Source organism: Streptantibioticus rubrisoli (genome assembly GCF_024436055.1).
GTDB classification, from domain to species: Bacteria; Actinomycetota; Actinomycetes; order Streptomycetales; family Streptomycetaceae; genus Streptantibioticus_A; species Streptantibioticus_A rubrisoli.
The window spans coordinates 1-56123 of the sequence record NZ_JANFNH010000043.1; the positions used below are offsets into that span (position 1 = coordinate 1).

Below are 56123 nucleotides of genomic sequence, written 5' to 3' on the forward strand. Positions count from 1 at the left end.
GGTTGGGGACGGGGGTTCGCGGCTGTCGTCACCGGGTTGCCGTGCGGGCTGCGGCTGTTGGGGGGCGTTGGCTCTGCTTGCGGGGGCTGTGGCGGAGAGCCGTTCTGCGGAAAAACGGTTCCGGGGCCCCCTGTCCGGTCATGGGAAGCTATGGACGGTAGATCGTCGCTGGTAGGCGCTCCGCGCGGGGCGGGCGCCATGCGGACGGGTGGGAGTGCGGCAGCGCAGATGGGACTGGCACGTCAAAGGGCGCGGCAGGTGTGGGACCGTTTCGTCGCATCCGACCCGGGGCTGATCCGGCTGATGGCCGGACTGCGTACCGTCGCGTCGATCGTGCTGACCCTCGCGGTGCTGGTCGCCTTCCAGATCCCGGTGAGCCTGCTGGTCGCGGGTGCGATGGCGGCCATGGTCGCGACGTTCGCGATCAGCGAGCCGCTGCCCAGGGACCAGGCGGTCACCCTCGCCTGGGGGCTGCCCACCGCGTTCGCCGCGATGTCCCTCGGCACTCTGCTGAACCACTACGTGATCATCGGCGACCTGTTCTTCGTCGCGCTGATCTTCGCCGCCGTCTACGCCCGCCGGTTCGGCGATCGCGGTACCTCGCTCGGACTGATCGGCTTCCAGGTCTACTTCGTCTCGCTGTTCGTGCACGCCCACGTCGGCATGCTGCCGCAGTTGTACGGAGTGCTGTTCGCCGCGTTCTGCTGCGCGGCGGTCGCGCGGTTCGCACTGGTGCGGGCCACCCCGGAGTTCACGCTGCAACGGCTGCGCCGGGCGTTTCGGGCCCGGCTGGCCCAAGTGGTGGACGCCCAGACGGCGTTGGTCGGCGAGAGCTCACCGGAGAAGCTGGACAGGGCGGTTGACAATCTGCGGCGGCAGACCGCGAGGCTCCACGAGTGCGCCCTGATGATCCAGGGGCGGCTGGAGGACGGCACTCGCGACGCCGCCTCCGCCGCGCTGGTGCAACGCCGGATCGCCGACGCCGAGATCGCGGCCGAGCGGCTCGGCGTACTGCTGCTGAAGGCCCGGGCCTTCGACGACGCCGACACCCTCACCCTGCACCTGCCGGACGCCCCCGCGCTGGACGCGCCCGCGAAAGCGCCGGTGGAGGACGAGACGACCCGGCGGCTCCGCCGCGACCTGGCGGGACTGCACCTGCTGATCACCCGGCTCTACCCGCAGGACCGCGGCACCGGGCTGGCCGTGGTCCGCAACCGCCTGCTGGACTACCGGGAGGACGAGAACCTGCCGCGCGCCTCGCTCGCCGTACAGGACGCGTTCCGCGGCATCGGTGAGGCGGCGCGCTCGGTGCTGGGCCTGCGGCTGGCGCTGGACGGGCCGCAGGACGAGGCGGACGACAGCCCGGAGGCCACCCGTTCCCGCGAGGAGTTCGACGCGGAGGACGTGGCCATCAGCCGGGAGGAGGAGCCGGAGGAGGAACTGACCGGGCTGCAACGGCCCACCACCCGGGCGGCGTTCCAGGTGGGCATCGGTTCGGCGCTGGCCATCGTCGGCGGTGAGTTCCTGTCCAGCCAGCGCTGGTACTGGGCGGTGCTGACCTGCTGGGTCGTCTTCCTCAACACCTCCTCGACCGGCGAGATCCTGGTCAAGGGCTACCGGCGGGTGCTGGGCACGGTCATCGGCGTGATCGCCGGTGTGCTGCTCGCCGGACTGGTCGGCCACCACACCTGGACCGCGTTCGCCCTGGTACTGCTCTGCGTGTTCGGCGCGTTCTTCACCGCGCCGCTGTCGTACGTGCTGATGTCGTTCTTCCTCACCGCGATGCTGGGCCTGCTCTACACGCTGTTGAGCACCTACAGCATCGCCGTGCTGGAACTGCGCATCGAGGAGACCGTGTTGGGCGCCGCCTGCGGCATGATCGCCGCGCTGTTCGTGCTGCCGGTACGTACCCACCACCACACCGACCGGCAGTTGCGGGAGGTGCTGGACAAGCTCGCCGAGGTCAGCTCGGCCGCGGTCGAGCAGCTCAGCGGCGGTCCCGCGGCCGATCTGCTCGACATAGCACGGGAGTTGGACACCGCGCTGGACAACCTGCGGCGCTCCACCCGGCCGTTGACGCACCCGATCACCCCGCTGCGGGTGCGCCGCCGGACCGCACGCTATCTGGTGGCGCTGCTGGAGACCTGCGCGTACCACGCGCGCAGTCTGGCGGCCACCGCCGAACTCGTGCCCAGCAGCACCCGTATCGCCGCCGACCCGCGACTGGAGCGGGCCGGGCGGCGCATCCGGCGCAACATCGACGTGCTCATCGAGCACCTGGAGGACGAGGACGCCAGCAGCGAGGTGGAGTCCGGTGCGAGCGTGGCCTCCATGCTGGAGGGGCCGGAGGCGGTCGGGCCGAAGCCCGGCTCGGTGACGTTCCGGGTGCTACGGCATCTGCACCGGCTGCACGAAGGCGTGGTGGGCCTCGCCCGGCCGCTGGGCGTCCCGGTCGCCGAGACCCGCGAGCGCAGCGGCAAGGCGGCCCAGGGCCTGTCCGGCGTGTCCTGATCGGCTTGCCGCTGGTTCGGCACCGCCGGGCTCCGCCGCGGGGGCTGCCCGCCGTCGCGGCGGGATTTCGGTGGGCGGGATCCGGGCGCTACCCGCCAAGGACCGCGCGGAGTTGGTCCAGGCCCCAGTCCAGGTCCTCCTTGGAGATCACCAGGGGCGGGGCGATGCGGATCGTCGCGCCGTGAGTGTCCTTGACCAGGACGCCGCGTTCCATCAGCGCCTCCGACACCTCGCGGCCCGAGCCGTGGCCGGGGGCGATGTCCACACCGGCCCACAGGCCCCGGCCGCGTACCGCCTCCACCGCTCCGCCGCCCACCAGCGCGCCCAGCTCCCGGTGCAGATGCGCTCCCAACTCGGTGGCGCGCCGCTGGAATTCACCGGTGCGCAGCATCGCGATGACCTCCAACGCCACCGCGCAGGCCAGCGGGTTGCCGCCGAACGTCGAACCGTGCTCGCCCGGCCGGTACACCCCGAGCACGGCGTTCGACGACACCACGGCGGAGACCGGCACCACGCCGCCGCCGAGCGCCTTGCCCAGCACGTACATGTCCGGTACGACGCCCTCGTGTTCGCACGCGAAGGTGCGGCCGGTGCGGCCGAGGCCGGACTGGATCTCGTCGGCGATGAACAGTACGTTCCGCTGCGCGGTGATCCGGCGCACCTCGGCCAGGTAGCCGGGCGGCGGTACCAGCACTCCGGCCTCGCCCTGGATCGGCTCCAGCAGTACGGCCACCGTCCGGTCGTCCACCGCCGCCTCCATCGCGGCCACGTCGCCGTAGGGGACGATCTCGAAGCCGGGGGTGTACGGACCGTAGTCCCGGCGGGCCTCCTCGTCGGTGGAGAAGCTGATGATCGTGGTGGTGCGGCCGTGGAAGTTGTCGGCGGCCACCACGATCTTCGCCTGGCCGTCGGGGACGCCCTTGACCCGGTAACCCCACTTGCGCGCGGTCTTGACCGCGGTCTCCACGGCCTCGGCGCCGGTGTTCATCGGCAGGACCATCTCCATGCCGCACAAGTCCGCCAATTCGGTGCAGAACGCGGCGAACTGGTCGTGGTGGAACGCGCGGGAGGTGAGGGTGACGCGGTCCAACTGGGCCTTGGCCGCGTCGATCAACCGCTGGTTGCGGTGGCCGAAGTTGAGCGCGGAGTACCCGGCGAGCATGTCGAGGTAGCGACGGCCCTCGACGTCGGTCATCCACGCGCCTTCCGCTGTCGAGACGACGACGGGCAACGGGTGGTAGTTGTGCGCGCTGTGCGCATCGGCTTCCCGGATCAGCTCGGAGGAAGTGGCGTGGGTGGTCATGTACGGGGCACTCCGTTTCTCGTCGCACGACTACACGTCGAGGCAGCTTGCCGCCTCAAGTGTGCGGCGCGGAACCCCTACCGGGGGGTTCGGTTCGTCGGGTTGGTACCGCCGGGGCCACGCCGTGGGGGTCGCTCGCCGTCGCGGCGGATCTTCTTGTCGCCGTCTGCCCGGCGAGCACCCCCGAAGATCTCGCCCCGCTCCGCGATAGGCTCTGAACGGGCCGTGACTGGCGCGCTGGGATGGGAATGACCATCGGGGAGCGGCTCGGGGAGTAACAGGGAGCCGTGCGCCTGGGCCGTCCGTAACGCAGAGCTGTCCGTACGCCCTCAGGAGAGTCCCATGGCCGCAGAGCCGACCGCCGAGACGATCGCCTACCGCTCCGCCCTGGAGGTGATCGGCGGCGTCGAGCCGCGGGTCGCCGACGCCATCCGCGCCGAGATCGCCGACCAGCGCGAGTCCCTCAAGCTCATCGCCAGCGAGAACTACGCCTCCCCGGCGGTGCTGCTGGCCATGGGCAACTGGCTCAGCGACAAGTACGCCGAGGGCACCGTCGGCCGCCGCTTCTACGCGGGCTGCCGCAACGTCGACACGGTGGAGGCGCTCGCCGCCGAGCACGCCCGCGAGGTCTTCGGCGCCGCGCACGCCTACGTACAGCCGCACTCCGGCATCGACGCCAACCTGGTGGCCTTCTGGGCGGTGCTCTCCCAGCGGGTGGAGAGCCCGGCGCTTCAGAAGGCGGGCGTCCGGCACGTCAACGACCTCACCGAGCAGGACTGGGCGACGCTCCGCCGTGAGCTGGGCGACCAGCGGATGCTGGGCATGTCGCTGGACGCGGGCGGCCACCTCACGCACGGCTTCCGCCCCAACATCTCCGGCAAGATGTTCGACCAGCGCTCCTACGGCACCGACCCGGCCACCGGCCTGGTCGACTACGACGCGCTGCGGGAGAGCGCCCGCGAGTTCCGCCCGCTGATCATCGTCGCCGGGTACTCCGCGTACCCGCGGCTGGTGAACTTCCGGATCATGCGGGAGATCGCCGACGAGGTCGGCGCGACGCTGATGGTCGACATGGCGCACTTCGCGGGCCTGGTCGCGGGCAAGGTGCTCACCGGCGACTTCGACCCGGTACCGCACGCCCAGATCGTCACCACGACCACCCACAAGTCGCTGCGCGGCCCGCGCGGCGGCATGGTGCTGTGCGACTCCGAGCTGGCCGAGCACGTCGACCGCGGCTGCCCGATGGTGCTCGGCGGCCCGCTGCCGCACGTGATGGCCGCCAAGGCGGTGGCGCTGGCCGAGTCCCGGCAGCCCGGCTTCCGGGACTACGCGCAGCGCATCGTCGACAACGCCCAGGCGCTCGCCGAGGGCCTGCTCAAGCGCGGCGCCCGCCTGGTCACCGGCGGCACCGACAACCACCTGGTGCTGCTGGACGTCTCCGGCTACGGCCTCACCGGCCGCCAGGCCGAGGCGGCGCTGCTGGACAGCGGCATCGTCACCAACCGCAACTCCATCCCGCAGGACCCCAACGGCGCCTGGTACACCTCCGGCGTCCGGCTCGGCACACCCGCGCTGACCACCCGTGGCCTGGGCACCGCCGAGATGGACGAGATCGCCGAGCTGATCGACACCGTGCTGGCCGCCACCGCGCCCGGCACCGGCGCGGACGGCAAGCCGTCCAAGGCCAAGTACACGCTGGACGCGGCCGTGGCCCAGCGGGTCGAGGGCAAGGCGAGCGACCTGCTCGCCGGGTTCCCGCTCTACCCGGGCATCGACCTGAGCTGACGGCGCACCGCCGGAGGGCGCGCGGGGTGCCCGGCCTTGACGGCGCGCCGTCGCAGGACGCGCGGGGGTGCCTGGCCGCTCCGCCGACCTGAGACAATGAGGGCATGGCCTCCCGACCTCGTGTGCTCTCCGGCATCCAGCCCACCGCGGGCTCGTTCCACCTCGGCAACTACCTCGGCGCGGTACGCCAGTGGGTGGCGCTGCAGGAAACCCACGACGCGTTCTACATGGTCGTGGACCTGCACGCGATCACCGTGCCGCAGGATCCGAAGGAGCTGCGCGCCAACACCCGGCTCGCCGCCGCCCAGCTGCTGGCGGCCGGGCTCGACCCGGAGCGCTGCACGCTGTTCGTGCAGAGCCATGTGCCCGAGCACGCCCAGCTCGGCTGGGTGATGAACTGCCTGACCGGCTTCGGCGAGGCGTCCCGGATGACGCAGTTCAAGGACAAGTCCGCCAAGCAGGGCGCCGAGCGCACCACCGTGGGCCTGTTCACCTACCCGATCCTGCAGGTCGCCGACATCCTGCTGTACCAGGCCGACGCGGTGCCGGTCGGTGAGGACCAGCGCCAGCACATCGAGCTGACCCGGGACCTGGCCGAGCGGTTCAACACCCGTTACGCGCCGACGTTCACCGTCCCCGAGCCGTACATCGTCAAGGAGACGGCGAGGATCTACGACCTCCAGGACCCGACGGTCAAGATGAGCAAGTCGGCGTCCTCGCCCAAGGGCCTGGTCAACCTGCTGGACGACCCGAAGGCGTCGGCGAAGAAGTTCAAGAGCGCGGTGACCGACACCGACACGGTGATCCGCTACGACGCCGAGAACAAGCCGGGCGTCAGCAACCTGCTGACCATCTACTCCACGCTCACCGCCACCTCCGTCGCGGAGCTGGAGGAGCGCTACGCGGGCAAGGGCTACGGCGCCCTGAAGACCGACCTGGCCGAGGTCTTCGTGGACTGGGTCACACCGTTCCGCGCCCGCACCGAGGAATACTTGGACGATCCGGAGACGTTGGACTCTGTTCTCGCCAAGGGCGCCGAGAAGGCCCGGACGGTGGCGGCGGAGACCCTGGCCACCGTCTACGACCGGATCGGATTCGTTCCGGCCAAGCACTGAGCGACGGCGCGCCTTATCCTCCAGATCTTCCGCGGATCCGACGGTTCGAAAGGGGTGTGCGCATGGGGACCAGCACGATCGGTGTGTCCATCGCGGTCCCGGAGCCGTACGGCAGTCTGCTCCAGGAGCGCCGGGCGGGGTTCGGGGACCTGGCGGCCCACGCCATCCCCACGCACATCACGCTGCTGCCGCCCACCGAGGTCGACGCCGCCGCGCTGCCCGGCTTCCGGCGGCACCTGGCGGAGGTGGCCGAGTCCAGCCGGGCCTTTCCGCTGCGGCTGGACGGCACGGACTCCTTCCGTCCGCTGTCGCCGGTGGTGTACGTACGGCTCGCCGAGGGCGCGGTGGACTGCTCGCTGCTGCAGGAACGGGTGCGGTCCGGGCCGGTGGCCCGGGAGCTGCAGTTCCCATACCACCCGCATGTGACGGTGGCGCACGGCATCGAGGACGAGGCGATGGACCGCGCCCAGCGGGAGCTGGCGGGCTTCACCGCGCACTGGACGGTCAGCGAGTTCTCACTCTACGAGCAGGGTGAGGACGGCGTGTGGCGCTCGATGGGCGACTACCCTTTCGGCCGCCCGGGCACGACCGCGGCCGTGCCTGCGCAGACGGCCCACCTGGATGGGGACCCGCTGCGCGCGTAGCGTGAGCGCTTTATCACACGATGTGGAGAAAGCCGCGTATTTCACGGAACGTGGCGCCACGCCCGGCTCCGTGCGATTCGCCGCGAATGGCCTACGGCCCCGCCGCCAACCGGTGGATGTCCCCCTTTCCAGTTTCCAGTGGATCGCGGACGGGCAGGTGTGCGGCCGGTCACCGAGGGTAGGCGCCGATCATGGACTGGTTGACACGGCTGCCCGTCGTCGGTCCGTGGATCGCCCGCGGCATGCGGACGCACGCCTGGCGCGCCTTCGAGCACGCGCAGCGGGCACAGTGGACCCGGCTGGCCGCGGCCATAACCTTCATCAGCTTCATCGCGCTGTTCCCGCTGCTCACCTTGGGCGCGGCGATCGGCGCCGCGGTACTGACCAACAGCCAGCTGCACACCTACGAACTGAAGCTCAGCCAGCAGGTGCCGGGCCTGTCCAAGCAGTTCGACATCGCCACCCTGGCCGCCAACGCGGGCACCGTCAGCGTGGTGGCGGGCGTCGCCCTGCTGCTGGCCGGTATCGGCTGGGTCGACCAGCTGCGCGGCTGCCTACGGGCCATCTGGGGCCGCGACCAGGAGTCGGTCAACTGGCTGCTGCGCAAGGCCAAGGACGCCGGGGTGCTGGCCGGGCTGGGCGCGGTGGGCCTGTTCTCGCTGACCGTGTCGACGTTCGCCACCAGCGCGGTGGGCTGGACCGCCCGGCAGATCGGGCTGGGCTCCAGCGGTGCGGGCAGCGTGCTGCTGACCGTCATCGGGTACTGCGTCGCCGTACTCGCCGACGTCCTGCTGCTGGTGTACCTGCTGACCTGGCTACCGGGCGTCAGGCCCGCCCGGCGCTCGGTCGTCGTGGCGGGCCTGCTCGGCGCGGTCGGCCTGGAGATCCTCAAGGTGGCGCTCAGCGGCTATCTGCAGGGCGTGGCCACCAAGAGCATGTACGGCACGTTCGGCACCCCGGTCGCGCTGCTGCTGTGGATCAACTTCATGGCGAAGCTGCTGCTGTACTGCGCGGCCTGGACCGCCACCGCCACCAGCGCACCGTCGGCCGTCGAGCGGCCGAACGGTTCCGGGGCGGCCCCCGACGCCGCCCCGGAACCGCCCGCTACGACTCCCCGCGCCGCTTCGGCAGCGGCCAGCGCTTCCGCACCACCAGCGCCACACCACCCAGCACCGCCAGGGCGCCGGCGGTGATCCCGGCCGCCATCGCCGCACCGCCGGAGCCCGAGCCGGGCGCGGCCGCCGCGGACGCCGAGGCGTTGCCGCCCTTGGCGCCCTCGGTGCGGCCACCGGACGCGGACTGGGCGCTCTTCGGCGCCACCAGCGTGCCGACCGGCTTGACCTTGCCCGCGGCCTGGAAGCCCCAGTCGAGCAGGGCGGCGGTCTCCTTGTAGACCATGTTGTCGCCAGAAGCCGGGTGCATCACGGTGACCAGCAGCTTCACCCCGTCGTGGTCGGCGACGCCGGTGAAGGTGTTGCCCGCGTTGGTGGTGAACCCGTTCTTCACGCCCGCCAGGCCCGGATACGGCTTGACCCCGTCGATACCGCTGAGCAGCCGGTCGGTGTTCTGGATGCCGAACGTCTCCCGTTCCTTGGTGCCTTTCTTGAAGTCACCGGGGAACTGGGCGCTCGCCGTTGAGCAGTACTCGCGGAAGTCCGCGTTCTGCAGCCCGGCGCGGGCGAACAGCGACAGGTCGTACGCCGAGGAGACCTGACCCGGCATGTCGTAGCCGTCAGGGCTGACCACATGGGTGTCGTTGGCCTGTAGGTCCTTGGCGCGCTCCTGCATCTCGTGGACCGTCTTGTCCACGCCGCCGTTCATCGCGGCCAGCACGTGCACCGCGTCGTTGCCCGAGCGCAGGAACACCCCGCGCCACAGGTCCTGCACGGTGTACGGCAGGTTCTCCTTGATCCCGACCATGCTGCTGCCATCCCCTATTCCCGCCATGTCCTGCGGGGTGACGGTATGCGTCAGGTTCCTGGGGAACTTGGTGATCAGGGTGTCCGCGAACAGCATCTTCAGCGTGCTCGCGGGGGCCAGCGGCCAGTGCGCGTTGTGCGAGGCCAGTACCTCGCCGGTCTCCGCGTCGGAGACGATCCACGCACGGGCCGAGATCTTCGGTAGCGGGGGCACACCTGAGGTGAGGTCGACCTGGGTGCCCGACTGGGCGAGCCGGTCACCACCGATGGTTGACATGTTCTCGGGCGGCCGCGGCTCCTCCGGCTGCTGGGGCGTCCTGGCCGGTTGCCCCGGGTGGGGCGCGGCGGACGCGGCGGTAGCGGCCGGAAACAGCGCGGTGCCCACCAGGGCGGCGGCACACACGGTCAGCGCGGGACGGCGCAGGGCCTGACGATTCGTGAGCACCAACCGAACGTACAGGGAGATAGCGGAAGATCGGTCATCGCCGAGATGACCCGGAGGGGTGAGGAGTGACACGGCTGCCAGGGGGAACCGCTGGCGGCAGTCGGGCGTCTTCACCTCCCAACCATTTGTCAACGCGGCATGCCCAGCACCCCGGCTGTCGTAGCCGGTTGAGCAGTACCCCGGCTGACCGCCGCCGGTTGATGCCGTTTCATACTGAAGGCATGAAGCTCACTCGCCGCGCCTCCTGGTTCCTCACCGCCTTCGGCGTGTGGAGCTGGTGCATCTGGATCACCTTCGTCAAGAACCTGTGGGCCGACGCCAGCGGTCTGGCGTTCCACAACGGCCAGCCCACCGCCTACTTCTGGGTGCACCTGCTGCTCGCCATCACCTCGTTCCTCCTCGGCACCGCCGTCGGCGTCCTGGGCCTGCGCGGTCTGCGGGCGCTGCGCACCGAGGTGCGGCGCGCGTAGCCCCCGCACCTGCGTGCGCGGTACGTGTGCGCGGCGAGCACCGGCAAAGCGAAGGTCCCGTTCCCGGGCTGGGAACGGGACCTTCGTCCGTTGGGAGCGGGACCTTCGCCCCGTCAGGTCAGAACCGGCGCGTGATCAGCGCCCGCTTGACCTCCTGGATGGCCTTGGTCACCTCGATACCGCGCGGGCAGGCGTCCGTGCAGTTGAAGGTGGTGCGGCAACGCCACACGCCTTCCTTGTCGTTGAGGATCTCAAGCCGCTGCTCGCCGCCCTCGTCACGCGAGTCGAAGATGAAGCGGTGCGCGTTGACGATGGCCGCCGGTCCGAAGTACTGGCCGTCGTTCCAGAACACCGGGCAGGACGACGTGCACGCGGCGCACAGGATGCACTTGGTGGTGTCGTCGAAGCGCTCCCGGTCCTCGGCGGACTGGCGGCGCTCGCGGGTCGGCTCGTTGCCCTTGGTGATCAGGAACGGCATCACGTCCCGGTAGGCCTGGAAGAACGGCTCCATGTCGACCACGAGGTCCTTCAGGACCGCCATGCCCTTGATGGGCTCGATCGTGATCGGCTTCTCCGGGTTGATGTCCTTCAGCAGAGTCTTGCACGCCAGCCGGTTGCGGCCGTTGATGCGCATCGCGTCCGAGCCGCAGATGCCGTGCGCGCAGGAGCGGCGGAAGGTCAGCGAACCGTCGATCTCCCACTTGACCTTGTGGAGGGCGTCAAGGACGCGCTCCTTGGGGTCCATCTCCAGCTGGTAGTCGACCCACGAGACCTCGTCGGAGACCTCGGGGTTGAACCGGCGGACCCGCAGCGTGACGGTGATCGTCTCGAACGCGCTGTTCTCGGCCGCGTCCAGGGCGGCGGAGTGCTTGTCCAGCGTAGGGGTGCTCATCAGTACTTACGCTCCATCGGCTGGTAGCGGGTCTGGACGACCGGCTTGTAGTCGAGGCGGATCGACTCGGTGCCGTCCTCGCCAACCTCGCGGTACGCCATGGTGTGCCGCATGAAGTTGACGTCGTCACGGTTCGGGTAGTCCTCGCGGTAGTGACCGCCGCGGGACTCCTTGCGGGCCAGCGCGGAGACGGCCAGCACCTCGGCCAGGTCGAGCAGGTTGCCCAGCTCGATGGCCTCCAGCAGGTCGGTGTTGTACCGCTTGCCCTTGTCCTGGACGCTGACGTTCTTGTAGCGCTGCTTCAGCTCGGCGATGTCCTCGACGGCCTGCTTCAGCGTCTGCTCGGTGCGGAACACCATGGCGTTGGTGTCCATGGTCTCCTGCAGCGCCTTGCGGATCTCGGCCACCCGCTCGTTGCCAGTGGACTCGCGCAGCGACTCGACCTGGCTGACCACGAGCTCGGACGGGTTCTCCGGCAACTCGACGAAGTCGTTCTCAGCTGCGAACTTCGCGGCGGCGATGCCCGCCCGGCGGCCGAACACGTTGATGTCCAGCAGGGAGTTGGTGCCCAGCCGGTTGGCGCCGTGCACCGAGACGCACGCCACCTCGCCCGCCGCGTACAGGCCCGGCACGACGGTCGTGTTGTCCGCCAGCACCTCGCCCTGGACGTTGGTCGGGATGCCGCCCATCGCGTAGTGCGCGGTCGGCTGGATCGGCACCGGGTCGGTGTACGGCTCGATGCCGAGGTAGGTGCGGGCGAACTCGGTGATGTCCGGCAGCTTGGCGTCCAGCTGCTCCGGCGGCAGGTGGGTCAGGTCCAGGTAGACGTGGTCGCCCTCGGGGCCGCAGCCGCGGCCCTCGCGGATCTCGGTGTAGATCGCGCGGGAGACCACGTCACGCGAGGCCAGGTCCTTCATGACGGGCGCGTACTTCTCCATGAAGCGCTCGCCGTCCTTGTTGCGCAGGATGCCGCCCTCACCACGGGCACCCTCGGTGAGCAGGATGCCCATCCGCCAGATGCCGGTCGGGTGGAACTGGAAGAACTCCATGTCCTCCAGCGGCAGTCCGCGCCGGTAGGCGACCGCCTGGCCGTCACCGGTGAGGGTGTGCGCGTTGGAGGTCACCTTGAAGAACTTGCCGGTGCCACCGGAGGCGAACACCACGGCCTTCGCCTGGAAGACGTGGATCTCGCCGGTGGCCAGCTCGTAGGCCACCACACCGGCGGTGCGCTTGACGCCGTCCACCTCGGTGAGCAGCAGGTCGAGCACGTAGAACTCGTTGAAGAACTCCACGCCCTCCTTGACACAGTTCTGGTACAGCGTCTGGAGGATCATGTGGCCGGTGCGGTCGGCCGCGTAGCAGGCGCGGCGCACCGCGGCCTCGCCGTGGTTGCGGGTGTGGCCGCCGAAGCGGCGCTGGTCGATGGTGCCGTTCGGGGTCCGGTTGAACGGCAGGCCCATCTTCTCCAGGTCGAGGACCGCGTCGATGGCCTCCTTCGCCAGGATCTCGGCGGCGTCCTGGTCGACCAGGTAGTCACCGCCCTTGATCGTGTCGAAGGTGTGCCACTCCCAGTTGTCCTCCTCGACGTTGGCGAGGGCGGCGGCCATACCGCCCTGCGCGGCGCCGGTGTGGGAGCGGGTCGGGTAGAGCTTGGTCAGCACGGCGGTACGGCTGCGCTTGGTCGCCTCGATGGCCGCGCGCATGCCGGCGCCGCCGGCGCCGACGATGACGGTGTCGTACTTGTGGATCTGCATCGCGTCAGCCCCGCGTCTACTGGATGTTCGGGTCGAAGGTGAAGATCACCAGCGTGCCCAGGAAAACGGTGAACACCGTGGCCGTGTAGAGCAGCCACTTCAACCAGAACCGGGTGGTGTCCCGCTCGGCGTAGTCGTTGATGACCGTCCGCAGGCCGTTGGCGCCGTGCAGCATCGCGAGCCACAGCATGCACAGGTCCCACAGCTGCCAGAACGGTGAGGCCCAGCGGCCCGCCACGAAGGCGAAGCCGATCTTGGTGACGCCGCCGTCCAGCACCAACTGGATCAGCAGGTGGCCGAGGACCAGCACCACCAGGACGATGCCGGACAGCCGCATGAACAGCCAGCCGTACATCTCGAAGTTGGTGCGGGTGGCGCGCGGTGTGCGCTTGCTGCGGGCGCGCGGCGGCTCGATGACCGGTGCCGGGTTGTCCGGGCTGAAGGTGGTGGCGCTCGTCGCCACGGCGTCGACAGGAGTCTCGGCAGACATTCTCAGCTCCCGAACAGAGTGCGCAGGGTGTGCTGCAGGACGGGGTAGAACGCCCCGGCCATCAGCACGATCCAGATACCGACCACGGACCACAGCATCTGGCGCTGGTACCGCGGGCCCTTGGCCCAGAAGTCGACGGCGATGACGCGCAGGCCGTTCAGGGCGTGGAAGAGGATGGCCGCGACCAGGCCGTACTCCATCAGGTTGACGATGGGGTTCTTGTAGGTCGCGACCACGTTGTCGTAGGCCTGCGGGGACACACGAACGAGCGAGGTGTCGAGGACGTGGACGAACAGGAAGAAGAAGATGAGGACACCGGTGACTCGATGAGCCACCCAGGACCACATACCTTCCCGGCCGCGGTACAGCGTTCCAGCCGGCACGGAAAACCCTCCGGATACGGGACTAGGGGCCTTGCCGGCTTCACTGTCGGTCGGGCCCGGCCGGGTACGGTCCACCGGCCCCCGACATCGTAGCGACGCCCTTCGCCGCTTGGTCGTCGGGGTGGCTCAGGTGTGATCGATCCCGCACATGCGGGCTACTGGCCGCCCCCTGGGGGTGACCCCAGAGCGCCCAGCCGGGGTGTGTCGCGGCGGGCGGGCCGGGCCAGTCGGGCGAGCCGGCCGCGGGCGAGGGCGCGCAGCTCGTCGGCGGCGACGGCACGTTCCTGCTCGGGAGTGTTGCCGAGCCGCAGCCGTAGACAGGCCAGTACGTGGTCGAGGTGCTCGTCCGGGTGAACGTCGTCAAGGCAGATGACGAAGGGGTGGCCGAAACGCCGCTCGTACTCGGCGAGTCCGACCCGCAGCGCGGTGTGCGCCGCGAGGCCGCCACCGGGCGGCAGCGGCAACGGGCGCTCACCGGCCAGTGCTTCGGCCAGGTCGCCCGGGGTCAGCCGGTAGGCGGCGGTGTCCGCGGCGGCGAGTAGCGCGCCCAGATCGGGGTACGGGCGGTGCGCGGCCATGCGGCGCGCCCATTGGCGGCAGCCGCAGCAGGTGAGCAGCGCGGTCTCGGCGGCGGCGGTCGCGGCGCGGTTGAGCGCCGCGAGCCCTGTGACGGGGCTGCCGTGGGCGCGGCCCTGCCGCGGTATCGGCGCCGACGTTCCGGGGAGGTCGCTGGCCAGCTTCGGCCTCCTGATGCGATGGATGCGATGGATGCGATACGGAAATGTTGCGAGAAAACGGGATAGAGCACCCGGGGGAGCGGCAGAAGACGGTGCCGGAGAGAGGACTCGGACAACGTATCGGCGGATGCGCGTACTTGACCGCCAGATGTGCGAATTTCACCCGTACGGGAGAGAAATCGGCCACGAGGTGGACAGGGTGGCCGTAACGGCAGAGGCGGCCGGAGTCGCCTCCCCCCACAGGAGCGTCTCCGGCCGCCGTCTCGCGGCGCGTGCCGTTCTGCGCGTCGCTTACTCAAGACAGCGCCAACGGGCGCGAAAGTGTCACACCCCCCGCCGCGGGCCCAACACGGGCCGTTTCGGCGCCACTTGTACACCGAGGCGTACCGGGCAGGCGCTGGATACCGGATCGGTAGTCGGAGCGGACGTTCGGATCAGGCATGATGAGGCGCGTGGTGGGGGCTGACCAGGACACGGACGAAGCGCGGGTGACGGCTGCCATAGCGGCCGCCCAGCGCGGCGACGAGGCTGCCTTCCGCACCGTCTACCGCAGCGTCCATCCCCGTCTGCTCGCCTACGTACGCACGCTGGTCGGCGACGTGGACGCCGAGGACGTCGCCTCCGAGGCGTGGTTGCAGATCACCCGGGACCTCGACCGGTTCACCGGGGACGCCGACCGGTTCCGTGGCTGGACCGCGACGATCGCCCGGAACCGAGCACTGGACCATCTGCGTCGTGTCGGCCGAAGGCCTGTCGTGGGCGCCGACGAATCGGTTCTCTACGGCATGCCGGACCGCGCGGACACCGCGGGACAGGCACTGGAAGCGCTGGCCACCGATCGGGCCATGGCGTTGATAGCGCGGCTGCCGGTGGACCAGGCGGAGGCCGTGATGCTGCGTGCGGTGGTGGGGCTGGACGCCAAGGGCGCGGCGGAGGTGCTCGGCAAGCGTCCGGGCGCGGTACGCACGGCAGCGCACCGCGGGCTACGACGGTTGGCGGAGCTGTTGGAGGACGGCACGGGGGGCATTGGGACGGACGACGGTGTGACGTTTGCGGCCGCGCCGACGCAGAAGGACGTGAGATGAGCGGAAGCCGCCATGACTGGCTGGATGAGGAAGCCGCCGAGCGTCTGCTGAGCGGCGAACCAGTCAATGCCGGGGACCCCGCCGACGCCGGGGACAAGGGACGCGACGGAACCCCAACCGTCCGGGCCCTGACCGAGCTGTTGGCCGCGGCCACCCGCTCCACGGTCGAACAGGGCCGTGAGGACGCGGCGTTGGCGGCTTTCCGCGCGGCCCGCGAGCACACCGCCCCCGCCGTGGAGTCCGCGGCGACCGGGGCGGTCGTCGGCGTACCGCTGCCGCCCGAGGAGCCGGTCACCGAGGCCACGGACAACGCTGTCCCCTTTGCGCCGGAATTCTCGCCGGAATTCGCGCCGGAATACGCGCCCGAGCGGCGCAGACGGCTGCGGCGGCTGCGCGGCCTGTCCGGTTCGGCGAAGGTCGCGGTGGCCGCGGCCTTCGCGGCGACCGCACTGGTCGGCGGGGTCGCCGCGGCGGCCGGTACCGGGGTGATCCCCTCGCCGTTCAGCAGCGGCGACACCACCCCCGAGTCGACTGACGGCTCCCAGGCGCCGTCACTGGACGGCAGCGCGGTGCCGCAGACCCCCGACGGCGCGCCCTCGACGGTGCCCGACTCGCCGGGCGCCGCGACCAGGGGCGGCGCCGGTACGGAGTCGCCGTCCCAGTCGCCCGGCGGCTCCGGCACGCCCGGCGCGGCGGGCGGAACCAACAGCTCCACGCCGGGGGACCACGGTCAGGGCAACTGGGACCAGGGCTCCGACGACCATGACCCGGACGCGTTGTGCCGCGCCTACCTGGCGGCGGCGGGCGGCGGCGGGCTGCGGGGCAATGAGTGGCAGTGGCTGTCCAAGGCCGCGGGCGGCCAGCAGGCCGTTGACGCGTACTGCCGCCAGCGGCTGGGCCTCGGCTCCGGCGGTGACCGGCAGTCGCACGGCGGCACCAACGGCTCCGGCAACGGCGGCGGCAGCGGCAACTCCAACGGCGGCACCGGTGGCACCGGTGGTACCGGCGGCGGTGACGGCAACGGCAACGGCGGCAATGGCAACGGCAACAGTGGCGGCCGGGGCAACAACCGGCTGGTCCAGCTGCCGCCCCTGTGAGCCCGGGCGGCGAGCCCCGGAAACAGCGCCGCAGTAGGCCGCGAACGGCGGTGTAACACTTTTCAACCACCTGGCGCAGATGCTTATGGGTCGACTGGTCATCGACCCGCGGCGTGTCGGTTCCCCCGTTACCGACGCGGACCGCGCCTGACGCGGGTGGGGCGCCTTTCCCCCCGCCCCACCCGCGTCGACAGGCCTCCTGTGATGTCACGCCCCCGTTCGGGCATGCTGTGAGCAAGGTCCCAGCGTGCGGGGCTCCACCGATCGCACGCCCGCCACTACAGTCCGTTGCGGGGGCTGCGGTTACTCGTCGGTAGACACGAGCGGGAGGCGTTAGGACATGGGGCGCGAGCCGGGCAGCGACCGTTTGACGGAGTCCGGGCTGCCGATCGAACCGGTCTACGGTCCCGAGGACCTGGCCGGTTGGGACCCCCAGGAGAAGCTGGGCGAGCCCGGCGAATACCCGTTCACCCGCGGTGTGTACCCCACGATGTACACCGGCCGGCCGTGGACGATGCGGCAGTACGCGGGCTTCGGCACCGCGACCGAGTCCAACGCCCGCTACAAGCAACTGATCGCCAACGGCACCATGGGCCTGTCGGTCGCGTTCGACCTGCCCACCCAGATGGGACACGACTCCGACGCGCCGATCGCGCACGGCGAGGTCGGCAAGGTCGGCGTGGCCATCGACTCGCTCGACGACATGATGGTGCTGTTCGACGGCATCCCGCTGGACAAGGTGTCCACGTCGATGACGATCAACGCGCCCGCCGCCCTGCTGCTCCTGCTCTACCAACTGGTCGCCGAGGAACAGGGTGTTCCGGCGGACAAGCTCACCGGCACGATCCAGAACGACGTGCTCAAGGAGTACATCGCCCGCGGCACCTACATCTTCCCGCCCAAGCCCAGCCTTCGGCTGATCGCCGACATCTTCGCGTACTGCAGGGCCGAGATCCCGAAGTGGAACACGATCTCGATCTCCGGCTACCACATGGCCGAGGCCGGGGCAAGCCCCGCGCAGGAGATCGCGTTCACCCTCGCCGACGGCATCGAGTACGTCCGTACCGCGATCGCCGCCGGAATGGACGTGGACGACTTCGCGCCCAGGCTGTCGTTCTTCTTCGTCTCCCGTACCACGATCCTGGAGGAGGTCGCCAAGTTCCGTGCGGCCCGCCGGATCTGGGCGCGGGTGATGAAGGAGGAGTTCGGCGCCAAGAACCCCAAGTCGCAGATGCTGCGGTTCCACACCCAGACCGCGGGTGTGCAACTCACCGCGCAGCAGCCCGAGGTGAACCTGGTGCGGGTCGCCGTCCAGGGGCTGGCGGCGGTGCTCGGCGGCACCCAGTCGCTGCACACCAACAGCTTCGACGAGGCCATCGCGCTGCCCACCGAGAAGTCCGCCCGGCTCGCGCTGCGCACCCAGCAGGTGCTGGCGTACGAGACCGATGTGACGGCGACCGTCGACCCGTTCGCGGGCTCGTACGTGATCGAGAAGATGACCGACGAGGTCGAGGCCGCCGCGGTCGAACTGATGCGGAAGGTCGAGGAGTTCGGCGGCGCGGTCAACGCGATCGAGCACGGCTTCCAGAAGAACGAGATCGAGCGCAACGCGTACCGCATCGCTCAGGAGACCGACGCGGGGGAGCGGGTCGTCGTCGGCGTCAACCGCTTCAAGCTGGACGAGGAGGAGCCGTACGAGCCCCTCCGCGTCGATCCGGCGATCGAGGCCCAGCAGGCCGAACGGCTCGCGAAGCTGCGCGCCTCGCGGGACCAGGCGGCGGTGGATGCGGCCCTCGCGGCCCTTCGGGCCGCTGCGGAGGGTACGGACAACGTCCTCTACCCGATGAAGGACGCGCTGCGCGCCCGGGCCACGGTGGGCGAGGTGTGCGATGCGCTCCGCGGGGTGTGGGGGGCGTACGTGCCGACCGACGCGTTCTAGCCTCCGAGCCCTGAAGGGGCGCGCGGAACTGCGCGACCAGCCACAACGGTGCCGCGGACGATCGACGGCCCATCGACCACACCCCGCACATCCACCGCCCCCCGCCCATCGACCGCGCCCCCAGCGGAGCGGCTAGCGCGACCCGTCCCGCAGGGCGCGCCGCAGGCGGGGTGCGAGGGGCCGCTCCACGGCCACATGCAGCAGCCAGGCCAGTGCCAGCATCGCCGCCGCCGTACCCGCCAGTGCCACCGGTGCCGGGAGGCGCAGGTCGTGGTGGAGTGCCGGGATCACCACCCAGCCCAGGTGCTCGTGGACCAGGTAGAACGGGTACGTCAGCGCGCCCGCGGTGGTCAGCCAGCGCCAGTCGACCCGGCTGACCGGGGTCAACGTGACCGCGGCCACCGCCGCGAACGCCAGCGTGACCAGGGCGATCACCGTGAGCTGGGTGCGGTGGTGGAAGGCCGCCACATGCGCGGGCGCCACCAACTCCCGTACCGCGTAGTGCTGGCCGAGCAGCCAGCCGACGGCGACCACCGCCCAGCCGGTGGCGTCATGCCCGTACCGGTACACCAGGTACAGACCGATGCCACCGAGGAAGAACGGCGCGTAGTCGGGCATCAGTAGCTGCTGCAGCAGCGGCTCATGGGCCGCGTCGGCGAAGACGGCGCCCGCCGTCCACAGCGTGCAGAACAGCAGCACCCGGCGCCGGTTGGCGCCGCGCCACAGCACGCACAGCGCGAACAGCAGGTAGAACCGCAGCTCCGCCCAGAGCGTCCAGCACACCCCGAGCACCCGCTTGGCGCCGACCGGCATCTGCAGCATGGTCAGGTTGGTCAGCAGATCGCTGGGCGAGACCGGATGGAACGCCACCCATGGCAGCGCGAAGACGAAGGTGACCAGCAGTATCGCCGCCCAGTAGGCGGGCAGCAGCCGACCCGCCCGCGAGGCGGCGAACGCCATCGGGGAGCGGCCCCAGCCGCTCATGCAGATGACGAACCCGCTGATGACGAAGAAGAGTTGGACCCCGAGGCAGCCGTACGAGGCCGGTCCGGCAAGGCTCGGGAAGAGCTTGTGCGGCGAGGCGCCCCAGGCGCGGGTGATGTCGCCGCCGCGCCCGGCGTAGTGGTACGCGCACACCGACAGCGCCGCCACCAGCCGCAGCCCGTCCAACGCCCGCAGCCGCCCGGCGCGCCCGCCGCCCGACACCACGGCCGGAGCCGGTCGCGCGGCGGCGATCGGCTGCGCGGTCACGAGGTGGCCGCCTGGCGGTCGGCGGCCCGGTCGGTGCTCCGCGAGGTCAGCACCCGGGCCCGGCGCACCACCCTGCGCACCGTGCGGCTGCGCGGCAGGAAGGCGAGTTGGGACGGTACGCCACCGGGCAGCGCCAGCGAGGTGAGTCGGCGCCGCTTGAAGTACCGCCGGTCCTCGGGGTGTTCGGACAGCTGGCGCACCGCCTCGTCGCGCAGGTGCGGGTACGCCTTGGACTGCATACAGTAGCCCACCGCCCGCAGCAGCCCGGTGATTTCCGCGGTGGACCGCGGCCTGCCTGCGGGCTCGCGGTCGTCCAGCGGTGGCAGCAGGGCGTCGACGAGGGTGACCGGCACCCGGTTGCTGTTCTGGAACGGAGACAGCCGCTCCAGCAGCAGCCCGGTGCCGGTGCGGGCCACCGGCAGGTCGAAGAACCGCGAGGCGGTGAGCAGGGCGGTGGAGAAGCAACCCACCACCAGCGCGGGCCGCAGCCGCTGGAACAGCACCTCGGCGAGGACCGGGGTGTCGCAGACGGTCAGCTCGACGCCGAGCTCCGCGGCCTCCTTCTCCAGCAGGTGCGGCCAGTGCGCGGGCGCGGTCGGATGCGGCTTGAACACCGCGCTGCGGTGGCCGCGCGCCGCGATCCCGCGCAGCATGCGCAGGTGCAGCCGCTCCTCCTCCTCGGTGGTGAGGATCTCCAGCGCCGACAGGTACTGGCCGAGCAGCAGCGCCGGACCGTCCGCCGCCACCGGCCGGTCGTCGCAGGCGGCCAACTGCTCAAGTACCGCCCGGAAGGCCCCGGTTGGTACCACCTCGGGCCTGACCCTGTGCTCCGACAGCAGCAGCGGGGCCAGGCCCGGCACCAGGTCGAGGTGGAGCAGTCGGCGGATGCGGCTGGTGACCAGCAGCTCCAGTTTGTTGCGGGTGGGGCCGTAGCTCATCAGGCCGTCCGCGTAGACGTCGATGGGCGCGGCCGGGAAGAGCTGGACGAGCGCCAGCGCGGGTTCCACCTGGATGGACTCCACAGCTAGTTCTATCTCGTCGTCCCCCAACCGCCACAGCAGCCTCAGGTGCCGCTCCCACAGCGGTACGTCGTCCGGGCGCGGGCTCCAACCGCTGGGATGGAACGGGGAGATGGTCTCGTTCCACGACAGCACCTGGTCGAAGCGGTCGCGTAGCGCGGTGAAGCCCGGCATCCGGTCCAGCGGTGCGGTGGTCTCCGGCACCGGAGCGTTATTGCTGACCAGCAGGATCCGCCGGTCGGCCGGAGGGAACCGGTCGGCGTCCAGCGCGGCGGCCAAGGTGGCGGCGCCGTAGAGGGTGGACGCCAGGAAGATCTGGGTACGCGCCATCAGGCCGCCGCCTCCCCGTTCGCGTCCTTGCCGGGCAGCAGCCGGTCCAACCAGCGCAGCCGCCGCAGCCGTACCGAACGGTCCAGGTCCATCGAGTCCAGCGCGGCGGTCAGCAGCTCCTGCGGCATCCGCTTCATCGCGGCCACGCTCAACGCCTTCAGTTTCCGGGCGACTTGCGGCTCGAAGCGGTCGATGTTGGACAGATGGTGGGCGATGATCGCGCAGTAGGTGCGGACCGCCTTCGGCAGGAACTCCTCCGCCCTGGGGTCCTGTGCCGTCTCGGCCAGCACCTGGTCAAAGGAGCGTATGAAGTCCAACTGCCGTACATCGCCGATCTGGGTGAGCGAACTGGCCACCCCGCGCCGGTAGAAGACGCCGAGCAGCCCGAGCACCGCGAACGACTCCGCCCTGCGGTGCAGCCGCCAGATCCACGGCCGGTCCTCCGCGGTGCGCAGCCCGTCCGGGAAGTGCAGCAGCCCCGCGTCCTTCAGCCTGCGGTGGTACATCCCGGCCCAGGCGTACGGGTAGTCGACGGAGGTCGAGGTGTCCGCGGGCAGGATCGCCTCGCGCGGGTCGAGCACCCGGCCGCGGCGGCCGTCCGGTACCCGGTGGACCACCCGCTCCCTGCCGGTGCACTGCACATGGTCGGTGCGCACGAAGTCGCAGCCCAACTCCTCGATCCCCGCCAGTAGTTCGGGGAGGTAGCCGGGGGCCAGCCAGTCGTCGCCGTCGAGGAACGCCAGGTACTCGCCCTCGGCGGCGTCCAGGCCGGTGTTGCGGGCGGTGGCCAGGCCCTGGTTGCGCTCGTGCCGCAGCAGCCTGGCGCCGGGCAGTTGACCGCCCGCGGCGCGTTCCAGGATCTCCGGCGTCCGGTCGGTCGAACAATCGTCGACGAGAATGAATTCAAAATCCGCGCGGGCATTCGATGCCAGACTTCTCAACATGTCGGGTGCGAATGTCTGCACGTTGTAGAACGGCACGATGACGGAGAGCTTGGCCACTTGCGGAACGTTATGCGGCGGCTCGCCATTTGGGATTGCGGGCCGCGGGCCGTCCGGTGAACGAAGCGTGGCAGAGCCGTGAACCCGGCGCGGCGAGCGGCCGGAGAGCCTGTCGTCGGCGCGCTGTTAACCATTTGTTGCGGCCTTGTACGCCCACCGCTTTGATTTGATTCCTACGGTCTCCGGCGTGCCAACCAGTGCCACCCCGGTGAAAAAGATCACGGTACTCGCGGATTCGGACACGCGTTGGAAGTGGGGCGCCCAGACCGCAGGCCGAATAGCCGAGCAGGCGTGTCTTGACGCGCGGTTGCTGCGCGGTCGGGCCACCCCGACCCCCCGGCAGCTGGCCGAGGTCGGGATGCCCGCGGACTCGATGAGCGAGGTGACCGCGGCGCAGTTCCTGGCCGAGACCGACCGGGAGAGCGCGGATGTGGTCATCCTCGCCTGCGTCGGCGGCACCGTACAGGCCGTGCTGCACGGGCTGGCCCGCGCCTGGCAGGGCCGCGAGCGGCGGCCGGTGCTGGTCACCGGATACGTCGGGGTGGTCTACGAGAAGCTTGCCGACGGTCTGCTGCTGCGGCACGGCGCGGACGTGGTACTGGCCAACAGCCGCCACGACGCCGAGCGGTTCCGCGCGGTGTACGAGGGCGTCGGGGCGGATGCGGACTGCGTGGTGGAAAGCGCGCTGCCGTTCCTGGCCGGTGAGCCCTACCAGCCGTCCGCCGAGCGGCCGTTGACCGTGGTCTTCGCCGCCCAGCCGTCGGTGCCGGACGGCCGCCGGGACCGCGAGTACCTGCTGGACCGGGCGGTACGGCACGCCGAGGCGCACGCCGACCGCGAGGTGCTGGTGAAGCTGCGCAGCAAGCCCGGAGAACACACCACGCACATCGAGGAGACCCCCTACCCCAAGCTGGCCGCCCGCCGCCGACTCCCGCCCAACCTGCGGCTGGTGTACGGGCACATGGGCGAAGTCCTCGACCGCACCGACCTGTTGGTGACGGTCAGCTCGACGGCGGCCCTGGAGTCGATGCACCGCGGCATCCCCACCGCCGTCCTCACCGACCTCGGGGTGCGCGAGGCGCTGGGCAACCACCACTTCCTGGGCTCCGGATGCCTGGCCTCCTGGGACGAGTTGGACGCGGGTGCGCTGCCGAAGGCCGACGCCGGGTGGCTGCGGCGGCACGGCGTGCGGGCGCACGACCCGTTCCGGGCCGTGCGGGAGCGGGTGGCCGCTCTGGCGTCCGCGTCCACGCTTCCGGCGCTTCGGCCGTACTACACGGTGCAGACGGCGCCCGGCTATCTGCCCGGCATCCTCGCCCGGCACCACCTCGACGTGAAGGGCGCCCCGCTCCCGGGCGCGCCCGCACCGGCCGCCTCCGGCGGACTGCGCGGCGCGGTACGGGAGTTCACCCGCGACGCCGCCCGCACCCTCTACCGCCAGGGCGTCCAACGCGTGGCGCCCGTGATCCGCCGCTGGGGGCAACTGTGAGGGGCACTCGGGCCGTTGGGCCGCAGCGGAACTCCTCCGGTCACGCTGGGGGTCCCCGCCCGGTCGCTGCCGGTTCGGCACCGCGGGACTGCGCCGTCGGGGTCAGCGCCGCCGCGGCGGGTCCTTCTTCTCGCGACGGGGACTTTCGGCCGGTTGCGGCGGCGACTTCTTCCCGCCACCACGGTGAGCAACCACAAGCGAGTAGCCCGGCGGTGCCGAACTCACCCCAGCCCACGGTGCTGGCCGTCATCCCCGCCCGAGGCGGCTCGAAGGGCGTACCCGGCAAGAACCTCGCCGAGGTCGGCGGTGTGCCGCTGGTCGCCCGGGCGGTACGGGCTTGCGCGGCGGCAAAGCTGGTCGACGCCGTCCTCGTCTCCACCGACGACTTCGGCATCGCCGAGGCGGCCCGAGCGGCGGGAGCGGAGGTGGTGGCGCGGCCACCGGACATCTCCGGCGACACCGCGACCAGCGAGTCCGCCGTCCTGCACGCGATCGACGCGTACCAGGCCATGCACGGCGGCGTGGTCGACGTCGCCGTGCTGGTGCAGTGCACCAGCCCGTTCCTCGCCGCCGGGGACATCGACGGCGTGGCCGCCGCCGTACTGGAGGACGGCGCGGACAGCGCGCTGACCGTCGCCCCGTTCCACGGCTTCGTATGGCGCGACGACCCAGGCGGCGCGCACGGCGTCAACCACGACAAGGCGGTCCGCCCGCGCCGCCAGGACCGACCCCAGGACCTGCTGGAGACCGGCGCCGCATACGCCATGAAGGTCCCCGGCTTCCGCGCGTCCGGCCACCGCTTCTTCGGCCGCACCGCCCTCGTCCGCACCGACCCCGCACGCGTGCTGGAGATAGACGAGCCGGGCGACCTCGCCCGGGCCCGTGCGCTCGCGCCGCTCCTCGACACCTGACCTTCGCGAAAGGACCGTCCCCCGTGACCACCACCCCCCACCGTCTGCGCACGATCGGCGACCGTCTCGTCGGCACCGGCCGTCCCGTCTACATCACCGGCGAGATCGGTATCAACCACAACGGTGACCTGGAGAACGCCTACCGGCTGATCGACGCCGCCGTCTCGGCCGGGTGCGACGCGGTGAAGTTCCAAAAGCGCACCCCGGAGATCTGCACCCCGCGCGACCAGTGGGACATAGAGCGTGACACCCCGTGGGGCCGGATGACGTACATCGACTACCGGCACCGCGTCGAGTTCGGCGAGCAGGAGTACCGGGCCATCGACGCGTACTGCCGTGAGCGGGGCATCCACTGGTTCGCCTCGCCGTGGGACGTGCCCAGCGTGGAGTTCCTGGAGCAGTTCGACCTGCCCGCGCACAAGGTGGCCTCCGCCTGCCTGACCGACGACGAGCTGCTGCGCGCGCTGCGCGCCACCGGCCGCACGGTCGTCCTGTCGACGGGCATGTCCACCCCGAAGCAGATCCGGCACGCGGTCGAGGTGCTCGGCAGCGACAACGTCCTTCTGTGCCACGCCACTTCGACGTACCCGGCCAAGCACGAGGAGCTCAACCTGCGCATGATCCACACCCTGCAGGCCGAGTACCCCAACGTGCCGATCGGCTACTCCGGCCACGAGGTCGGCCTGCAGACCACGCTCGCCGCGGTGGCACTCGGCGCGGTGTTCGTGGAGCGGCACATCACCCTCGACCGCGCGATGTGGGGCTCCGACCAGGCCGCCTCGGTGGAGACCTCGGGCCTGCAGCGGCTGGTGCGCGACATCCGGATCGTGGAGCGGTCGCTGGGCGACGGCGTCAAGCGGGTGTACGAGGGCGAGCTGGGGCCGATGAAGAAGCTGCGCCGGGTGCCGGGCGTGGTCGCGGAGGCCGAGGCGGCCGCCGCGGCCGAACGAGAGCCGGTCTCCGCGTGACCGGATCACCGGCCGCCGACCCACCGCGGGCCACCGCCGCCGTACCGGCCCCGCGCGCCCCCGGCGGCCAGCACGCGGCGCTGCGCACCCTGGCGCTCGTGGAGTCCCCGGTGCAGCTGCTCAACCTGCTGGAGTGGACGTACGCCCAGCGCGCCGCCGGAACGCTCGACCTGGCCGACTGCACCGTCGTGGTGCTGCCGCCGCGCGATCCGATGAGCCGCGGGCAGCTGCGCCGGATGGCCGAGCTGGCCCGGGACGAGGGGCTGGCGCTGCGCTGGTGCGAGCCGCGCACCGCCACCGCCGGGCCGGTGCGCACCCTGGCGGGGCTGACCCCGCTACTGCTGCGGGCCAGGCGCCTGGTGCTGGGTGACCCGTTCTCCCGCTTCGTGCAGGCCCTGCTGCCGCTGAGCCGGGCGAAGGACCTGGTGGTGATAGACGACGGCACGGCGACCATGGAGTTCGTGGCGCTGATCGCCGCCGGGCAGCGGCTGGTGCGCTGGCACCGGACCGGGCGCGGCGCACGGGACGCGGTGTTCGCCGCGGTGGCCGCGGGCGCCCGGCGGCGGCTGACCGCGGGGCCCGGTCGCCGGGTGGAGCTGTTCACCTCGATGCCGGTCACCCCGCCGCCCGGCACCCGGCTGACCGCCAACCGGCTGGCGTGGACCCGGGAGCGCTTCGGCCCGCCCAGGGTGCGGCGCGGCGCGGACCTGATCGGCACCTCGCTGGTGGAGACCGGAGTGGTGGACCCGAACGCCTATCTCGCCGCCGTCCGCGGCATAGCCGCCGCGCACGGCGCCACCCGCTACTTCGCGCACCGCAGGGAGCGCGAGGACAAGCTGCGGCGGCTGTCCGCCGCCACCGGCCTGGAGATCGTCCGGCCCGACCTGCCGCTGGAGCTCGTCGCCCGGCGCGGCCCGATAGGCGCCCGCCTGCTGAGCTTCCCGTCGACCGTGGTGCACACCCTGCCGCTCGCCCTGGACGGCACGGGCGTGGAGGTCGCCGTGTGCGAGGTGGACCCCTCGTGGCTGACCAGCGGCGCCTCGCCGCGCGCCCAGGGCTTCCTGTCCGGCATCACCAGCGCCGCCCGCAGCAGGCACGGGCTCGGCGCGATCCGCAACCCGGTGGCGGTGACCTGATGAGCGTGGCCCTTGACACCCCCGCGGCCCGGCTGACCTCCGGCGAGGCCGCGGAGCTGGCCGCCCGGCACGGGCTGACCCCGGCCGTGCGGCGGCCCTCGCTGCCGGACTACCTGCGCCAGCTGTGGGGCAGACGGCACTTCACCGTCGCCTACGCCCGGGCCCGGCTGACCGCGCTGTACGCCACGGCCCGGCTCGGCCAGATCTGGCACGTGCTGACGCCGCTGTTCAACGTCGCCGTCTACTGGCTGGTCTTCGGCTATCTGCTGAACAAGAAGGCCGGGACCGGCGACAACTACATCGCGTTCCTGTCCGTCGGCATGTTCGTGTTCACCTACTCGCGGGAGTCCATCGCGAGTGGCACCTGGTCGATCTCCAACCGGATCGAACTGGTCCGCGCGATGCACTTCCCGCGCGCCTGCCTGCCGATCGCCTCCACGCTGGTGCAGCTCCAGCAACTGGTGCTGTCCATGGGCCTGGTGATCAGCATCTGCCTGGCCACCGGCGAACCGTTCGGCGCCCGCTGGCTGCTGCTGGTTCCGGCGCTGGCGTTGCAGACGGTGTTCAACCTCGGCTGCGGGATGCTGATGGCCCGCATCGGCGCCCGCAACCACGACATCGGCGAGCTGGTGCCGTTCCTGCTGCGTACCTGGATGTACACCTGCGGCGTCTTCTACAGCATCGCCAAGGTCACCGGGCACGCCCCGCGGATCATCCGGCTGCTGCTGGAGTCCAATCCCGGCGCGATCTACATCGAACTGGCCCGGCACGCGCTGCTGGAAGGTTACGCACAGCTGACCCCGCACGTGTGGATACTGGCCGCGGCCTGGGCGGCGGTCGCGCTGGTGACCGGTCTGGTGGTCTGCTGGCAGGCCGAGGAGAAGTACGGCCGTGGCTGAAAAGAAGTACGGCCGTGGCTGAACACGCAATGCCCAGTGCGCTGTTCGGCCACGATCGATACCTATCCGTGACCCGTTCAACCCGGCGCCACGCGCCCGCCATCCCGTGATCACCGCCACCGTGTTCCCTGCTGCCATGGGGAGCACACCGCGGAAGGCCGCGCGGATCGCGGTTCTCGCGGACAGCACACTGACCAACGACTCACGAGCGCAGCGGGTGGCCCGCGCCGCCGCCGACGCGGGCTACGACGTCACGCTCATCGGCCGCGCCGACAGCCAACCGGCACCGGTGATCAAGGGCGTCGCGGTGATCACCGTGGACGTGCCGGAGACGCTGCGCCGCCACCGGCTGCGCAGGCCTCGACCGGGCCTGCGCTGGCCACTTGCGTACCGCTGCGCCGAGGCGCACCGCTACCGCACCGCGCAACTGGCCGTACGCGAACAGCTGTTGCGCACCCGGGACGCCGAACTGGGCGTGCTCTACCGCCCGTTGGCCCGGCAGGCCGCGGCCCGGGCCGGGTACTCGCTGGCCCGCGCCCGGTACGCGGTGCGCCGCACCTGGACGCGGGTGCGGGCCGCCCAGTACCAGGCCGCGGTGCGCCGCCGCGCCGTACCGGACGGCTTCCTGGACAACCTCGCCACCGCGCTGTTCCGGCTGCTGCCGGTGCGGCGCGCCTGGCGGCGGCTCGATCCGCTGCTGCTCGACCTGGAGGCGGCGTACGGGCCGGTGCTGGACGAGCGGCGCCCGCAGCTGATCCACGCCCGCGGGCGCCGGGTGCTCGGGGTGGCGCTGCGCGCCGCGGTACGGGCGCAGGCCGCCGGGCGGACGGTGAAGGTGGTGTGGGACGCCGACGAGTGCGCGGCGCTCGCCCCGACCTCCTCGCGCCGTGCCGCGGTGGCCAGGGACGCCGACGAGCGGGCGCACGCCGCCGGGGCCGACGCGGTGGTCACGGTGTGCGAGGCGTACGCGGAGCAGTTGCGCACCCGGCACAAGCTGCCGGTGCCGCCCACCGTGGTGCTCAACGCCCCCAAGTACCAGGACCTTTCGGCGCGCAGCGACAGCGGCGGGGTGCGGGCGGCCTGCCGTCTCACGCCGGATGTGGCGTTGCTGGTGCACAGCGGGGCGGTCGGCCCGGAGCGCGGGCTGCTCACGGTGGTGGAGGCGCTGCCCAAGCTGTACGACCTGCACGCGGCGTTCGTGGTGCCGGAGCCCAGCGCGCCGTACGTACGCACGCTCATCGAGCGCGCGTCGGAGCTGGGCGTGGCCCCCCGACTGCACATCCTGCCGTTCGTACCGCCCGAGGAGATCGCCGGTTACCTGGCCTCCGCCGACATCGGCGTGGTCCCGGTACACCACCAGCCGCACCACGAAGTGGCCCTGGCCGCGCGCTACTTGGAGTACGCGCACGCCCGGCTGCCGGTGGTGGTCAGCGGTGTACGGGCGATGGCCGCCGCCACACTGTCGCTGGGCAACGGTGAGGTGTTCCGGGCCGGGGACACCGCCGACTTCGTGCGCGCGGTGGGCGCGGTGCTGACCAACCGTCCGCGCTACCGCAGGGCGTACGAGCGCTCGCCGATGCTGGGCCAGTGGTCCTGGCAGCACCAGTCGGGGCCGCTGCTGGAGGTGTACGCGCGGTTGACGGGTGCGCCAACGATCGTCGGACCCGCGCTGCTCGCCCGAACCTGACAGGTATCGGCACCTTGCCGTACGAACCTGACCGAGTCTCCGCCGTACGGGGCCGTTGCCGAGCAATCGGACGTCCGGTGGTCCACCATGGAGTGGAAGGGAAAACGAAGGCTTAACAAGTGGAGATACCCGCCGCCACGCCGAATATGCACCACAGGGGTGATGATCTCGTCACTTGAAGGCTGGAATTTTCACTGACGACACACCTGGAGTGGTCATGAGTCCTACGCTGTCGGGGGTGGACCACTCACTACCCGCGCCCGCGTCCGGCGCCCTGCCCGAGGAACTGTTCACCGAACTCGTCGCGTTCCGCCGTGACTTGCACATGCACCCGGAGCTGTCCCGCGAGGAGTTCCGCACCACCGAGGCGATCAGGCGGCGCCTCGCGCAGGCGGGCCTGAAGCCGCGGGTGCTGCCCTCCGGTACCGGAGTGATCTGCGACGTCGGCGCCGACGAGCCCGGCCGCGGCCGTCTCGCGCTGCGCGCCGACATCGACGCGCTGCCGATCCCGGACGCCAAGACGGTCCCGTACCGCTCGACCGCCAAGGGCAGGGCACACGCCTGCGGCCACGACGTCCACACCACCGTCGTCCTGGGCGCCGGCCTGGTCCTCGCCGAGCTGGACAGGGCCGGGAAGCTGCCCTGGCCGGTGCGGCTGGTGTTCCAGCCCGCCGAGGAGAGCATGCCGGGCGGCGCCCTCGACATGCTCAAGGCCGACGTGCTGGACGGGGTGGAGCGGATCCTGGCCGTGCACTGCGACCCCAAGGTCGAGGTCGGCCGGATCGGGCTGCGCACCGGAGCGATCACTTCCGCCTGTGACCGCCTTGAGCTGCGGCTCGACGGCGCGGGCGGCCACACCGCGCGCCCCCATCTGACCACCGACCTGGTGACCGCCGCCGCCAAGATCGCCACCGAGCTGCCCGCCGCGCTCGCCCGCCGGATCGACCCGCGCGCCGGTGTCTCGGTGGTCTGGGGCCGGATGCAGGCGGGCCACGCGTGCAACGTGATCCCCCAGCGCGCGGAGCTGGAGGGCACGGTCCGCTGCCTCAACCTCGACGCGTGGCACGAGGCGCCCGATCTGATCCACGAGGTGATCGACCAGATCGCCGCGATCTACCGGGCCAAGTGGGAGCTGACCTACCACCGGGGCGTCCCCCCGGTGGTCAACGAGGCGACCTCCGCGGACCTGCTTCGCGAGGCGATGACCTACCGGCACGGCGTCCACGCCGTGGAGGACACCGAGCAGAGCCTGGGCGGCGAGGACTTCTCCTGGTACCTGGAGCACGTCCCCGGCGCCCTGGCCCGGCTGGGCGTCCGCCCGGTCGGCGACCCCACCATCCGCGACCTCCACCGCGGCGACTTCGACGTGGACGAGGAGGCGATCCGGGTGGGCGTCGAGCTGTTCACGGCGGCGGCACTGCTGGAGTAGGGCGCTAGCGGAGTGAGGGCTCAGCGCAGCAGCGTTGCCCGCCAGAAGCGGTGGATGATCTCCCGGAAGCCGGTGTGCGAGGGGTTGCGGCCCACATGCTGGAAGGCCCAGTCGCGGACGTCCTCGAACTCCTCGCTCGCCTGCGATGTCTCGTCGCAGCGCATGCACTCCATCTCGAACACGATCCTGGGCGCCTCCGGCGCGGTCTCCGGTCCGATCATCCAGTCCGCGCGGCGGATCACCGTGTGCGCGCTCAACGCACCCACCTCCGCGCGGCGTTGACCTCCGCCACCTTGGCGCGCAGCGCTTCGCTGCGGCTGGCGAGGGAGACGTCCCCGGGGTGCGCGACCCACGGCTCACCGTCGCCCGCCGGGCGCAGATGCACCATGCCGTCCCGCATGAACAGCACCACGCCCACCCGGTCCCGTGCCCGATCCAGCACCACTGCCCCTGTCTCGGGGATCTCCGCCGCGTACATCCGCCGCCCTTCCATCTCCGCCCGCGCTTCCGCTTACCGTGCGCAAGCGGTCCTTTACTGGTTGTTCCCCAGAGTGGAGCCTCCGGCGCTACGCTGAACAGGGGGTCTGGGGTTACTGCGGTTCGAGTAAGGCGGAGGGCAACGCCTCGTATGGCCAAGCGACTTGAGCAGGGCTCGCTGCGCGAGCTTCTCGGCAAGGAGGTTCGTCGCCGCCGCACGGAGGCTGGGCTCACCCAGCAGCAGTTGGGCGCAATCATCCACGTTGTGGACAGCCGCATTGCGCAGATCGAGACGGCGACGGGGGCCAAGGTCACGTATGACCTTTGCGCCGCGCTTGACGCCGCGCTGAAGACGGGGGGCCTGCTCACTGACCTGTGGGAGCACATCCGGCGGGAGACCTATCCGAACTACGTGCGGCGGGTGTTGGACCTCCAGCAGAAGGCGCTGGTGATTCACCAGTTCTCGGAGTTTGTTCCTGGACTGCTTCAGACAGAGGGTTATGCTCGCGCGCTGCTCAAGTCCGGTCTGGTTTACAGCGGCGGAGATCTGGAGGAGAAGGTCTCATCTCGGCTCACCAGGCAAGCGGTTCTGAACGGCCCGAACCCGCCTTGGTACTGGGCCATCCTCGACGAGGTGGCTCTCTACCGTGAGTTCGGCGGGCGGCAGGTCGTGCGTGAGCAGTTAGCGCACGTGTTGGACCTGGCAGGCAGGCCGAGCGTCCACATCCAAGTGCTGACGTTTGACAAGGCCGAACCCGCCGCCGTCGGCGGGACGTTGACCATCATGGAGCTTCCGGACGGCGGACGGATGGCTTACGACGAGGGCATCACCTCCGGCACTCTGGTCGAGGGCATCGAAGACGTCAGGAAATACGCTCGCGTTTACGATCGGGTGCAGGCCAACGCCCTGCCGCAGGATGAGTCCGCGGCGTTGATCCGCAAGGTGATGGAGGAGCGATACCCATGCCCGCCACCCGAATTGACCTGACCACCGCGTACTGGCGCAAGAGCAGTTACAGCAACGTGGACGGCGGCGAGTGCGTCGAGGTCGCCGACAACGTCCCCGGCCATATACCCGTCCGCGACAGCAAGGACCCGCAGGGGCCGACGCTCCTCTTTACCGCCGAGGCGTGGAACGCCTTCGTGCGGGCCGTAAAGTCGGGCCGCTGGGCCTGAGCCGGGCTACTTGGGGACAAGCCCCCAAACCCCCTGGCGTCACTACCCTTGATCCCACCGTGCCACCGCCGCATGCGCGGCCAGTCATCCGATCGGGGCGGGCTGCGCCGTATCCCAGGCAGCCGGGGCATCCGCGTGCCAGACTGCCCGCAATGACGCAACATGCCTTACATCTCACCGCCGCTGTGACGCACGAGAACGACTGGTACGTCGCCCGCTGCCTTCAGGTTGAGGTGGCCAGCCAGGGCGCCACCATCGAGGAGGCCCTCGACAATCTTCGCGAGGCGTTGGAGTTGTACTTCGAGGACGAGCCCGCGCCCGAGGCCTGTGACGACGTGCCGTTCGGGCGATCTTCCGCTGCCCCGGCGGACGTACCGTGGAAGGTGATGGCTGACCGACTGGACCTGGTGGCGTCATGAGGACCGCGGCCCTGGACTTCGCGGCGGTGTTCGCCGCCGCGCCCGCGCCCTGTCTGGTGCTCGATCCCGAGCTGGTCATCGCGGAGGCCAACGAGGCCTACCTGCGGGTGACCGGTCGCGGTCGGCGGGAGCTGCTGGGGCGGCACATCTTCGATGCCTTCCCGGACAACCCGGCGGACCCGGAGGCCGACGGGCCGCGCAAGCTTCGCGATTCGCTGGAGCGGGTGCTCTCCTTGCGCAGCCGTGATGTGATGGCCGTCCACCGGTACGACATCCCGGTGCCCGGCAGCCCCGGGGAGTTCGAGGCGCGGTGGTGGAGCTCGGTGAACGCCCCGGTCCTGGGCCCGGACGGCGAGGTGGCGTGGATCATCCACCGGGTCGAGGACGTCACCGCGTACGTCCAGGCGCATCCGCCCGATCCGCTGGCCGAGTCCTCCTACGGACAGTGGCAGAGGGTGGAGGCGGAGCTCTACACCCGCGGCCAGGAGCTGCAGCGTCTGAACGAGGAGCTACGGCAGGCACACGCCGAGGAACGCGAGGTGGGCCTGGCCCTGCAGCGCGCCATGCTCTACGCCCCCGATCTGGAGCGGCACAAGGATCTGGCGCTGCGCTATCTGCCCGCCGTCGGAACTCTCAACGTGTGCGGGGACTGGTACGACGTCGCCGACATCTCCGAGGACCGGCTCGCGGCAGCCGTCGGCGATGTCGTCGGGCACGGGCTGGAAGCGGCCATCGTCATGGGAATGCTGCGCAGTGCGCTCAGCGCGGCCATCCGGGCCTCCGACGGTCCGGCCCGCGCGTTGGAAGCCCTCGGCCGCTACGCCGAATCGGTCGAGGGAGCCCTGGGCACCACCGCCGTCAAGGTCCTCATCGACAAACGCGCCCGCATGATCGTCTACAGCAGCGCGGGCCACCCGCCACCGGTGCTCCTGCACACCGACGGCACCACCGAGCTCCTGGACAAGGCCACGGATCCGCCGCTGGGCACGATGACCTTCGACGTGCCGCGTTCCCAGGCCGTTGCCACCTACCGGACCGGGGACGCCCTCGTCCTCTACACCGACGGCCTCATCGAACGCCCCGGCGAGGACATCGACCTCGGCCTGAACCGCCTGACCCAGGCCCTCACCGACTCCGTCGGGCTCGATGGCGACCGGATGGCCGACAGCGTCCTGGCCTCCCTCGGCGTGGCCGACGGCGCACGCGATGACATCGCCCTGCTGATCTTGTGCCTGTAACCGGGGAGCCCGTGGCCGCCCCGCGGCGGCATCCGCGTGGTGACGTCTACTAGCCTGCGCTGTCCGGTGGGGCGGTGACATGCCGCTGTGCGAGCCGTCGACGTCCCGGTGCCGACGGCTCGTTCGCGACTTGTTCCTGTTCCTCCAACTGTTCAGTGAGCGGGCCGAGTTCGGCGGGAAGCTGGCGGCGGCCGGTCTGAATCCCGGCGTCAGGTGCGGGTGTTGGTCCTCTGCCCAGGGGGCGGCGCTTGGTCACGCGGAACAACCTCCCATACCGCTACCGGCCGAGCCCGCCCCGGCCTTGGCCTTGGCCGGTCTGCCGTGGATGAGACTGCTGGGCACCGGGCGGCTGGCGCTTTTGTGGCCGGGGCCTTGGGCGGGCGGCGCCTATCCCCGCTAGGCGGATGGCCTCGGCCGCTTCCGCCGTCTCTGGGGACGGCGTCGGCGCTTCCACTTCTGGGGCGGGCTTCGGCGCCTCCTGCGCTGGTGCCTCGGCACGGCGGGGTGGGGTGGGGGTGGCCCAGGTGACGCGGGGGTCCGGTTCGCCGGTGCCGATGTAGGCGCTGAGGTCCTTCCACCGCAGGTCACGGCTGACGCGGGAGGCGGACACCCAGATCTTCTCGCCCGCTGAGTCCGTCCAGCCGGGAAGGTGGAACGCGTAGCCGTTCATCCGGCCATTACTGGCGACGTTAGCGCGGAACTCCACGCCCGCGGCGGAGAGTTGGGCCTCGAACTCCTGGGGGCCGCGTCCGGCGGCGCGGTCGCGGGCCGTCCGGACAAGTGCGCGTAGCTGCTCGCGCTCGGGGCTCGAGGCGCCCCGGCGAGCCGCGGCGGCCTTCTCCTGGCCTGACACCTGGGGTGCCGTCCGGTTGCTGCGTTCATCGGCGTTGATCAGGCCGTGCTCGCGTTCCAAGGCCCGGACTATGGGGCGGGACCGGCGGAAGTCGAACCCGTCGCTGGCCAACTCGCCGTTCCAGCGGACCCGGGCCACCGTCAGGTGAATGTGGTCGTCGCCGTGGCGGACGGCCGTCCACGGTACGTCGGGACCCCACATCCGGCCTACGTACTGCTCGGCAATGACGGCCCACTGCTGGTCGGTGAGCACGCCGTCCTCGTCCGGCAGCGACAGACTGCACCGCCAGATCGGGCGGGTGGCATCCGGGCGCTGCCGGATGTGGCGGTCGATGATCCTCGCGACCTGCTGGTGGGTGCCGGGTACGTTGCCCGCGATGATCCGGGGGTCCTTGTGCTCCTCCCGGTGGCCGGGGCCGAAGTCGTACCGGAGCGCGCCCCCCGCGCGGCGGCCTTTGGTGATCTTGGCGATCACGGGTTGCCCTTGTCGGCTTCGTCCTCGTCGGTCTCGGGGTCCGCGCCGAGACCGCGTACCGCCAAGGCGGCGTTGCCTATCTCCTCGACGGCGGCGAGGATTGCGGCTGGGAGTTCCCTGTTCTGGTGGGCGTACCTGGTGAGCTGATTGAGGTTGTTGGCGGCCTGGACGAGCTGCCCGTAAGCGGCGTGGTTGATCAGCGGCACGACGGGCACATCGCCAGGTATGCCGGGTCGGCCAAGGGCTTGTTCAACCACGGCGCGGACCCACGCGCCGAGTTCGCGGCGGCCGGTGCGGTCGCGCGCCTGACGCCAGCGTTCCAACTCGCGTGGCGTCAATCGGACGCTGACACAGTGAGTTCGGGGCTCCCCCGGCGTACCTCGGACCACATTCCCTCCCCGTTCTGGTTCCGCCGATCTATCATCCCCGGAGCCGGAACGCGGCCGAGGGAGGGGCCTGGCTTTCCGCCGTGAACGAACAGAGCGCTGGGCGGGCCGCCCGCAGTTCGGCGCTGGGGGTACTTGGCGGGCGTGGTCGGGGAAGATGGTGGGCATGGGTAACCAACTGCCGAGGCCCGGGGCGGGCATGCGGGCGTGCGAGTGGTGCGGCCAGCCGTTTCAGGTGAACGTGGTCGGGCGGGCGCGGCTCTACTGTGGTCGATCATGCCGGGAACTCGCTTACCGCGAGCGGCGGACACGGCGACAGATCGACGAGGCGGTGGCCGCTGCCCTCACCGCTGCGGATTCGGCAGCTGATGAACCCGGAGCGCATCGGAGGGATTAGGCCGTCGGCGGTCGCGCTGGCCGCGCTAGGGGCAGCCCCCAGCGAGTTGGCGCCGGAAGGGGTTGCGCAAGGTAAATTGAGCGTGTCACTATGCATCGCATGATGCAGAAGACACCGGCCCAGCTCAGGGCCGACGCGGAGGAGGCCCTGAAGGGGCCGGGGCAGCGTCGCGTCAAGCTGCTGGCGCAGCTGGAAGAGCTCGATGAGGAGCTGCGCCCGCTGATTCGGGCGGCGCGTGAAGTCGAATTGCCAATCCGGCGGATCACCGAGTTGACGGCGGTGGCGCCGAACACGGTGCGGGCCTGGACCGGGACAACGCGTCAGGTCAAGGGGTGACGCGCGTCCGCGTTTCAGGGGGCACCGATGTCCACGGCGGTGGTGCCCCCAGCGCCGCCGCAAGATCCGGATCGGGGCGACGTTCTCGCCCCGTCCGGTCGCTGGAGCGCCCCGTCAGTTCCTGACCTCTCTGGTAGCAGCCTGCGTGAAGATGCCCGCAGCGTGGCGGACGGCAGAAGGGTGCACCGCCCAAGCGTGTCACGTGACTACTCAGCGCGGCGGACCGCTGCGGATCGTCACCCGCTGCCTCCGCGCCCTCGCCCGCGCTGTACCGCAACGTCGCCGCTCCGCCGCGCAGGCGCGCCCGGCCCGTGCCCACCGGCCCCCGCAAGCCTCCCCCTCCGGATGGATCATCCGGTCGCCACCCGGTGCTTGCTGGCCGGAAACCGACCGTTGGGCTCGATCTGGTAACAGGTTCCCAACCCCCCTTTACCTGGCATCTACGCGCGTTAAGCTCCCGTTCGACCAGCGCCGGACGGGGCGCTATCTGGATGAAGGGGACCCCTCGTGCGCCGGGTAACCACAACAATCGCCGCCGCGGGCATAGCCGCGGCCCTCGCTGTGAGCGCCACCGCGTGTGGTGCCAGTTCCACGTCCTCCGGTTCGAGCGGCTCCAGCTCGGCCAAGGGCGACATGAAGGTCGGCATCGCCTACGACGTGGGCGGTCGCGGTGACCACTCGTTCAACGACTCCGCCGCGCGTGGCCTGGACCAGGCCACCAAGGAGTTCGGCGGCACGCCGAAGGAGCTCACCGCCAAGACCACGGACACCGAGCCGGACCGTGAGCAGAACCTCTCCAACCTCGCCAGCGCCGGTTACAACCCGGTCATCGCGGTTGGCTTCGCCTACGCGAACGCGGTCAAGGCGGTCTCGGCGAAGTTCCCGAAGACCAACTTCGGCATCGTGGACTCCGTGGTGCCGGCCAGCAACGTCGACAGCATGACCTTCGCCTCGCCGGAGAGCTCCTACCTCGCGGGTGTCGCGGCGGCGCTGAAGTCCAAGAGCGGCCAGATCGGCTTCATCGGCGGTGTGGACAACCAGCTCATCAAGGGCTTCCAGGCGGGCTTCGAGCAGGGTGTCAAGGACACCAAGCCCAGCGACAAGGTCACCACGCAGTACCTGACCACCGGCTCCGACCTGTCCGGCTTCAGCAGCCCTGACCTGGGCAAGAGCGCGGCCAGCGGCATGCTGTCCAAGGGCATCGACGTGATCTACACGGCGGCCGGCAGCTCCGGTTCCGGTGCGATCGAGGCCGTGCACGGCCAGAAGGGCGCCTGGGCGATCGGTGTCGACTCCGACCAGTACCAGGACCCGGGCCTGGCCCAGTACAAGGACTCGATCCTGACCTCCGCGGTCAAGAACGTGAACGTCGCGGTCTACAACCTGATCAAGAGCGTGCACGACGGCAAGCCGCTGACGGGCAACAACACCTACGGTCTGAACAACGGTGGTGTCAGCCTGGCCACCAGCGGTGGCTTCATCAGTGACATCCAGTCGCAGCTCGACGCGGCCAAGCAGAAGATCGTGAGCGGTCAGATCAAGGTCAAGTCCACTCCCTGACCCGCAGATCGCTGAACGGCACGGCGTACGGGGCCCGGTGGCGGAGGCAGTACTTCTCCGCCGGGCCCCGTTCGGCACGTGACCGTCACACCCCCGGTGAGCGGCCGCCCGTGCGGCCGCAGAAATCGCCCGCGAACCTACGCGCGTAGAAAGCAAGTTGCGCGGTACGTTCGCCCCCTCGCCCCACTCCTTCGCCCCGAGGAGAGTGCGCCATCAACGCGTCAGCCCCTCCCCCCGCAGTCCAACTCAAGGGAATCACCAAGCGGTTCCCCGGAGTCGTCGCCAACCACGACATCGACATCACCGTCGCCCGTGGCACCGTGCACGCCCTGGTGGGCGAGAACGGCGCCGGAAAGTCGACCCTGATGAAGATCCTCTACGGCATGCAGAAGCCGGACGAGGGCACCATCACGATCGACGGCGAGCAGGTGACGTTCAACCACCCCGGCGATGCCATCGCCCGGGGCGTCGGCATGGTGCACCAGCACTTCATGCTCGCCGACAACCTCACCGTGCTGGAAAACGTCGTGCTCGGCAGCGAGAAACTGCACGGCATCGGCGGCAAGGCACGCGCCAAGATCCTTGAGATATCCGACAGTTACGGCCTGGGCGTACGCCCCGACGTACTCGTCGAGGACCTCGGCGTCGCCGACCGGCAGCGCGTGGAGATCCTCAAGGTCCTCTACCGCGGCGCCCGTACGCTGATCCTGGACGAGCCGACCGCGGTCCTGGTCCCGCAGGAGGTCGAGGCGCTCTTCGACAACCTGCGCGGACTGAAGGCCGAGGGCCTGACCGTCATCTTCATCTCGCACAAGCTGGGCGAGGTGCTGTCGGTGGCCGACGAGATCACCGTCATCCGCCGTGGCACCACGGTCGGTTGCGCCGACCCGAAGACGACCACCTCCAAGCAGCTCGCCGAGCTGATGGTCGGCAGCGAACTGCCGTCCCCCGAGACCCGCGAGTCCACCGTCACGGACATCCCGCTGCTGACCGTCGAGGGGCTGCGGCTGACCGCCCCGGACGCCGACGGCATCGAGCGCACCGTGCTGGACGACATCGCCTTCACCATCCACAAGGGCGAGGTCCTCGGCCTCGCGGGCGTCGAGGGCAACGGCCAGGCCGAACTGGTCGAGGCCATCATGGGCATGCGCGACCCCGACGCCGGTGTGATCACCCTCGACGGCGCCGACATCTCGCACGCCCCCACCCGGCGGCGCCGGGAGAGCGGCATCGGCTACGTCCCCGAGGACCGCCACCGGCACGGCCTGCTGCTGGAGGCCCCGCTGTGGGAGAACCGCATCCTCGGCCACGTCACCGAGAAGCCCAACAGCAAGGGCGCGCTGCTCGACCCCAACGCGGCCCGCAAGGACACCGAGCGGATCGTCGCCGAGTACGACGTGCGCACCCCCGGCATCGACGTCACCGCGGCCTCGCTGTCCGGCGGCAACCAGCAGAAGCTGATCGTCGGCCGGGAGATGAGCCACCACCCCAAGCTGCTCATCGCCGCCCACCCCACCCGCGGTGTGGACGTCGGCGCGCAGTCGCAGATCTGGGACCAGATCCGCGAGGCACGCCGCGAGGGCCTGGCCGTGCTGCTGATCTCCGCCGACCTGGACGAGCTGATCGGCCTGTCCGACACCCTGCGGGTGATGTACCGCGGCCGGCTGGTCGCGGACGCCGACCCCGCCACGATCACCCCCGAGGAGCTGGGCTCCGCCATGACCGGCGCGGCCTCCGGCCACCTTGAGCACTCCACCGCCGCTGGGGGAGAGGACGAATGAAGAAGTTCGCGAAGATAGACAAGGAGCGGCTGCTGCTCGGCCTGGCCGCTCCGGTGCTCGCCCTGGTGGCGGCGTTCCTCGTCACCAGCCTGGTGCTGCTCGCCACCGGCAAGCAGCCGTTCAACGCCTTCCAGATCATGGGCAGTTACGGCGTCAAGAGCGACAGCCAGGTCTACATCCTGAACAAGGCGACCACGTACTACCTGGCCGGTCTCGCGGTGGCCGTCGGCTTCCGGATGAACCTGTTCAACATCGGTGTGGACGGCCAGTACCGGCTCGCGGCGTTCGTCGCCGCGGTGGTCGGCGGCATGGTGAGCCTGCCCAGCTTCCTGGAACTGCCGCTGATCATCATCGTCGCGATGCTGGTCGGCGCGGCCTGGGCGGGCCTGGCCGGTCTGCTCAAGGTGGGCCGGGGCGTCAGCGAGGTCATCGCCACGATCATGCTGAACTCGATCGCCACCGCGATCATCGGCTATCTGCTGCAGCCCGGTCGGCTGGCGCACCTGGACGCCAACACCAACAGCGTGCACACCACGGTGCTGCCGAAGTCCGGCTGGTTCTTCACCTTCACCACCAACCCGGCGGCCGGTCCCATCCAGGGCTTCATCGTCATCGCGGCGCTGGCCGGTGTCGGCTACTGGTTCGTGCTCAACCGCACCCGGTTCGGCTTCGACCTGCGCACCGTCGGCCAGTCCGAGTCCGCCGCGCAGGCGTCCGGTGTGAACGTCAAGCGCATGGTGGTCACCAGCATGCTGATCTCCGGCGCGGTCGCCGGTCTGGTGGGCATGCCCACCCTGCTCAACGAGTCCCACCAGTACGCCACCGACTTCCCCACCGGAATCGGTTTCACCGGTATCGCCATCGCCCTGCTCGGCCGCAACCACCCGGCGGGCATCGCGCTCGGCGCGCTGCTGTGGGCGTTCCTCGACCGCACCTCCAACTGGCTTGAGTTCAACGGCTACGACAAGGAGATCGTCGGCGTCATGCAGGGCGTCATCGTGCTCTGCGTGGTCATCGCCTACGAACTCGTCCGCCGCTACGGCCTCGGCCGCCAGCAGCGCCGGGTGGGCGAGGAACTCGCCGCCGCGGCGCGCAAGAACACCGTGAAGGAAGAGGTGACGGCATGAGCGCCACCACGACCGCCGTCAAGGCCACCGCGCCCAAGGCTCCGCAGGCCAAGGGCACAGGGCGCCTCTCCTATCCCGTCATGCTGGTGCTGCTCGCGGGCGTGCTGCTCGCGGTCTGCGCGGTACGGGCGATCACCGGGGCGCAGGACGTGACGTCCTCCGGCCAGATCAGCGGCATGCTGACGATGGCGGTGCCGATCGGCCTCGCCGGGCTCGCCGGTCTGTGGTCGGAGCGGGCCGGTGTGGTCAACATCGGCCTTGAGGGCATGATGATCCTCGGCACCTTCTTCGGGGCCTGGATCGGCTGGCAGACCAACCCGTGGCTCGGCCTGGTCGCCGGAATCCTCGGCGGCATGCTCGGCGGCCTGCTGCACGCGGTCGCCACCGTCACCTTCGGCGTGGACCACATCGTCTCCGGTGTGGCGATCACCCTGCTCGCCCAGGGCATCACCCAGTACCTGGCCAAGCGCTGGTTCAACACCGGCCACGCCGCGACGCTCGGCGGCAACCCCAAGCAGTCACCGCCGATCAAGCCGGTGCAGTCGATCACCGTGCCGGGGCTGTCCGACTGGCTGCTGGGCATCGAGCACCACCACTGGTTCCTGGTCTCCGACGTCGCGGGCATCCTCGGCGGCCTGGTCACCGGGCTGTCCTACTTCACCGTGCTCGCCGTGCTGCTGTTCGCCGCCACGTTCTACGTGCTGTGGCGCACCGCCTTCGGCCTGCGGCTGCGCTCGTGCGGTGAGGCGCCGATCGCCGCCGAGTCGCTCGGTGTGAACGTGTACTTCTACAAGTACATGGCGGTCGTGCTCTCCGGTGGACTCGCCGGTTTCGGTGGCGCGTTCCTGGCCATGGTCCCGTCGCACATCTACAACGAGGGCCAGACCGGCGGGCGCGGTTACATCGGTCTCGCCGCGATGATCTTCGGCAACTGGCGGCCCGGCGGGCTGGCGATGGGCGCGGGCCTGTTCGGCTACACCGACAGCCTGGCGCTGCGCAGCGGTGGCCCGGCGGCGCACGCGCTGCTGTTGCTGCTGGTGATCCTGCTCGCCCTTCTGGCGGGTTGGAAGTTCTACCGCAAGAGCTACCGACAGGGCGTGCTGAGCGCGGTTTCCGCGGCACTGCTGCTGTTGTGGTTCGTGATGACGGACACCATCCCGAACGAATTCGTCTCCGCCACCCCGTACGTGGCCACGCTGCTGGTGCTGGCGCTGTCCGCGCAACGGCTGCGGATGCCGAAGGCGAACGGCAAGCCCTACCGGAAGGGCCAGGGCAAGTGACCGACCAGCCCATCGACTGGGAGGGTCTGCGCGCGGCGGCCCGGGACGTGACGACCCGGGCCTACGCGCCGTACTCCGGCTTCCCGGTCGGCGCCGCCGCGCTGGTCGACGACGGGCGGACCGTCGTCGGCTGCAACGTGGAGAACGCGGCCTACGGGGTCGCGCTGTGCGCCGAGTGCGGACTGGTCTCCGCGCTGCACGCCTCCGGTGGCGGTCGGCTGACGGCGTTCACCTGCTGCGACGGGCAGGGCCGGGTGCTGATGCCGTGCGGGCGCTGCCGCCAACTGCTGTGGGAGAACGGCGGTCCCGAGCTGCTGGTCGACACCGCGCGCGGCGTCCGGCCGATGCGCGAGTTGCTTCCGGACGCCTTCGGCGCCGAGGATCTGGACCGCTAGGGCAAAACGACGTAAGGAACGCGAACCCCTCATGGACGTCATCTCCGTCATCCGTACCAAGCGCGATCGTGGTCGTCTCAGCGACGAGCAGATCGACTGGGTGATCGACGCGTACACCAAGGGCGAGGTCGCCGACGAGCAGATGTCCGCGCTCGCCATGGCGATCCTGCTCAACGGTATGGACCGGGCCGAGATCGCCCGCTGGACCGCCGCGATGATCGCCAGCGGTGAGCGGATGGACTTCTCGTCGCTGCCCCGGCCGACCGCCGACAAGCACTCGACGGGCGGTGTCGGCGACAAGATCACACTGCCGCTGGCCCCGCTGGTCGCCGCGTGCGGCGCCGCCGTACCGCAGCTGTCCGGCCGGGGCCTCGGCCACACCGGCGGCACGCTGGACAAGCTGGAGTCCATCCCCGGCTGGCGGGCGCTGCTGTCCAACGACGAGATGATGGGCGTGCTGCGCGATGTCGGCGCGGTCATCTGCGCGGCCGGTGACGGGCTGGCGCCCGCCGACAAGAAGCTGTACGCGCTGCGCGATGTGACCGGCACGGTGGAGGCGATTCCGCTGATCGCCTCCTCCATCATGTCCAAGAAGATCGCGGAGGGCACCGGTTCGCTGGTGCTGGATGTGAAGGTCGGCTCCGGCGCGTTCATGAAGAACCGCGAGGACGCGGCCGAACTCGCCCGCACCATGGTCGGGTTGGGCACGGACCACGGCGTCAGGACCGTCGCCCTGCTGACCGACATGTCCACGCCGCTGGGCCTGACGGCCGGTAACGCGCTCGAAGTCCGGGAGTCCGTCGAGGTGTTGGCGGGCGGCGGCCCGGCCGACGTGGTCGAGCTGACGCTGGCGCTGGCCCGCGAGATGCTCGACGCGGCGGGCCTGAAGGACGCCGACCCGGCGAAGGCGCTGCGCGACGGTTCCGCGATGGACCACTGGCGCCGCATGATCGCCGCGCAGGGCGGTGACCCGGACGCGGCGTTGCCGGTGGCGCGTGAGCGGCACGTGGTGACCGCTTCCGCTTCCGGTGTGCTCACCGCGCTGGACGCCTACGCGGTGGGCGTCGCCGCCTGGCGCCTCGGCGCGGGCCGGGCCCGCAAGGAGGACCCGGTGCAGGCGGGCGCGGGCATCGAGATGCATGCCAAGCCGGGTGACTCCGTCACGGCTGGCCAGCCCCTGCTGACCCTGCACACGGATACTCCGGAGCGCTTCGAGTACGCGCTGGCCGCGCTGGAGGGCGGGGTGACGATCTCGCCGTCCGGCACGGCGTACGAGCCGCAGCCGATCGTGCTGGAACGTATCGCCTGATTGTCGGGTCACCCGTACGCATGAACGGGACCGGTGGCACTGCCCCGGTCCCGTTCGGCATGCTGGGATGGGCGTCGCACGGACTGAGGAGACCACCATGAGCGCACTCCCCATCGAGCCGCCGCGCGGTGACGGTTACAGCTGGGATGAGCTTCTTGAGCTCTGGGAGACGATGGATCACCCCGAGGGCTGCAAGGTGGAGATCATCGATGGGAGCATCACGGTGACGCCATCGCCCGCCAACCAGCACTCCGGCATCGGGTACAAGCTGCTGAACGCGCTCGTCAAGGGGATGCCCGAAGAGTTCGGGGTGTACCCGCAGGTGGATGTCGCCATCCCTGGTTACCAAAGTCTGTACGTCCCTGACCTCACTGTGGTTCCGCAAGCAGTGGTGGACAACACCCCGGGACATTACATCTTGGCGAGTGAGGTCGCCCTGACCGTCGAGATCACATCACCGTCGAACGCTCGACGTGACCGTGTCACCAAGCTCGCAGGGTACGCGCTTGGTGGCATCCCGCTGTACTTGCTGATCGATCGCTGGGCATCGGGCGGGCCGATGGTCACGCTCTTCGGCAAACCGGGAGACAGGACGTACCAAGTCCTCCAGTCAGCCAAGTTCGGCGACCCTGTCTATCTGCCCGCCCCGTTCGACCTCACCCTCGACACCAGCACGTTCCCCGTCAACTGACCGCCGCCGCCCGTCGCGCCGCCCGCGTCCCGTACAGCGTGACCCCCGCCGCAGCCGCCATCACGGCCAATCCCACCGCCGTCGCCGCGGGCCAGCCGCCGTCATGGTAGGCGGCGGCCCCAACCGTGCCGCCCACGCTGTTGCCGATGTAATACGCCGTCAGGTAAAGGGCGCTGGCCTGGGCGCGGCCCGAGGTCGCCGTGTGGGAGACCGCGCCGGAGGCGACCGAGTGGCCGGTGAAGAAGCCCGCTGTGATCAGCACAAGTCCGGCCAGTACAGCGGCGATTGAGTCGGCGAGGCTCAGCAGCAGGCCCGTCGCCACCGCCACGATCCCGCAGTACAGCGCACCGCGCCGACCCAGCCGGGCCACCAGCTTTCCGGCCGCCGCCGAGCTCGCCGTACCCACCAGGTAGACCAGGAAGATCGAGCCGACCAGACCGTCCGGCAGGTCGAACGGCGCCGCCGTCAGGCGGTACCCCAGCACCGTGTAGACCGAGCCGAAGACCGCCATGAACAGCATGCCCAGCAGGTACAGGCGCAGCAGCAGCGGATTGCGCACGTGCCCGGTGAACGTGGCCAGCAGCGCGCGCGGGCTGATCGGGGACGGCGTGAAGTTCCGCGCCTTCGGCGCGAGCAGGATGAACGCCACCGCGCAGCCAAGCGACAGCACGCCCAGCACACCGAGCGCCACCCGCCAGCCCGCGAACTGGGCGACTAAACCGGCGATCACCCGGGAGGACATGCCGCCCAGGCTGTTGCCCGCGACGTACAGGCCGATCGCGGAGGCGATCGCCTTCTTGGAGACCTCCTCGGCCAGATACGCCATGGCGGTCGCCGGAAGCCCGGCGAGCGCGACGCCCTGCAGCGTCCGCAGCGCCACCAGCACCGTCAGGTTCGGCGAGAACGGCACCGCCAGCCCGATCAGCGCGGCGCTGACCACCGCGACCGCCATCACCGGCGTGCGGCCGTACCGCTCGGACAGCGCGCTGACCGGGATCAGTGCGATCGCCAGCCCGGCCGTGGTCATCGACACCGTCAGGCTGGCCTGCGCCGGGCTCACAGCGAGGTCCGTGGAGATCGCGGGCAGCAGTCCCTGGGTCGAGTACAGCAGCAGGAAGGTGGCCGTCCCGGCGGCGAACAGGGCCAGGATCGCCCGCCGGTAGGCGGCGCTGCCGGGTAGGAGCTTGGTTTCCGTGGCGGCGTCCGCGGTCGTGGTACGAGCGGACGCCGGGGTATCGACATCGGGCATACCCCGAACGTACGACCGGCATATTGATGCGTCCAATGCACGAAATAGAAATAATCGTTCCCATGCAGCATGAGCACAGGTCAGAGCGGGGTGCGTCATCCCTCCGCAAGGAAAACGACATCGCGGCGACAAATATCCGTCAAGGTAAGGGAGATGGCCGCGACTGGTCCGCCGTGCTCGCCCCGCGGCTCGCCCAGTTCGCCGCCGTCGCCCGCCACGAGCACATCACCCGCGCCGCGCAGGAACTCGGCGTACCGCAGTCCAGCCTCAGCCGGGCCATCGTGCGCCTTGAGGAGGACCTCGGCGTCACCCTGCTCGCCCGGCACGGCCGCACCGTCTCGCTGACCCCGGCCGGGCGGATGTTCCTCGGCTCGGTGGAGCGCGCCCTCGACGGCGTGGAGCGCGCCGCGGAGACGGTACGCGCCGACGCCGACCCGTCGACCGGCCGGGTGGCCTTCGGCTTCCTGCACACGCTCGGCCCGGAGACGGTGCCGGGGCTGCTGCGGGAGTTCCGCGCGGACCATCCGGGGGTGCGCTTCCAACTCGTGCAGAACTACGGCGAGGCGATGCTGGAGCGGCTGCGCGCGGGGGAGTTGGACCTGTGCCTGACCGCTCCACTGCCGGACGCGCCGGACCTGGTGGTGCGGCGGCTGGACGAGCAGCGGCTGCGGCTCGTCGTTCCGGAGGGGCACCGGCTCGCCGGTCGCAGGCGGGTACGGCTGGCGGAGACGGCCGAGGAGTGGTTCGTCACGCTGGAGGCGGGGTACGGGCTGCGCCGCATCACCGACCGGCTGTGCGCGGAGGCGGGGTTCACCCCGAAGATCGCCTTCGAGGGCGAGGAGGCGGAGACGCTGCGCGGCCTGGTGGCCGCGGGGCTGGGCGTTGCGCTCCTGCCTCCGCCGCCGGTACCTCGGCCCGGCGTGGTGGAACTGACCGTTTCCGGCCCCCGCGCGGTACGCGAGATCGGGGTGGCCTGGTTGGACGGTCATCCCGACACGGCACCCGTCGCGGCGTTCAAGCGGTTTCTACTGGGGCGGCGGGGGCGGTTGTTGGCGTAGTGGCGTGCCCGGAAACTCAACCGGCCCAGGTGACTTGTGTGATCACGATGACTTCTGCCCGCTCAAGCGGAAGAAAGGCCAGGAGGCCGAACCCTCCGAAGAAGTCCAGCAGCCGCAAGCTGCCCGGTCTCGGCCCCCTCCCGGCCTCCAGCGCATCCCTTCCCAGAGCAGCCAGTTGCCGCGCCAGTCGTTCTACTTCGGCCACCACCTCTTCGGGCAGCCCGCCCACAACGTGTTCGGCATCTGGGTCATAGGCCCAGGGCCACGCGTCGCTCACTGGGCCGTCTTCACCTCATGTTCTGCGGCATCCAAGATGGCTCGGATCTCGGCCAAGGCTGGGCGTGCGGCGTCGAGGCTGGGTGCGTACTGCGCGGCATCCTCCATCTCGCGCAGCCGCGCGGCACGCGTTGGGTGGCGTTGGATCGCGATGGTCATGCCCCAGTAGAGGAGGAACGTGCGTAGCGGCGCGATGCTGCTCTGAGCGGCGGCGTTCTCCGCGGCTTCCGCCAAGTGATCGTTGAATCTGGGTAGATCAGCGGGGATGATCTGTGACACCGCCCGTCGCAGGGCTGTGGGCGTCAGGGCTGGCATGGGAATGAGCGGCCCCTCGGGGGGCGTGTGCTGTGCGGACATGGCCTCTCCTCGGGGTGGGGTTTTTCACCGTAGCGCGGCCGTACGGGCGTCCAGACGCATCGCGCGCATTTTCATACCTTCGTGCGACCTCGTGCCGCGCCAGTACATGTGCGAATCAGTACCCTGCCCGAATGCCACCCAGTGAGCGCATCACGAAGGCCATCGAAGTCCAAGCCGTCGGCGATGCCGCGGCCCGTGTGAACGCATGGCAGCGAAGTCAGGGGGCCGAGACGGTCGACGACCTCAACGCCATGGCTTGGGAGAACGTCGACGCCATTGAACCTTCAGCGTTGAGTAACCCGCCGCCCCGTCCCGAACCCCGCCGCCAGCGGCATCCGCAAGCCCAGCGGCGGTGGAGCCGCCAGTGCGTCGACCACCGGGCGGGACAGCGCCCGGTCGCAGAGTGTGCCGAGGGCGAAGTCGGCGGTCAGGGCCAGGACTTCGGGGCGGTGCTGGTGCAGGCGGTGGCCGTCGGAGTGGACCTCGAAGCGGCAGATGTTGGGGTTGACCTTCTTGACGCGCTCCGCGAGGCGGTAGGACAACTCCGGGTCGGACGCGGTGTCGTTGGTGCCGTGCACCATCAGCACGTGGCGCCCGGCGAGGTGTTTCACCGGATCGGGTTCCTGCCCGGCCGGTAGCCAAGGGGCGATCGCGGCAACGGAGTTGACGGCCGGGTGGCCGCCCGCCCGTAGTGCGGCGCGGGCGCCCACGTCGATGCCGACCAGGCACAGCGGTACGTCCCCGTACCGCCGCACGATCTCCTCCGCCGCCCACGCGGCATCCTCCGCGGGATGCGCGTGGTTGCCGTTCCAGCCGCGGAAGCGGTAGTGCACCACGTGCGCCACCAGCCCGTCGGAGCGCCCGGCCCGTACCAGCGCACGGGCCAGCGGCCAGGCCGTCGCGGCCGACAGGGCGGAACCGCGCCGGTTGCTCACCGCACGGCCCGCGGGCAGCACCAGCACCACGGCGCGCACCGCGGTACCGGCGACCGCGCCCATGGCCCGTCCCAGCCGGGCGCTGCGCGCCGCCGCGGCCAGCGGCGCCACGCCTTTTCGGGGGGTGGCCCCCGTACCACCGAGGGATTGCGAAGCCATGGCAGAACCTTGGCAGACCTGGCGGTGTGGTCCACCTGGCCGGTAGGTCAATGTTCGGTATCGGAATCCCTCAAACCGGCTTTCTACGCGCGTAGGCGCTAGCATCAGCCAATGGAGAAGACAAGCCAGCTCACGAACCAGCTGGAGCAGACCCTCGGAGCCGCCGCGTCCGCGACGCCGGACCGGATCCGCCGGGCCCCCAAGGTGCTGCTCCACGACCACCTCGACGGTGGTCTGCGTCCCCAGACGATCATCGAACTCGCCGAGGCCATCGGCTACGAGAACCTGCCCGAGACCGACCCCGAGCGGCTCGCCGTCTGGTTCCGGGACGCCGCCGACTCGCCCGCCAAGGAGGGCGGCGCCGGTCTGGTGCGCTACCTGGAGACGTTCACCCACACCTGCGCCGTGATGCAGACCCGCGACGCGCTGTTCCGGGTGGCCGCCGAGTGCGCCGAGGACCTGGCCGCCGACGGCGTGGTCTACGCCGAGATCCGCTACGCCCCCGAGCAGCACCTGGAGGCCGGGCTCACCCTTGAGCAGGTCGTGGAGGCGGTCAACGAGGGCTTCCGGGAGGGTGAGCGCCGCGCTCTGGCCAACGGGCACCGCATCCGCGTCGGCGCCCTGCTCACCGCCATGCGGCACGCCGCCCGCTCGCAGGAGATCGCCGAACTCGCCAACCGCTACCGGGACATGGGCGTCGTCGGCTTCGACATCGCGGGCGCCGAGGCGGGCTTCCCGCCCACCCGGCACCTGGACGCCTTCGAGTTCCTCAAGCGGGAGAACAACCACTTCACCATCCACGCCGGTGAGGCCTTCGGCCTGCCGTCGATCTGGCAGGCGATCCAGTGGTGCGGCGCCGACCGGCTCGGCCACGGCGTGCGGCTGATCGACGACATCCACGTCTCCCAGGACGGCTCGGTCAAGCTGGGCCGACTCGCCTCGTACGTACGGGACAAGCGGATCCCGCTGGAGATGTGCCCGACCTCCAACCTGCAGACCGGCGCGGCGGACAGCTACCACGAGCACCCCATCGGCCTGCTGCGGCGGCTGCACTTCCGGGTGACCGTCAACACCGACAACCGGTTGATGAGCGGTACGACGCTGAGCGACGAGTTCCAGCACCTGGTGGACGCGTTCGGCTACACGCTCGACGACCTGCTGTGGTTCACCGTCAATGCGATGAAGTCCGCGTTCATTCCTTTCGATGAACGTCTGGCCATGATCAACGACGTGATCAAGCCCGGCTACGCCGAGTTGAAGGCCGAGTGGCTGTTCCGTCCGGCGACCGCGCAACCCCCGCTGGCCAGCGGTTCTACCGCCGAGCAGGGCTGACCTCAGGTCGCGGAAACGCCTCTGGGGCCGCGCGGTCACGGTGCTACGCGCGGCCCGGTCGCCCTGTTTGCAACCGGTGGCTGGGCGTCACTACGGTACTGCGAACAGTGATCGCCTCATGACCCGGCGTGGTCACTGCTGCCGTCGGGCCGCCACAAGCCACCAGAGGATTGAAACGATGAAGAACGGAACCATCAGGACCCTCGGTGCCGCAGCGCTCGGTGTGGCCTTCGCCGCCGCCGCTGCGGGCTCCGCGAACGCCGCGGAGGCCGCCACCCCGTCGGCGCTCCCGGCCGCCAACCCGGCCGCCGTGCTGGACGGCGTGACTGGGAAGCTCCCGGTCGAGAAGGTCGCCGGGCTGCTGCCCGGCGCGAGCACCGTGACCCAGTCGGCCCAGGGCGTGCTGCGGAACGTGAGCGGTCCGGACGGCAACGGTCTGCTCGGCGGCCTGCAGCCGGGCACCCTGCCCGTCGGCTCGGTCACCGACGCGGTGGGCGCCGTAGGCCACTGACGCCCTTCCTCCTTCGGGCGTCTGACCAGAGCGGGCCGTGTTCTACCCCCGGGACACGGCCCGTTCGCACGCCCGGCGCCGGTCAGCGGGTGGCGCCGAGCCCGGACATCGCGGGCGTCCTGGCCTGCGGCTCGCGGTCCGGCCGGGGCTCGTGCCGCCGGTGGCCGCGTCTGCGCAGCGCCCGCCGGGCTGCGGGAACCACCAGCAGATGGGCCAGCGCCACCCCGGTGGTGTTGAGCAACAGCGCGTCGACGTCCAGCAGTTGACCGGCCATCCAGGTGCGCACCGCCTCGACGCCCAACGACAGCATCAGCCCGGTGAAGACGGTACGGGCGAAGGAGACCACCGGCGGTACGTCCAACCGCCCACCGGCCAGCGGCAACAGCACGCCGAGCGGCGCGAGCAGCAGCAAACCGCCGCCGATGCTGCGCACCGCCGCCACCGGGCCGAGCGCCAGGTCGGCGCGAATGGTGTGCAATGGAGTGAAGTTGCCCGCCGCCATCCAGGTCGCCGGCGACGGCCGCAGGGCGAGCCAGTAGACCACCGCCAGATACACCACGGTCAGGACCGCGCCCGCAGGCCGCGCCCAGGTAAGGGTCAGCGGCCGCCGCTCATCTCGCTGCACGCCGTCAATGACGCACGGTGACCTGCGGCGGTTCCTTGGTCCCGCCGGACGAGACCTACGTCATGTCCGACTCGGGCCGTCAGGCCCTGGTGCCCTCGGTCGATCCGGCGTCCGGCCGGGTGCGCAGCGCGTCGTCACAGCGGTAGCGCAGCGGTGGGACGCCGCGGTCCGGGCCGCCCAGCACCACCGAGCGGTCGGCGGCGCCCGCCGCGGTCCCGGCGAAGGTGCACACCAACTGGCCCACCGCGTAGGAGGGCAGGTCGTCGGGGTCCTGGTTCAGCCGCAGCGTCTCCGCCGGATCCCCGGGGAACGGCCCGTTCACGCTCAGCCCGCCCGGCACCTCGGAGGCGAAGCCGCCCCTCTCCTCGGCCTGGTCGGGCTTGCGCAGCAACTCGGCCAGCAGCGTACGGGCGGTGGCCAGCCGGTCGGAGTGCCGGTCGGGGACGACGCGCCGCACCGGTGAGACCCGCTGGCTGCACACCAGGTACACGTCCACGGTCACCGTGCCCCGCGCCGTGCTCGACGCGGTACGCGGCTGGTCGCAGGAGACCCGGGTCGGCGCCGCCCCCGCGTCCACCGGTACCGAGGTGGCGCGGATCCCGCACCCCGCCGTACCGAGGGCCAGCGCCAGCACAACCCCCGCGCCCAGCAGCCGCCTTGGCGACGTCAACTCCGCCCCTCCTCGGGCTCGTTCGGCGCACCGTGGTCGCACGGGTCGCCGGAGTCATGGTGTTCGGCGGGCGGGATCGGCAGCCGCAGCGTGAACACCGCGCCGCCCTCGGGCCGGTTGGCGGCGGTGATGGTGCCGCCGTGGATGTGCGCGTTCTCCATGGCGATGGACAGACCGAGCCCGCTGCCCTCGGAACGCGCCCGCGAGGCGTCCGCCTTGTAGAAGCGGTCGAAGACATGCGGCAGGACGTCCTCCGGAATGCCCGGCCCGTTGTCCGCCACCTCGACCACCAGCTCCGCGCCCGCCCCTGGCCCGCCGCCACCGGCAACGGAGGCGCTACGCGCCGCGGCGTGGCCCTCCCGTCGCCCGCCACCGCCCTCAACGGAGGCGCTCCGCGCCGCTGCGCCGCCCTCCCGTCGCCCGCCACCGCCCTCAACGGAGGCGCTCCGCGCCGCGGCGTGGTCTTCGGTGCGCACCGTCACCCGCACCGGAGAGCCGCCGTGCTTCAGGGCGTTGCCGATCAGGTTGGCCAGGATGACGTCCAGCCGCCGGGGGTCGAGCCGGACCACGATGCCGCGTGGCGCGTCCAGTTCGACCGCGTCCAGCCAGGCGCGGGTGTCGATGCAGGCGGTCACCATGTCGGCGACGTCCACCTCGTCGGCGCGCAGCTTGGCGGTGCCCGCGTCGAACCGGGTGACCTCCATCAGGTTCTCCACCAGGTCGCCGAGCCGCCGGGTCTCGGTGACCACGAGGCGTACCGCCGGTTCGATCATCGGGTCGAGGGCGTCGGCCTCTTCCTCAAGCACCTCCGTGACGGCGGTGATCGCGGTCAGCGGGGTGCGCAGCTCGTGTGACATGTCGGCGACGAACCTGCGGGACGCCTCCTCCCGGTCGCTCAACTCCTCGACCCGGCGCTGCAACGCCTCGGCCGCGCTGTTGAACGTCCTTGACAGCTCGGCCAGTTCGTCTGTTCCGGAGACCCGCAGCCGGGTGTCCAGGTGCCCCTCGCCGAGCCTGCGCGCCGCGTCGCCGAGCCGCTGCACCGGTCGCAGCACGGTGGAGGCGGCGGCCTGGGCGAGCAGCGCGGCGCCGATCAGGGCCAGCAGGGTGGCGATGCCCAGCGACCAGGCCAGCGAGTTGAGGTCGGAACGCTCCGCGTCCAGCGACTTGTACATGTAGCCGGTCGGGCCGTTGCCCATCATCTTCGCGCCGCCGACCAGGAACGGCCGCCCGCCGGGCGCGGTGCGCTGCCAGTACAGGTGGTACGCGGCCTCATTGCCGTCCTTGAGCGGGCGGGGCTTGTTCACCGCCTTCTGCAGCGCGGCCGGTACCTGGTCGAGGGTGAACACGTCCCGGTCGGAGGTGGCCGCGCACTCGTTGCCGTTGCCGTCCTTGGCGATCAGCAGAACCTGGTAGTTCTGCGTGCTCGCCGCCATCCGGTTGGCGGCCTCCTGCAACTCGTCGCACGGCGGATTCACCGGCAGTGAGCCGACGTTGCGGGTCATCGACGCGCGGAAGTCGTTGAGCGCCGCGTTCTGCGCACGGGTGAGCACCGCGTCGCGGTTCAGCCAGTACGCGATGCCGGACACCGACACCGCGGCGGTCAGCGCGACCGCCGCGAACACCGCCACCAGCCGCAGCCGCAGGCTGCCGAACCGCAGCCGGGACAAGGCGGCCCTGAACCTCACCGCGGCCTCGCTATCGCCCGTACGCCCGTTGTCACTGCGGCGGGTCCAACCGGTAGCCGACACCGCGCACGGTACGGATCAGCTTCGGGGAGGACGGCACGTCCTCGACCTTGGCCCGCAGCCGCTGGACGCACGCGTCCACCAGCCGGGAGTCACCCAGGTAGTCGTGCTCCCACACCAGCCGCAGCAGTTGCTGCCGGGACAACGCCTGGCCCGGGCGGCGGCTCAGCTCCAGCAGCAGCCGCAGCTCGGTCGGGGTCAGTTGGAGGTCGTTGCCGTCCTTGGTCACCGTCATCGCCGACCGGTCGATCACGATCGAGCCGAAGGACGCCGAGTCCGTGCTGTCCCGCTCACCGCGCCGCAGCACCGCGCGGATCCGGGCGTCGAGCACCCGCGGCTGGATCGGCTTGACCACGTAGTCGTCGGCGCCCGACTCGAGGCCGACCACCACGTCGATGTCGTCGCTGCGCGCGGTGAGCAGGATGATCGGCAACTGGTCGGTGCGGCGGATCCGACGGCACACCTCGAACCCGTCGATGCCCGGCAGCATCACGTCCAGCACGATCAGGTCGGGACGCTGCTCGCGCAGCCGCTCCAGACCCTCCTCGCCGGTCGCGGCGGCCACCACGCGGTGGCCCTGCCGGGACAGGGCAAGTTCGAGGCCCGTACGGATGGCGTCGTCGTCCTCGATAAGCAACAGGAAGGGCACGCAGGCCATTGTGGCGTACCGCGGGGTGTCACCGCGTACACCCCAGGGGGCGAAGCACCGTCGCGCGGCCCTGTGACAGGGCTGTGACACTCGACGGACAGCCTCATGAAAGTGGTCCGCCAGAGTTGTGTGCACCGGCGGGAAACCTCGCCGGTGACTACCACGAAATCCAGATCTGACCGGTTCCACTCACGGGGGCACGAGATGAGCGCAATGCACACCACCACCTCCGCCGCGATCGTGCGGCAGCGTCCGCACACCGCCCAGTGGAACAACGAGGGACTGTCCGGTGCCGCAAGCGGGCGGGGGTGCGCACGCGGCACCGGACGCACCTCGGTCGGCTCGACGGCGGTGCGCCACCGGGCGCCCTACCTGAGCGCGATCGACGGCGGCGCCGCGGGGGTTGCCGCCAACACCGGGTACGGGGAGGCGGCCAGCGCGCGCAAGGCGGCCAGTGAGGCGGACTTCACCGCCTACGTCGCCGAGCGCCGCGCCTCCCTGTACGCGACCGCCTACCACCTGACCGGTGACCGGCACGAGGCGGAGGACCTGCTGCAGAGCGCGCTGTTCTCCACCTACCGTGCCTGGGACCGGATCAGCGACAAGGCGGCGCTCGGCGGCTACCTGCGCCGCACCATGACCAACCTGCACATCAGCGCCTGGCGGCGGCGCAAGCTCAACGAGTACCCGACCGAGGAACTCCCCGAGACCGCCGGTGAGTCCGACGCGATGCGCGGCACCGAACTGCGCGCCGTGCTGTGGCAGGCGCTCGCCAAGCTGCCGGAGCAGCAGCGCACGATGCTCGTGCTGCGCTACTACGAGGGCCGCACCGACCCGGAGATCGCCGAGATCCTCGGCATCAGCGTCGGCACCGTCAAGAGCAGCATCTGGCGCTCGCTGCGCCGCCTGCGCGACGACGAGGTGCTGGCCCAGGGCCGCGACGAGGCGGAGGCGTTCGACGAACTCGTCGCCTGAGACGGGTCGCCTGGGACAGGGGGAAACGGGGGAACGGGGGCCGTAGGGGCGGGACCACAGGGTCCCGCCCCTACGGGGTTATGCCCGTACGGGCTGCGGCGCGGCGGCCGCCACGATCCGTTCGAGCGCTTCGCGCTGCCCCAACGGCGCCGCCCCCAGGGCGACTTGTCCGGCGACGATCTCGCGCTCCCGCCGCATCAGCCGCCATCCCCTGCGGAGCAGGAACGGAACCGACTTGCGGCCCTCGCGCAGGTCCCGCCGGAACCGCCGCCAGGCGGTGACCGCCGGACGCCCGCGCAGACAGACGGCGTCAGCCAGCACTCCGGCCGCGCGGCAACGCTCGATGATCTCGGCCGCGAAGATCCCCTCGGCGACGAACACCGGCGCACCGCCCAGTTCGAACTCGGTCATGCCGACGATCGAGCTGCTGGCGATGGAGTAGACCGGCACCACCGCCGTCCCGCCGCGCACCGCCGTGACGATCGCGGCGACGGCCGCGTCCGCGTCCCAGGACCGCGGGGAGTCCCAGTCCGTAGCGCCACCGCCCGGCAGGGCGGGCAGCGTCGGGTCGTCACCCTCCTTGTAGAAGTCGTCGAGGTTGAGCACCGGAAGCCCGGTACGGGCGGCGAGCGAACTCTTTCCGGAACCTGAGGGCCCGGTCAGCAGCACGACACGGGCAGCGCCTGGGCAGGGGTCAGCGACAGTCACGGAACACCAGTGTGAGGCATACGACGCGCGCGAGCGCTGGTGGACCATGCGTAACGAACAAACTACGATGAGTGGTTGCAGGTTTGTGTGCCAACGCCCTTTGACGTCCGGTAAGTCAGGTAGGTCGCCATGTCGTTCCGTATCCCCGCAGGCCGCGCGCTGCTTCGTACCGCGGTCGCCCTGTCCACCGCAGCGGGCGCGCTGGCGGCCAGCGCGGGCGCCGCCTCGGCCCGCAGCGAACTGCACCTGCCGGGCGGCGGGGACGTGGTGAGCGGCACGTTGC

55 protein-coding genes, 1 pseudogene and 1 riboswitch (1 of these 57 running past the window's edge) are annotated in these 56123 nt (G+C 70.8%); of the genes and pseudogenes, 33 read left to right on the plus strand and 23 right to left on the minus strand.

Annotated elements, in window-relative coordinates; genetic code table 11:
• Positions 1–228: 228 nt before the first annotated feature.
• Positions 229–2511: an FUSC family protein gene (locus NON19_RS26455; protein ID WP_255931603.1), complete on the plus strand. Its 2283-nt coding sequence runs from the start codon at positions 229–231 to the stop codon at positions 2509–2511.
• Positions 2512–2599: 88 nt separating this feature from the next.
• On the opposite strand, the gene rocD is transcribed toward NON19_RS26455, so the two are convergent.
• Positions 2600–3814: an ornithine--oxo-acid transaminase gene (gene rocD / locus NON19_RS26460; RefSeq protein WP_255931604.1), complete on the minus strand. Its 1215-nt coding sequence runs from the start codon at positions 3812–3814 to the stop codon at positions 2600–2602.
• 215 nt (positions 3815–4029) lie between these two features.
• Positions 4030–4120: riboswitch (ZMP/ZTP riboswitch) on the plus strand.
• Positions 4121–4156: 36 nt separating this feature from the next.
• Between rocD and NON19_RS26465 the strand changes: the two genes are divergently transcribed.
• The 4 genes from NON19_RS26465 (at position 4157) to NON19_RS26480 (ending at position 8551) form a co-directional block, all read left to right on the plus strand.
• Positions 4157–5599: a glycine hydroxymethyltransferase gene (locus NON19_RS26465; protein ID WP_255931606.1), complete on the plus strand. Its 1443-nt coding sequence runs from the start codon at positions 4157–4159 to the stop codon at positions 5597–5599.
• Positions 5600–5703: 104 nt separating this feature from the next.
• Positions 5704–6714: a tryptophan--tRNA ligase gene (trpS, locus tag NON19_RS26470; RefSeq protein ID WP_255931607.1), complete on the plus strand. Its 1011-nt coding sequence runs from the start codon at positions 5704–5706 to the stop codon at positions 6712–6714.
• Between the two features lie 62 nt (positions 6715–6776).
• On the plus strand, positions 6777–7358 hold the full coding sequence (locus NON19_RS26475) for a 2'-5' RNA ligase family protein (protein ID WP_255931609.1): 582 nt from the start codon (positions 6777–6779) through the stop codon (positions 7356–7358).
• 191 nt (positions 7359–7549) lie between these two features.
• Positions 7550–8551, plus strand: coding sequence for a YihY/virulence factor BrkB family protein (locus NON19_RS26480; protein WP_255931610.1), 1002 nt, complete (start codon positions 7550–7552; stop codon positions 8549–8551).
• Here the strand turns inward: NON19_RS26480 and NON19_RS26485 are convergent.
• Positions 8463–9722: a D-alanyl-D-alanine carboxypeptidase family protein gene (locus NON19_RS26485; protein ID WP_372514292.1), complete on the minus strand. Its 1260-nt coding sequence runs from the start codon at positions 9720–9722 to the stop codon at positions 8463–8465. The genes NON19_RS26480 and NON19_RS26485 overlap by 89 nt on opposite strands.
• A gap of 221 nt (positions 9723–9943) precedes the next feature.
• Between NON19_RS26485 and NON19_RS26490 the strand changes: the two genes are divergently transcribed.
• Entirely contained in the window at positions 9944–10192 is a 249-nt protein-coding gene (locus tag NON19_RS26490) for an SCO4848 family membrane protein (RefSeq protein ID WP_255931613.1), read from the plus strand.
• Between the two features lie 118 nt (positions 10193–10310).
• Here the strand turns inward: NON19_RS26490 and NON19_RS26495 are convergent, their stop codons facing one another.
• From NON19_RS26495 to NON19_RS26515, 5 genes are all read right to left on the minus strand, one after another.
• A complete protein-coding gene (locus NON19_RS26495) occupies positions 10311–11084 on the minus strand; it encodes a succinate dehydrogenase iron-sulfur subunit (protein ID WP_255931614.1) in 774 nt (257 codons plus the stop codon).
• Complete coding sequence (gene sdhA, locus NON19_RS26500; RefSeq protein ID WP_255931615.1) at positions 11084–12838, minus strand: succinate dehydrogenase flavoprotein subunit; 1755 nt, start codon at positions 12836–12838, stop codon at positions 11084–11086. The genes NON19_RS26495 and sdhA overlap by 1 nt, the downstream gene beginning before the upstream one ends.
• Before the next feature lie 16 nt (positions 12839–12854).
• The gene (locus NON19_RS26505) at positions 12855–13328 is read right to left on the minus strand and encodes a succinate dehydrogenase hydrophobic membrane anchor subunit (protein ID WP_255931616.1); all 474 of its coding nucleotides are present in this window, start codon (positions 13326–13328) and stop codon (positions 12855–12857) included.
• Between the two features lie 2 nt (positions 13329–13330).
• Entirely contained in the window at positions 13331–13711 is a 381-nt protein-coding gene (gene sdhC, locus NON19_RS26510; RefSeq protein ID WP_255931617.1) for a succinate dehydrogenase, cytochrome b556 subunit, read from the minus strand.
• Between the two features lie 155 nt (positions 13712–13866).
• On the minus strand, positions 13867–14415 hold the full coding sequence (locus tag NON19_RS26515; protein ID WP_308213737.1) for a 2-oxo-4-hydroxy-4-carboxy-5-ureidoimidazoline decarboxylase: 549 nt from the start codon (positions 14413–14415) through the stop codon (positions 13867–13869).
• Between the two features lie 476 nt (positions 14416–14891).
• Between NON19_RS26515 and NON19_RS26520 the strand changes: the two genes are divergently transcribed.
• The 3 genes from NON19_RS26520 (at position 14892) to NON19_RS26530 (ending at position 18569) form a co-directional block, all read left to right on the plus strand.
• Positions 14892–15533, plus strand: a complete 642-nt coding sequence (locus tag NON19_RS26520) for an RNA polymerase sigma factor (protein WP_372514299.1) — start codon at positions 14892–14894, stop codon at positions 15531–15533.
• Positions 15530–16630: a hypothetical protein gene (locus NON19_RS26525; RefSeq protein ID WP_255931619.1), complete on the plus strand. Its 1101-nt coding sequence runs from the start codon at positions 15530–15532 to the stop codon at positions 16628–16630. The genes NON19_RS26520 and NON19_RS26525 overlap by 4 nt, the downstream gene beginning before the upstream one ends.
• A gap of 340 nt (positions 16631–16970) precedes the next feature.
• Positions 16971–18569 (plus strand): acyl-CoA mutase large subunit family protein, encoded by a 1599-nt coding sequence (locus NON19_RS26530; protein ID WP_255931620.1) that lies wholly within the window; start codon positions 16971–16973, stop codon positions 18567–18569.
• A 132-nt stretch (positions 18570–18701) separates the two neighbouring features.
• Here NON19_RS26530 and NON19_RS26535 read toward each other — a convergent pair whose 3' ends face one another.
• The 3 genes from NON19_RS26535 to NON19_RS26545 are packed head-to-tail and all read right to left on the minus strand — an operon-like array spanning position 18702 to position 22170.
• Entirely contained in the window at positions 18702–19820 is a 1119-nt protein-coding gene (locus tag NON19_RS26535; protein WP_372514293.1) for an acyltransferase family protein, read from the minus strand.
• Positions 19817–21169: a polysialyltransferase family glycosyltransferase gene (locus tag NON19_RS26540; protein WP_255931621.1), complete on the minus strand. Its 1353-nt coding sequence runs from the start codon at positions 21167–21169 to the stop codon at positions 19817–19819. Before NON19_RS26540 ends, NON19_RS26535 begins: the two co-directional genes overlap by 4 nt.
• On the minus strand, positions 21169–22170 hold the full coding sequence (locus NON19_RS26545) for a glycosyltransferase family 2 protein (RefSeq protein WP_255931622.1): 1002 nt from the start codon (positions 22168–22170) through the stop codon (positions 21169–21171). The genes NON19_RS26540 and NON19_RS26545 overlap by 1 nt, the downstream gene beginning before the upstream one ends.
• A 187-nt stretch (positions 22171–22357) precedes the next feature.
• Here NON19_RS26545 and NON19_RS26550 point away from each other — a divergent pair, with 187 nt between their 5' ends.
• The 7 genes and pseudogenes from NON19_RS26550 (at position 22358) to NON19_RS26580 (ending at position 30689) form a co-directional block, all read left to right on the plus strand.
• A complete protein-coding gene (locus NON19_RS26550) occupies positions 22358–23659 on the plus strand; it encodes a DUF6716 putative glycosyltransferase (RefSeq protein WP_255931624.1) in 1302 nt (433 codons plus the stop codon).
• A 212-nt stretch (positions 23660–23871) separates the two neighbouring features.
• Positions 23872–24564: pseudogene (locus tag NON19_RS26555) on the plus strand (acylneuraminate cytidylyltransferase family protein); the annotation flags it as partial.
• Positions 24565–24593: 29 nt separating this feature from the next.
• Entirely contained in the window at positions 24594–25538 is a 945-nt protein-coding gene (locus NON19_RS26560) for an N-acetylneuraminate synthase family protein (RefSeq protein ID WP_255931625.1), read from the plus strand.
• On the plus strand, positions 25535–26674 hold the full coding sequence (locus tag NON19_RS26565) for a hypothetical protein (protein WP_372514294.1): 1140 nt from the start codon (positions 25535–25537) through the stop codon (positions 26672–26674). The genes NON19_RS26560 and NON19_RS26565 overlap by 4 nt, the downstream gene beginning before the upstream one ends.
• Positions 26674–27573, plus strand: a complete 900-nt coding sequence (locus tag NON19_RS26570; RefSeq protein WP_255931626.1) for an ABC transporter permease — start codon at positions 26674–26676, stop codon at positions 27571–27573. The genes NON19_RS26565 and NON19_RS26570 overlap by 1 nt, the downstream gene beginning before the upstream one ends.
• A 136-nt stretch (positions 27574–27709) precedes the next feature.
• Positions 27710–29260, plus strand: a complete 1551-nt coding sequence (locus tag NON19_RS26575; protein ID WP_255931627.1) for a glycosyltransferase — start codon at positions 27710–27712, stop codon at positions 29258–29260.
• A gap of 217 nt (positions 29261–29477) precedes the next feature.
• Positions 29478–30689, plus strand: a complete 1212-nt coding sequence (locus tag NON19_RS26580; RefSeq protein WP_255931628.1) for an amidohydrolase — start codon at positions 29478–29480, stop codon at positions 30687–30689.
• Between the two features lie 20 nt (positions 30690–30709).
• Here NON19_RS26580 and NON19_RS26585 read toward each other — a convergent pair whose 3' ends face one another.
• Both NON19_RS26585 and NON19_RS26590 read right to left on the minus strand, forming a co-directional pair.
• Positions 30710–30946, minus strand: a complete 237-nt coding sequence (locus tag NON19_RS26585; protein WP_255931629.1) for a DUF7848 domain-containing protein — start codon at positions 30944–30946, stop codon at positions 30710–30712.
• Positions 30943–31167 (minus strand): hypothetical protein, encoded by a 225-nt coding sequence (locus NON19_RS26590; RefSeq protein ID WP_255931631.1) that lies wholly within the window; start codon positions 31165–31167, stop codon positions 30943–30945. The genes NON19_RS26585 and NON19_RS26590 overlap by 4 nt, the downstream gene beginning before the upstream one ends.
• Positions 31168–31317: 150 nt before the next feature.
• Here NON19_RS26590 and NON19_RS26595 point away from each other — a divergent pair, with 150 nt between their 5' ends.
• The 4 genes from NON19_RS26595 to NON19_RS26610 all read left to right on the plus strand — a co-directional run bounded on the left by NON19_RS26595 (position 31318) and on the right by NON19_RS26610 (position 33999).
• Positions 31318–32154: a helix-turn-helix domain-containing protein gene (locus NON19_RS26595; RefSeq protein WP_255931632.1), complete on the plus strand. Its 837-nt coding sequence runs from the start codon at positions 31318–31320 to the stop codon at positions 32152–32154.
• On the plus strand, positions 32130–32342 hold the full coding sequence (locus NON19_RS26600; RefSeq protein ID WP_255931633.1) for a DUF397 domain-containing protein: 213 nt from the start codon (positions 32130–32132) through the stop codon (positions 32340–32342). The genes NON19_RS26595 and NON19_RS26600 overlap by 25 nt, the downstream gene beginning before the upstream one ends.
• A gap of 152 nt (positions 32343–32494) precedes the next feature.
• Positions 32495–32761 (plus strand): type II toxin-antitoxin system HicB family antitoxin, encoded by a 267-nt coding sequence (locus NON19_RS26605; protein WP_255931634.1) that lies wholly within the window; start codon positions 32495–32497, stop codon positions 32759–32761.
• A complete protein-coding gene (locus NON19_RS26610) occupies positions 32758–33999 on the plus strand; it encodes a PP2C family protein-serine/threonine phosphatase (protein ID WP_255931635.1) in 1242 nt (413 codons plus the stop codon). Before NON19_RS26605 ends, NON19_RS26610 begins: the two co-directional genes overlap by 4 nt.
• A gap of 277 nt (positions 34000–34276) precedes the next feature.
• Here NON19_RS26610 and NON19_RS26615 read toward each other — a convergent pair whose 3' ends face one another.
• Positions 34277–35326 carry a relaxase/mobilization nuclease domain-containing protein gene (locus NON19_RS26615; RefSeq protein ID WP_255931636.1) on the minus strand — a complete coding sequence of 350 codons (1050 nt, stop codon included), beginning with the start codon at positions 35324–35326 and terminating at the stop codon, positions 34277–34279.
• Positions 35323–35649: a MobC family plasmid mobilization relaxosome protein gene (locus NON19_RS26620; RefSeq protein ID WP_255931637.1), complete on the minus strand. Its 327-nt coding sequence runs from the start codon at positions 35647–35649 to the stop codon at positions 35323–35325. The genes NON19_RS26615 and NON19_RS26620 overlap by 4 nt, the downstream gene beginning before the upstream one ends.
• Positions 35650–36208: 559 nt before the next feature.
• Here NON19_RS26620 and NON19_RS26625 point away from each other — a divergent pair.
• The 8 genes from NON19_RS26625 (at position 36209) to NON19_RS26660 (ending at position 44588) form a co-directional block, all read left to right on the plus strand.
• Complete coding sequence (locus NON19_RS26625) at positions 36209–36445, plus strand: hypothetical protein (RefSeq protein WP_255931638.1); 237 nt, start codon at positions 36209–36211, stop codon at positions 36443–36445.
• A 507-nt stretch (positions 36446–36952) separates the two neighbouring features.
• Positions 36953–38005, plus strand: a complete 1053-nt coding sequence (locus NON19_RS26630) for a BMP family lipoprotein (RefSeq protein WP_255931639.1) — start codon at positions 36953–36955, stop codon at positions 38003–38005.
• Between the two features lie 212 nt (positions 38006–38217).
• Positions 38218–39786 carry an ABC transporter ATP-binding protein gene (locus tag NON19_RS26635; protein WP_255931665.1) on the plus strand — a complete coding sequence of 523 codons (1569 nt, stop codon included), beginning with the start codon at positions 38218–38220 and terminating at the stop codon, positions 39784–39786.
• Entirely contained in the window at positions 39783–40913 is a 1131-nt protein-coding gene (locus NON19_RS26640; RefSeq protein ID WP_255931640.1) for an ABC transporter permease, read from the plus strand. Before NON19_RS26635 ends, NON19_RS26640 begins: the two co-directional genes overlap by 4 nt.
• Positions 40910–42193 carry an ABC transporter permease gene (locus NON19_RS26645; RefSeq protein WP_255931641.1) on the plus strand — a complete coding sequence of 428 codons (1284 nt, stop codon included), beginning with the start codon at positions 40910–40912 and terminating at the stop codon, positions 42191–42193. Before NON19_RS26640 ends, NON19_RS26645 begins: the two co-directional genes overlap by 4 nt.
• A complete protein-coding gene (locus NON19_RS26650; RefSeq protein WP_255931642.1) occupies positions 42190–42588 on the plus strand; it encodes a cytidine deaminase in 399 nt (132 codons plus the stop codon). The genes NON19_RS26645 and NON19_RS26650 overlap by 4 nt, the downstream gene beginning before the upstream one ends.
• 31 nt (positions 42589–42619) lie before the next feature.
• On the plus strand, positions 42620–43897 hold the full coding sequence (locus NON19_RS26655; protein WP_255931643.1) for a thymidine phosphorylase: 1278 nt from the start codon (positions 42620–42622) through the stop codon (positions 43895–43897).
• A gap of 97 nt (positions 43898–43994) precedes the next feature.
• Positions 43995–44588, plus strand: coding sequence for a Uma2 family endonuclease (locus NON19_RS26660; protein ID WP_255931644.1), 594 nt, complete (start codon positions 43995–43997; stop codon positions 44586–44588).
• Here the strand turns inward: NON19_RS26660 and NON19_RS26665 are convergent.
• Positions 44581–45837: an MFS transporter gene (locus tag NON19_RS26665; protein WP_255931645.1), complete on the minus strand. Its 1257-nt coding sequence runs from the start codon at positions 45835–45837 to the stop codon at positions 44581–44583. The two genes, NON19_RS26660 and NON19_RS26665, sit on opposite strands and share 8 nt — an antisense overlap.
• A gap of 62 nt (positions 45838–45899) precedes the next feature.
• Here NON19_RS26665 and NON19_RS26670 point away from each other — a divergent pair, with 62 nt between their 5' ends.
• A complete protein-coding gene (locus NON19_RS26670; RefSeq protein WP_372514296.1) occupies positions 45900–46895 on the plus strand; it encodes a LysR family transcriptional regulator in 996 nt (331 codons plus the stop codon).
• Positions 46896–46911: 16 nt separating this feature from the next.
• Here NON19_RS26670 and NON19_RS26675 read toward each other — a convergent pair whose 3' ends face one another.
• The 3 genes from NON19_RS26675 to NON19_RS26685 all read right to left on the minus strand — a co-directional run bounded on the left by NON19_RS26675 (position 46912) and on the right by NON19_RS26685 (position 48526).
• Positions 46912–47172 carry a hypothetical protein gene (locus NON19_RS26675; RefSeq protein ID WP_255931647.1) on the minus strand — a complete coding sequence of 87 codons (261 nt, stop codon included), beginning with the start codon at positions 47170–47172 and terminating at the stop codon, positions 46912–46914.
• Positions 47169–47528, minus strand: coding sequence for a hypothetical protein (locus NON19_RS26680; RefSeq protein ID WP_255931648.1), 360 nt, complete (start codon positions 47526–47528; stop codon positions 47169–47171). The genes NON19_RS26675 and NON19_RS26680 overlap by 4 nt, the downstream gene beginning before the upstream one ends.
• Positions 47529–47812: 284 nt before the next feature.
• Positions 47813–48526 carry an alpha/beta hydrolase gene (locus NON19_RS26685; RefSeq protein WP_255931666.1) on the minus strand — a complete coding sequence of 238 codons (714 nt, stop codon included), beginning with the start codon at positions 48524–48526 and terminating at the stop codon, positions 47813–47815.
• A gap of 207 nt (positions 48527–48733) precedes the next feature.
• Here NON19_RS26685 and NON19_RS26690 point away from each other — a divergent pair, with 207 nt between their 5' ends.
• Positions 48734–49954, plus strand: a complete 1221-nt coding sequence (locus tag NON19_RS26690; protein WP_255931649.1) for an adenosine deaminase — start codon at positions 48734–48736, stop codon at positions 49952–49954.
• Between the two features lie 178 nt (positions 49955–50132).
• Positions 50133–50465 carry a hypothetical protein gene (locus NON19_RS26695; RefSeq protein ID WP_255931650.1) on the plus strand — a complete coding sequence of 111 codons (333 nt, stop codon included), beginning with the start codon at positions 50133–50135 and terminating at the stop codon, positions 50463–50465.
• 82 nt (positions 50466–50547) lie between these two features.
• Here NON19_RS26695 and NON19_RS26700 read toward each other — a convergent pair whose 3' ends face one another.
• From NON19_RS26700 to NON19_RS26715, 4 genes are all read right to left on the minus strand, one after another.
• Positions 50548–51090 (minus strand): VanZ family protein, encoded by a 543-nt coding sequence (locus NON19_RS26700; protein WP_255931652.1) that lies wholly within the window; start codon positions 51088–51090, stop codon positions 50548–50550.
• Between the two features lie 79 nt (positions 51091–51169).
• Positions 51170–51760, minus strand: coding sequence for a hypothetical protein (locus tag NON19_RS26705; RefSeq protein WP_255931653.1), 591 nt, complete (start codon positions 51758–51760; stop codon positions 51170–51172).
• Positions 51757–53448, minus strand: a complete 1692-nt coding sequence (locus NON19_RS26710; RefSeq protein WP_372514297.1) for an ATP-binding protein — start codon at positions 53446–53448, stop codon at positions 51757–51759. The genes NON19_RS26705 and NON19_RS26710 overlap by 4 nt, the downstream gene beginning before the upstream one ends.
• A gap of 31 nt (positions 53449–53479) precedes the next feature.
• Positions 53480–54157 (minus strand): response regulator, encoded by a 678-nt coding sequence (locus tag NON19_RS26715; RefSeq protein ID WP_255931654.1) that lies wholly within the window; start codon positions 54155–54157, stop codon positions 53480–53482.
• Between the two features lie 204 nt (positions 54158–54361).
• On the opposite strand from NON19_RS26715, the gene NON19_RS26720 reads away from it, so the two are divergent.
• On the plus strand, positions 54362–55132 hold the full coding sequence (locus NON19_RS26720) for a SigE family RNA polymerase sigma factor (RefSeq protein ID WP_255931655.1): 771 nt from the start codon (positions 54362–54364) through the stop codon (positions 55130–55132).
• 78 nt (positions 55133–55210) lie between these two features.
• On the opposite strand, the gene NON19_RS26725 is transcribed toward NON19_RS26720, so the two are convergent.
• Entirely contained in the window at positions 55211–55888 is a 678-nt protein-coding gene (locus NON19_RS26725; protein WP_303654367.1) for an ATP-binding protein, read from the minus strand.
• A gap of 81 nt (positions 55889–55969) precedes the next feature.
• On the opposite strand from NON19_RS26725, the gene NON19_RS26730 reads away from it, so the two are divergent.
• On the plus strand, positions 55970–56123 hold the 5' end (the start) of the coding sequence (locus NON19_RS26730) for a hypothetical protein (RefSeq protein WP_255931657.1). The gene runs 215 nt beyond the window's last position; only the first 154 of its 369 coding nucleotides appear in the window; the start codon lies at positions 55970–55972; its stop codon lies beyond the right edge, outside the window.

Coding starts and splice junctions, on each gene's coding strand:
- NON19_RS26670 (WP_372514296.1), top strand. CDS start 45,900: ATGCAGCATGAGCACAGGTCAGAGCGGGGTGCGTCATCCCTCCGCAAG.
- NON19_RS26590 (WP_255931631.1), bottom strand. CDS start 31,167: ATGTACGCGGCGGAGATCCCCGAGACAGGGGCAGTGGTGCTGGATCGG.
- NON19_RS26680 (WP_255931648.1), bottom strand. CDS start 47,528: ATGTCCGCACAGCACACGCCCCCCGAGGGGCCGCTCATTCCCATGCCA.
- NON19_RS26610 (WP_255931635.1), top strand. CDS start 32,758: ATGAGGACCGCGGCCCTGGACTTCGCGGCGGTGTTCGCCGCCGCGCCC.
- NON19_RS26465 (WP_255931606.1), top strand. CDS start 4,157: ATGGCCGCAGAGCCGACCGCCGAGACGATCGCCTACCGCTCCGCCCTG.
- NON19_RS26720 (WP_255931655.1), top strand. CDS start 54,362: ATGAGCGCAATGCACACCACCACCTCCGCCGCGATCGTGCGGCAGCGT.
- NON19_RS26625 (WP_255931638.1), top strand. CDS start 36,209: ATGATGCAGAAGACACCGGCCCAGCTCAGGGCCGACGCGGAGGAGGCC.
- NON19_RS26505 (WP_255931616.1), bottom strand. CDS start 13,328: ATGTCTGCCGAGACTCCTGTCGACGCCGTGGCGACGAGCGCCACCACC.
- trpS (WP_255931607.1), top strand. CDS start 5,704: ATGGCCTCCCGACCTCGTGTGCTCTCCGGCATCCAGCCCACCGCGGGC.
- NON19_RS26660 (WP_255931644.1), top strand. CDS start 43,995: ATGAGCGCACTCCCCATCGAGCCGCCGCGCGGTGACGGTTACAGCTGG.
- NON19_RS26600 (WP_255931633.1), top strand. CDS start 32,130: ATGCCCGCCACCCGAATTGACCTGACCACCGCGTACTGGCGCAAGAGC.
- NON19_RS26520 (WP_372514299.1), top strand. CDS start 14,892: ATGAGGCGCGTGGTGGGGGCTGACCAGGACACGGACGAAGCGCGGGTG.
- NON19_RS26580 (WP_255931628.1), top strand. CDS start 29,478: ATGAGTCCTACGCTGTCGGGGGTGGACCACTCACTACCCGCGCCCGCG.
- NON19_RS26655 (WP_255931643.1), top strand. CDS start 42,620: ATGGACGTCATCTCCGTCATCCGTACCAAGCGCGATCGTGGTCGTCTC.
- NON19_RS26490 (WP_255931613.1), top strand. CDS start 9,944: ATGAAGCTCACTCGCCGCGCCTCCTGGTTCCTCACCGCCTTCGGCGTG.
- NON19_RS26665 (WP_255931645.1), bottom strand. CDS start 45,837: ATGCCCGATGTCGATACCCCGGCGTCCGCTCGTACCACGACCGCGGAC.
- NON19_RS26695 (WP_255931650.1), top strand. CDS start 50,133: ATGAAGAACGGAACCATCAGGACCCTCGGTGCCGCAGCGCTCGGTGTG.
- NON19_RS26725 (WP_303654367.1), bottom strand. CDS start 55,888: ATGGTCCACCAGCGCTCGCGCGCGTCGTATGCCTCACACTGGTGTTCC.
- rocD (WP_255931604.1), bottom strand. CDS start 3,814: ATGACCACCCACGCCACTTCCTCCGAGCTGATCCGGGAAGCCGATGCG.
- NON19_RS26570 (WP_255931626.1), top strand. CDS start 26,674: ATGAGCGTGGCCCTTGACACCCCCGCGGCCCGGCTGACCTCCGGCGAG.
- NON19_RS26645 (WP_255931641.1), top strand. CDS start 40,910: ATGAGCGCCACCACGACCGCCGTCAAGGCCACCGCGCCCAAGGCTCCG.
- NON19_RS26495 (WP_255931614.1), bottom strand. CDS start 11,084: ATGAGCACCCCTACGCTGGACAAGCACTCCGCCGCCCTGGACGCGGCC.
- NON19_RS26575 (WP_255931627.1), top strand. CDS start 27,710: ATGGGGAGCACACCGCGGAAGGCCGCGCGGATCGCGGTTCTCGCGGAC.
- NON19_RS26530 (WP_255931620.1), top strand. CDS start 16,971: ATGGGGCGCGAGCCGGGCAGCGACCGTTTGACGGAGTCCGGGCTGCCG.
- NON19_RS26475 (WP_255931609.1), top strand. CDS start 6,777: ATGGGGACCAGCACGATCGGTGTGTCCATCGCGGTCCCGGAGCCGTAC.
- NON19_RS26595 (WP_255931632.1), top strand. CDS start 31,318: ATGGCCAAGCGACTTGAGCAGGGCTCGCTGCGCGAGCTTCTCGGCAAG.
- NON19_RS26685 (WP_255931666.1), bottom strand. CDS start 48,526: ATGGGCGCGGTCGCCGGTACCGCGGTGCGCGCCGTGGTGCTGGTGCTG.
- NON19_RS26480 (WP_255931610.1), top strand. CDS start 7,550: ATGGACTGGTTGACACGGCTGCCCGTCGTCGGTCCGTGGATCGCCCGC.
- NON19_RS26540 (WP_255931621.1), bottom strand. CDS start 21,169: ATGGCGCGTACCCAGATCTTCCTGGCGTCCACCCTCTACGGCGCCGCC.
- NON19_RS26525 (WP_255931619.1), top strand. CDS start 15,530: ATGAGCGGAAGCCGCCATGACTGGCTGGATGAGGAAGCCGCCGAGCGT.
- NON19_RS26605 (WP_255931634.1), top strand. CDS start 32,495: ATGACGCAACATGCCTTACATCTCACCGCCGCTGTGACGCACGAGAAC.
- NON19_RS26640 (WP_255931640.1), top strand. CDS start 39,783: ATGAAGAAGTTCGCGAAGATAGACAAGGAGCGGCTGCTGCTCGGCCTG.
- NON19_RS26690 (WP_255931649.1), top strand. CDS start 48,734: ATGGAGAAGACAAGCCAGCTCACGAACCAGCTGGAGCAGACCCTCGGA.
- NON19_RS26455 (WP_255931603.1), top strand. CDS start 229: ATGGGACTGGCACGTCAAAGGGCGCGGCAGGTGTGGGACCGTTTCGTC.
- sdhA (WP_255931615.1), bottom strand. CDS start 12,838: ATGCAGATCCACAAGTACGACACCGTCATCGTCGGCGCCGGCGGCGCC.